This window comes from Streptomyces sp. NPDC059895, from assembly GCF_042731035.1.
GTDB lineage: Bacteria > Actinomycetota > Actinomycetes > Streptomycetales > Streptomycetaceae > Streptomyces.
Genome location: NZ_JBHWKO010000008.1, coordinates 249,788 through 299,020, shown reverse-complemented (window position 1 = coordinate 299,020; position 49,233 = coordinate 249,788). Strand labels below are relative to the sequence as shown.

General features: G+C 71.2%; 42 protein-coding genes and 1 pseudogene. 20 read left to right on the top strand and 23 right to left on the bottom strand.

Translation table 11 applies throughout. The features are described from left to right. From ACFV9M_RS13115 to pgl, 5 genes are all read left to right on the top strand, one after another. Positions 1–373, top strand: a 373-nt coding sequence (locus tag ACFV9M_RS13115) for a transketolase C-terminal domain-containing protein (RefSeq protein ID WP_385102411.1), incomplete at its 5' end; no start/stop codon positions are given. A 33-nt stretch (positions 374–406) separates the two neighbouring features. Next, positions 407–1,525 carry a transaldolase gene (gene tal, locus ACFV9M_RS13110; protein ID WP_385079089.1) on the top strand — a complete coding sequence of 373 codons (1,119 nt, stop codon included), beginning with the start codon at positions 407–409 and terminating at the stop codon, positions 1,523–1,525. A gap of 4 nt (positions 1,526–1,529) precedes the next feature. Continuing rightward, a complete protein-coding gene (gene zwf / locus ACFV9M_RS13105) occupies positions 1,530–3,068 on the top strand; it encodes a glucose-6-phosphate dehydrogenase (RefSeq protein WP_385079092.1) in 1,539 nt (512 codons plus the stop codon). After that, the gene (gene opcA, locus ACFV9M_RS13100) at positions 3,065–4,273 is read left to right on the top strand and encodes a glucose-6-phosphate dehydrogenase assembly protein OpcA (RefSeq protein ID WP_385079094.1); all 1,209 of its coding nucleotides are present in this window, start codon (positions 3,065–3,067) and stop codon (positions 4,271–4,273) included. The genes zwf and opcA overlap by 4 nt, the downstream gene beginning before the upstream one ends. Further along, complete coding sequence (gene pgl, locus ACFV9M_RS13095; RefSeq protein WP_385079097.1) at positions 4,270–5,052, top strand: 6-phosphogluconolactonase; 783 nt, start codon at positions 4,270–4,272, stop codon at positions 5,050–5,052. The genes opcA and pgl overlap by 4 nt, the downstream gene beginning before the upstream one ends. Positions 5,053–5,171: 119 nt before the next feature. Here the strand turns inward: pgl and pgi are convergent, their stop codons facing one another. The 11 genes from pgi to uvrC all read right to left on the bottom strand — a co-directional run bounded on the left by pgi (position 5,172) and on the right by uvrC (position 17,396). Further along, the gene (pgi, locus tag ACFV9M_RS13090; RefSeq protein ID WP_385079100.1) at positions 5,172–6,863 is read right to left on the bottom strand and encodes a glucose-6-phosphate isomerase; all 1,692 of its coding nucleotides are present in this window, start codon (positions 6,861–6,863) and stop codon (positions 5,172–5,174) included. 147 nt (positions 6,864–7,010) lie between these two features. Then, positions 7,011–7,151, bottom strand: a complete 141-nt coding sequence (locus ACFV9M_RS13085; RefSeq protein WP_385079102.1) for a hypothetical protein — start codon at positions 7,149–7,151, stop codon at positions 7,011–7,013. Positions 7,152–7,287: 136 nt separating this feature from the next. Continuing rightward, positions 7,288–7,623 carry an RNA polymerase-binding protein RbpA gene (locus tag ACFV9M_RS13080; protein WP_003957010.1) on the bottom strand — a complete coding sequence of 112 codons (336 nt, stop codon included), beginning with the start codon at positions 7,621–7,623 and terminating at the stop codon, positions 7,288–7,290. A gap of 210 nt (positions 7,624–7,833) precedes the next feature. Then, the gene (secG, locus tag ACFV9M_RS13075; protein ID WP_385079106.1) at positions 7,834–8,070 is read right to left on the bottom strand and encodes a preprotein translocase subunit SecG; all 237 of its coding nucleotides are present in this window, start codon (positions 8,068–8,070) and stop codon (positions 7,834–7,836) included. Positions 8,071–8,177: 107 nt separating this feature from the next. Then, positions 8,178–8,954, bottom strand: a complete 777-nt coding sequence (gene tpiA, locus ACFV9M_RS13070; protein ID WP_385079109.1) for a triose-phosphate isomerase — start codon at positions 8,952–8,954, stop codon at positions 8,178–8,180. Positions 8,955–8,959: 5 nt separating this feature from the next. After that, positions 8,960–10,171, bottom strand: a complete 1,212-nt coding sequence (locus tag ACFV9M_RS13065) for a phosphoglycerate kinase (protein WP_385079112.1) — start codon at positions 10,169–10,171, stop codon at positions 8,960–8,962. A gap of 135 nt (positions 10,172–10,306) precedes the next feature. Continuing rightward, positions 10,307–11,314: a type I glyceraldehyde-3-phosphate dehydrogenase gene (gene gap / locus ACFV9M_RS13060; protein ID WP_385079114.1), complete on the bottom strand. Its 1,008-nt coding sequence runs from the start codon at positions 11,312–11,314 to the stop codon at positions 10,307–10,309. A gap of 850 nt (positions 11,315–12,164) precedes the next feature. Continuing rightward, positions 12,165–13,154, bottom strand: a complete 990-nt coding sequence (gene whiA / locus ACFV9M_RS13055; RefSeq protein ID WP_385064485.1) for a DNA-binding protein WhiA — start codon at positions 13,152–13,154, stop codon at positions 12,165–12,167. After that, on the bottom strand, positions 13,145–14,212 hold the full coding sequence (gene yvcK / locus ACFV9M_RS13050; RefSeq protein ID WP_385064482.1) for a uridine diphosphate-N-acetylglucosamine-binding protein YvcK: 1,068 nt from the start codon (positions 14,210–14,212) through the stop codon (positions 13,145–13,147). Before yvcK ends, whiA begins: the two co-directional genes overlap by 10 nt. Then, a complete protein-coding gene (gene rapZ, locus ACFV9M_RS13045; protein ID WP_385064479.1) occupies positions 14,209–15,327 on the bottom strand; it encodes an RNase adapter RapZ in 1,119 nt (372 codons plus the stop codon). Before rapZ ends, yvcK begins: the two co-directional genes overlap by 4 nt. Next, positions 15,324–17,396: an excinuclease ABC subunit UvrC gene (gene uvrC / locus ACFV9M_RS13040; RefSeq protein WP_385064476.1), complete on the bottom strand. Its 2,073-nt coding sequence runs from the start codon at positions 17,394–17,396 to the stop codon at positions 15,324–15,326. The genes rapZ and uvrC overlap by 4 nt, the downstream gene beginning before the upstream one ends. 702 nt (positions 17,397–18,098) lie before the next feature. Here uvrC and ACFV9M_RS13035 point away from each other — a divergent pair. Then, positions 18,099–19,055, top strand: a complete 957-nt coding sequence (locus ACFV9M_RS13035; RefSeq protein WP_385064473.1) for a hypothetical protein — start codon at positions 18,099–18,101, stop codon at positions 19,053–19,055. A 36-nt stretch (positions 19,056–19,091) separates the two neighbouring features. Here the strand turns inward: ACFV9M_RS13035 and ACFV9M_RS13030 are convergent, their stop codons facing one another. Beyond that, complete coding sequence (locus ACFV9M_RS13030; RefSeq protein ID WP_385064470.1) at positions 19,092–19,553, bottom strand: Rieske (2Fe-2S) protein; 462 nt, start codon at positions 19,551–19,553, stop codon at positions 19,092–19,094. Between the two features lie 281 nt (positions 19,554–19,834). On the opposite strand from ACFV9M_RS13030, the gene ACFV9M_RS13025 reads away from it, so the two are divergent. Then, positions 19,835–20,890 carry a LacI family DNA-binding transcriptional regulator gene (locus ACFV9M_RS13025; RefSeq protein WP_385064467.1) on the top strand — a complete coding sequence of 352 codons (1,056 nt, stop codon included), beginning with the start codon at positions 19,835–19,837 and terminating at the stop codon, positions 20,888–20,890. Continuing rightward, positions 20,887–21,798, top strand: a complete 912-nt coding sequence (locus ACFV9M_RS13020; RefSeq protein ID WP_385064464.1) for a carbohydrate kinase — start codon at positions 20,887–20,889, stop codon at positions 21,796–21,798. The genes ACFV9M_RS13025 and ACFV9M_RS13020 overlap by 4 nt, the downstream gene beginning before the upstream one ends. Before the next feature lie 323 nt (positions 21,799–22,121). Here the strand turns inward: ACFV9M_RS13020 and uvrA are convergent, their stop codons facing one another. After that, entirely contained in the window at positions 22,122–25,154 is a 3,033-nt protein-coding gene (gene uvrA / locus ACFV9M_RS13015) for an excinuclease ABC subunit UvrA (RefSeq protein ID WP_385064461.1), read from the bottom strand. Positions 25,155–25,377: 223 nt separating this feature from the next. On the opposite strand from uvrA, the gene ACFV9M_RS13010 reads away from it, so the two are divergent. From ACFV9M_RS13010 to ACFV9M_RS12990, 5 genes are all read left to right on the top strand, one after another. Then, positions 25,378–26,064: a maleylpyruvate isomerase family mycothiol-dependent enzyme gene (locus tag ACFV9M_RS13010; protein ID WP_385064458.1), complete on the top strand. Its 687-nt coding sequence runs from the start codon at positions 25,378–25,380 to the stop codon at positions 26,062–26,064. A 9-nt stretch (positions 26,065–26,073) separates the two neighbouring features. Further along, complete coding sequence (locus ACFV9M_RS13005) at positions 26,074–26,730, top strand: MBL fold metallo-hydrolase (protein WP_385064455.1); 657 nt, start codon at positions 26,074–26,076, stop codon at positions 26,728–26,730. A gap of 421 nt (positions 26,731–27,151) precedes the next feature. Further along, positions 27,152–28,036 carry an ABC transporter substrate-binding protein gene (locus ACFV9M_RS13000; RefSeq protein ID WP_385064452.1) on the top strand — a complete coding sequence of 295 codons (885 nt, stop codon included), beginning with the start codon at positions 27,152–27,154 and terminating at the stop codon, positions 28,034–28,036. Next, a complete protein-coding gene (locus ACFV9M_RS12995; RefSeq protein WP_385064449.1) occupies positions 28,033–28,965 on the top strand; it encodes an amino acid ABC transporter permease in 933 nt (310 codons plus the stop codon). Before ACFV9M_RS13000 ends, ACFV9M_RS12995 begins: the two co-directional genes overlap by 4 nt. A gap of 62 nt (positions 28,966–29,027) precedes the next feature. Beyond that, positions 29,028–29,756, top strand: coding sequence for an amino acid ABC transporter ATP-binding protein (locus ACFV9M_RS12990; RefSeq protein WP_385064497.1), 729 nt, complete (start codon positions 29,028–29,030; stop codon positions 29,754–29,756). Between the two features lie 42 nt (positions 29,757–29,798). Here ACFV9M_RS12990 and aroQ read toward each other — a convergent pair whose 3' ends face one another. Further along, positions 29,799–30,272: a type II 3-dehydroquinate dehydratase gene (gene aroQ, locus ACFV9M_RS12985; protein WP_385064446.1), complete on the bottom strand. Its 474-nt coding sequence runs from the start codon at positions 30,270–30,272 to the stop codon at positions 29,799–29,801. A gap of 101 nt (positions 30,273–30,373) precedes the next feature. On the opposite strand from aroQ, the gene ACFV9M_RS12980 reads away from it, so the two are divergent. Further along, positions 30,374–31,420: a S66 peptidase family protein gene (locus tag ACFV9M_RS12980; protein WP_385064443.1), complete on the top strand. Its 1,047-nt coding sequence runs from the start codon at positions 30,374–30,376 to the stop codon at positions 31,418–31,420. Positions 31,421–31,489: 69 nt separating this feature from the next. Further along, a complete protein-coding gene (locus ACFV9M_RS12975) occupies positions 31,490–32,818 on the top strand; it encodes an MFS transporter (RefSeq protein WP_385064440.1) in 1,329 nt (442 codons plus the stop codon). A gap of 47 nt (positions 32,819–32,865) precedes the next feature. On the opposite strand, the gene ACFV9M_RS12970 is transcribed toward ACFV9M_RS12975, so the two are convergent. The 6 genes from ACFV9M_RS12970 to ACFV9M_RS12945 form a co-directional block, all read right to left on the bottom strand. Next, the gene (locus ACFV9M_RS12970; RefSeq protein ID WP_385064437.1) at positions 32,866–33,966 is read right to left on the bottom strand and encodes a calcium:proton antiporter; all 1,101 of its coding nucleotides are present in this window, start codon (positions 33,964–33,966) and stop codon (positions 32,866–32,868) included. Between the two features lie 190 nt (positions 33,967–34,156). Continuing rightward, complete coding sequence (locus ACFV9M_RS12965) at positions 34,157–35,146, bottom strand: TerC/Alx family metal homeostasis membrane protein (RefSeq protein WP_385064434.1); 990 nt, start codon at positions 35,144–35,146, stop codon at positions 34,157–34,159. Positions 35,147–35,444: 298 nt separating this feature from the next. Next, positions 35,445–37,487 (bottom strand): TerD family protein, encoded by a 2,043-nt coding sequence (locus ACFV9M_RS12960; protein ID WP_385064431.1) that lies wholly within the window; start codon positions 37,485–37,487, stop codon positions 35,445–35,447. 61 nt (positions 37,488–37,548) lie between these two features. Further along, complete coding sequence (locus ACFV9M_RS12955; RefSeq protein ID WP_385064429.1) at positions 37,549–38,127, bottom strand: TerD family protein; 579 nt, start codon at positions 38,125–38,127, stop codon at positions 37,549–37,551. 152 nt (positions 38,128–38,279) lie between these two features. Continuing rightward, entirely contained in the window at positions 38,280–40,427 is a 2,148-nt protein-coding gene (uvrB, locus tag ACFV9M_RS12950) for an excinuclease ABC subunit UvrB (protein ID WP_385064426.1), read from the bottom strand. A 40-nt stretch (positions 40,428–40,467) separates the two neighbouring features. Then, positions 40,468–41,334, bottom strand: a complete 867-nt coding sequence (locus ACFV9M_RS12945; protein ID WP_385064423.1) for an MHYT domain-containing protein — start codon at positions 41,332–41,334, stop codon at positions 40,468–40,470. 276 nt (positions 41,335–41,610) lie between these two features. On the opposite strand from ACFV9M_RS12945, the gene ACFV9M_RS12940 reads away from it, so the two are divergent. Together ACFV9M_RS12940 and ACFV9M_RS12935 are read left to right on the top strand one after the other, a co-directional pair. Next, positions 41,611–42,480 (top strand): glycerophosphodiester phosphodiesterase, encoded by an 870-nt coding sequence (locus ACFV9M_RS12940; protein WP_385064421.1) that lies wholly within the window; start codon positions 41,611–41,613, stop codon positions 42,478–42,480. 72 nt (positions 42,481–42,552) lie between these two features. Continuing rightward, positions 42,553–43,107, top strand: a complete 555-nt coding sequence (locus ACFV9M_RS12935) for a methylated-DNA--[protein]-cysteine S-methyltransferase (protein ID WP_385064418.1) — start codon at positions 42,553–42,555, stop codon at positions 43,105–43,107. Positions 43,108–43,332: 225 nt separating this feature from the next. On the opposite strand, the gene ACFV9M_RS12930 is transcribed toward ACFV9M_RS12935, so the two are convergent. Beyond that, on the bottom strand, positions 43,333–43,761 hold the full coding sequence (locus tag ACFV9M_RS12930) for a VOC family protein (protein ID WP_385064415.1): 429 nt from the start codon (positions 43,759–43,761) through the stop codon (positions 43,333–43,335). A gap of 98 nt (positions 43,762–43,859) precedes the next feature. Here ACFV9M_RS12930 and ACFV9M_RS12925 point away from each other — a divergent pair, with 98 nt between their 5' ends. Both ACFV9M_RS12925 and ACFV9M_RS12920 read left to right on the top strand, forming a co-directional pair. Beyond that, positions 43,860–44,768 carry a pseudouridine-5'-phosphate glycosidase gene (locus ACFV9M_RS12925; protein ID WP_385064412.1) on the top strand — a complete coding sequence of 303 codons (909 nt, stop codon included), beginning with the start codon at positions 43,860–43,862 and terminating at the stop codon, positions 44,766–44,768. Continuing rightward, a pseudogene (locus tag ACFV9M_RS12920) lies at positions 44,753–45,700 on the top strand (carbohydrate kinase family protein); the annotation flags it as partial. The gene ACFV9M_RS12925 and the pseudogene ACFV9M_RS12920, both read left to right, overlap by 16 nt. Before the next feature lie 421 nt (positions 45,701–46,121). On the opposite strand, the gene ACFV9M_RS12915 reads toward ACFV9M_RS12920, so the two are convergent. After that, positions 46,122–46,916, bottom strand: coding sequence for a methyltransferase (locus ACFV9M_RS12915; RefSeq protein ID WP_385064409.1), 795 nt, complete (start codon positions 46,914–46,916; stop codon positions 46,122–46,124). Between the two features lie 294 nt (positions 46,917–47,210). On the opposite strand from ACFV9M_RS12915, the gene ACFV9M_RS12910 reads away from it, so the two are divergent. Next, a complete protein-coding gene (locus ACFV9M_RS12910) occupies positions 47,211–48,338 on the top strand; it encodes a magnesium and cobalt transport protein CorA (RefSeq protein WP_385064405.1) in 1,128 nt (375 codons plus the stop codon). 22 nt (positions 48,339–48,360) lie between these two features. On the opposite strand, the gene ACFV9M_RS12905 is transcribed toward ACFV9M_RS12910, so the two are convergent. Then, positions 48,361–49,002 (bottom strand): uridine kinase, encoded by a 642-nt coding sequence (locus tag ACFV9M_RS12905; protein ID WP_385064402.1) that lies wholly within the window; start codon positions 49,000–49,002, stop codon positions 48,361–48,363. Positions 49,003–49,233: the final 231 nt, after the last annotated feature.

Below are 49,233 nucleotides of genomic sequence, written 5' to 3'. Positions count from 1 at the left end.
GTCCACCGGGACCCCCGAGGTGATCCTGATCGCGACCGGCTCCGAGGTGCACGTCGCCGTCGAGGCCCGCGAGCGGCTCGAGGCCGACGGGGTGCCGACGCGGGTGGTGTCGATGCCGTCCGTGGAGTGGTTCGAGGAGCAGGACCAGGGGTACCGGGACAGCGTGCTGCCGCCGTCCGTGAAGGCCCGCGTCGCCGTCGAGGCGGGCATCGGGCTGACCTGGCACAAGTACACCGGGGACGCCGGCCGCATCGTCTCCCTGGAGCACTTCGGTGCCTCGGCCGACGGCAAGGTCCTCTTCCGCGAGTACGGCTTCACCGCCGAGAACGTGGCCGCCCAGGCCCGGGAATCGCTCGCGGCCGCCCAGCGCTGACGCTCACACACGACCTGTAGGAGATGTAATTCCATGACAGACGCACTCAAGCGCCTCTCCGAGGAAGGCGTCGCGATCTGGCTGGACGACCTGTCGCGCAAGCGGATCACGTCCGGCAACCTCGCCGAGCTGATCGACCAGCAGCACGTCGTGGGCGTCACCACCAACCCGTCGATCTTCCAGAAGGCGATCTCCCAGGGCGACGGCTACGACCAGCAGCTGTCGGACCTCGCCGCCCGCAAGGTCACCGTCGAAGAGGCCATCCGCATGATCACGACGGCGGACGTCCGCGACGCCGCCGACATCCTGCGCCCGGTCTTCGACGCCACCGGCGGCCAGGACGGCCGGGTGTCGATCGAGGTCGACCCGCGCCTGGCCCACCACACCCAGCCGACCGTCGCCGAGGCCAAGCAGCTGGCCTGGCTGGTCGACCGGCCGAACACGCTGATCAAGATCCCGGCGACCCTGGGCGGTCTGCCGGCCATCACCGAGGTCATCGGCCTCGGCATCAGCGTCAACGTCACGCTGATCTTCTCCCTGGAGCGCTACCGCCAGGTCATGGACGCCTACCTGGCCGGCCTGGAGAGGGCCAAGGAGCGCGGCCTGGACCTGTCGAAGATCCACTCCGTGGCGTCCTTCTTCGTGTCCCGCGTGGACACCGAGATCGACAAGCGGCTCGACGCGCTCGGCACCGACGAGGCCAAGGCCGCCCGCGGCAAGGCCGGCGTGGCCAACGCGCGGCTGGCCTACCAGGCCTACGAGGAGGTCTTCTCCTCCGACCGCTGGAGCGCGCTGGAGCAGGCGGGCGCCAACAAGCAGCGTCCGCTGTGGGCCTCCACCGGTGTGAAGGACCCGGCGTACAAGGACACGCTGTACGTCGACGAGCTGGTGGCGCCGAACACGGTGAACACCATGCCGGAGGCGACGCTGTCCGCCACCGAGGACCACGGCGAGATCACCGGCAACACCATCGCCGGCACCTACGAGCAGGCGCGAGCCGACCTCGACGCGGTGGAGAAGCTCGGCATCTCCTACGACGAGGTCGTGCGGCTGCTCGAGGACGAGGGCGTCGACAAGTTCGAGGCGTCCTGGAACGACCTGCTCAAGTCGACCGAGGCGGAGCTGGAGCGCCTCGCCCCTTCGGAGGGCTGAGGACTTGTCCCCTCATTCCGGTTCCGGGGCGAACCCGCTCCGTGACCCCGCGGACCGACGGCTCCCGCGCATCGCGGGGCCGTCGGGCCTGGTCATCTTCGGCGTCACGGGGGATCTCTCCCGCAAGAAGCTGATGCCGGCCGTGTACGACCTGGCCAACCGGGGTCTGCTGCCGCCGGGCTTCTCCCTGGTGGGCTTCGCCCGCCGCGAGTGGGAGCACGAGGACTTCGCGGCCGAGGTCCACGACGCCGTCAAGGCGCACGCCCGCACGCCCTTCCGCGAGGAGGTCTGGCAGCAGCTCATCCAGGGCATGCGCTTCGTGCAGGGCACGTTCGACGACGACGACGCGTTCGAGCGGCTGCGCGCCACCATCGAGGAGCTCGACAAGGCGCAGGGCACGGGCGGCAACTTCGCCTTCTACCTGTCCGTGCCGCCGCGGTCCTTCCCGGTGGTCATCCAGCAGCTGAAGAAGCACGGCCTCGCCGACCAGAAGGACGGCTCCTGGCGGCGCGCGGTCATCGAGAAGCCGTTCGGCCACGACCTGGCGTCGGCCGAGGAGCTCAACGCGATCGTGCACGAGGTCTTCGCCCCGGACCAGGTCTTCCGCATCGACCACTACCTGGGCAAGGAGACCGTCCAGAACATCCTGGCGCTGCGCTTCGCCAACACGATGTTCGAACCGATCTGGAACCGGTCCTTCGTGGACCACGTGCAGATCACCATGGCCGAGGACATCGGCATCGGCGGCCGGGCCGGGTACTACGACGGCATCGGCGCCGCCCGTGACGTCATCCAGAACCACCTGCTCCAGCTGATGGCGCTCACCGCGATGGAGGAGCCCGCCTCCTTCGACGCGGACGCCCTGGCCGCGGAGAAGACCAAGGTGCTCGGCGCGGTGAAGCTGCCCAGGGACCTCGGTGAGGACACCGTGCGCGGCCAGTACGCGGCCGGCTGGCAGGGCGGCGAGAAGGTCATCGGCTACCTCCAGGAGGAGGGCATCGACGCGAAGTCGAAGACCGACACCTACGCCGCGATCAAGCTGGACATCGACAACCGCCGCTGGGCGGGCGTCCCGTTCTACCTGCGCACCGGCAAGCGCCTGGGCCGCCGGGTCACCGAGATCGCGGTGGTCTTCCAGCGGGCGCCGCACTCCCCCTTCGACACCACGGCCACCGAGGAGCTCGGGTCGAACGCGATCGTCATCCGCGTCCAGCCCGACGAGGGCGTCACCGTCCGCTTCGGCAGCAAGGTGCCGGGCACCTCCATGGAGATCCGGGACGTGTCGATGGACTTCGCCTACGGCGAGTCGTTCACCGAGTCCTCGCCCGAGGCGTACGAGCGGCTGATCCTGGACGTGCTCCTCGGCGACTCGAACCTCTTCCCGCGCACCGAGGAGGTCGAGCTGTCCTGGAAGATCCTCGACCCGATCGAGGAGTACTGGGACGCCAACGGCACACCGGCCCAGTACCAGGCCGGTACCTGGGGACCCGTCGAGGCGGACGAGATGCTCGAACGAGACGGACGGAGCTGGCGCCGGCCATGAAGACAGACCTCACGGACACCACGGCCAGCAAGATCAACAAGGCGCTGGTGAAGGGCCGCCGGGCGATCGGCACACCGGCCGTGGGCATGGTGCTCACGCTGGTCATCGTCACGGACGAGGAGAACGCCTACGACGCCCTCAAGGCCGCCAACGACGCGTCGCGCGAGCACCCCTCGCGCACGCTGGTGGTCATCAAGCGGGTCTCCCGCTCGCCCCGCGACCGCACGAAGTCCCGGCTCGACGCCGAGGTGCGGGTGGGTGCCGACGCGGGCACCGGCGAGACGGTCGTGCTGCGGCTGTACGGCGAGGTGGCCGACCACGCGCAGTCGGTGGTGCTGCCGCTGCTGCTGCCCGACGCGCCCGTCGTCGTCTGGTGGCCGGTGAACGCGCCCCTCGACCCGGCCCAGGACCCCCTCGGCGCACTGGCCCAGCGCCGTGTCACCGACACCTACGCCGCCGAGCAGCCGGTACGGGACCTGGTGGCCCGCGCCGAGCGCTACACCCCGGGCGACACCGACCTGTCGTGGACCCGCATCACGCCCTGGCGCTCGATGCTGGCCGCGGCCCTGGACCAGGTCACCTGCACGGTGGAGGCGGTCGAGGTGGAGGGCGAGGAGTTCAACCCGAGCTGCGAGCTGCTCGCGATGTGGCTCGGCGACCGGCTGGGCGTCCCCGTCCAGCGCTCGCTGTCCGGCGGGCCGGGTCTCACGGCGGTGCGCATGGCCACCGACTGCGGCGCGATCGCGCTGGACCGGGCCGACGGCTCGCTGGCCACGCTCTCCATCGAGGGCCAGCCCGACCGTGCGGTGGCGCTCAAGCGCCGGGACACGGCCGAGCTGATCGCGGAGGAGCTGCGCCGGCTCGACCCGGACGACACGTACGCCTCCACGCTGCGGTTCGGGGTGGAGCGGCTGAACGCGGGACCGTCCGCGCCGGACGCCGCGGCCCAAAAGCCGACGGCATCGGCAGGCGAGCCCGCCGCCTCCGGCGGGGAACCGGCCGCTTCCGGCGAGGAGTCCGCCGCCTCGGGTGAGCAGTCCGCCGCCTCGGGTGGGGAGTCCGCCGCCTCGGGTGGGGAAGCGGTGGCGCCGGGTGAGGCCGTCGCCGTCGGGACTCCCGTCGAGGAGGCCGCGAAGGCGCCCGCCAAGCAGGCGGCCAAGAAGACCGCCCGCAAGGTGCCGACGAAGAAGGCGGCGGCGAAGTGAGTGTTCCGCAGCTCGTCGTGCACCATGACAAGGAACTGATGGCACAGGCCGCCGCGGCCCGCCTGATCACGAAGATCGTGGACGCGCAGGCCTCCCGGGGCCACGCGTCCGTGGTCCTCACCGGTGGCCGCAACGGCAACGGCCTGCTGGCCGCGCTGGCGTCCGCTCCCGCCCGGGACGCCGTCGACTGGGCCCGGCTCGACCTGTGGTGGGGCGACGAGCGCTTCCTGCCGGAGGGCGACCCGGAACGCAATGTCACGCAGGCCCGCGAGGCGCTGCTGGACTCCGTGCCGGTGGACCCCAAGCGCGTGCACGCCATGCCCGCGTCCGACGGTCCCCACGGCGCCGACGTGGAGGCGGCCGCGGCCGCCTACGCCGACGAACTGGCCCGTGCGGCCGGCCCGGAGAACCACGGCGCCGTCCCCACCTTCGACGTCCTGATGCTGGGCGTCGGCCCGGACACCCATGTGGCCTCGCTCTTCCCTGAGCTGCCGGCCGTACGGGAGACCGAGCGCACGGTGGTCGGCGTACGCGGCGCGCCGAAGCCCCCGCCGACCCGCGTCACCCTCACCCTCCCGGCGATCCGGGCGGCCCGTGAGGTGTGGCTGCTCGCGGCCGGCGAGGACAAGGCGCAGGCGGTCGCCATCGCCCTGTCCGGCGCGGGCGAGATCCAGGCCCCGGCGGCGGGCGCCCGCGGCCGGTCCCGCACCCTGTGGCTGCTGGACTCGGCGGCGGCCTCCCAGCTCCCGAAGGCGCTGTATCCGCCGGCGTCCCCCTGACGGAGCCCGCCCCTCCCCCGGAACCCGTACGGTCAACCGCCGTACGGGTTCCGTCCGTTGTGACGATCGCGTTCATGACCTCCGGGGAGTCGACCTCCGGGGAGTGGCGTGAGTCCCGCTCAGCTACGGCCGCGCAGCTCCCGGTACGTGGCGACCAGGGCCTTCGTCGAGGCGTCCAGGCCGGGCACGTCCGCGCCCTCGCTGAGGGCGGGCTCGATGCGCTTGGCGAGGACCTTGCCGAGCTCCACTCCCCACTGGTCGAAGGAGTCGATGTTCCAGACGGCGCCCTGCACGAACACCTTGTGCTCGTAGAGCGCGACGAGCTGGCCGAGCACCGAGGGGGTCAGCTCGGTGGCGAGGATGGTGGTGGTGGGGTGGCCGCCGCGGAAGGTCTTGTGGGCGACCAGTTCCTCGGGCACGCCCTCGGCGCGCACCTCCTCGGGGGTCTTGCCGAAGGCGAGGGCCTGGGTCTGGGCGAAGAAGTTGGCCATCAGCAGGTCGTGCTGCGCCTTGAGCCCGTCGCTCAGCTCGTCCACGGGGCGGGCGAAGCCGATGAAGTCGGCCGGGATCAGCTTGGTGCCCTGGTGGATCAACTGGTAGTAGGCGTGCTGCCCGTTGGTGCCCGGCGTGCCCCACACGACGGGGCCGGTCTGCCACTCCACGGGAAGGCCGTCGCGGTCCACCGACTTGCCGTTGGACTCCATGTCCAGCTGCTGGAGGTAGGCGGTGAACTTCGACAGGTAGTGCGAGTACGGCAGGACCGCGTGCGCCTGGGCGTCGTGGAAGTTGCCGTACCAGACGCCCAGCAGACCCAGCAGCAGCGGGGCGTTGGCCTCGGCGGGCGCGGTGCGGAAGTGCTCGTCGACGGTGTGGAAGCCGTCCAGCATCTCCCGGAACCGCTCCGGGCCGATCGCGATCATCAGGGAGAGGCCGATCGCCGAGTCGTAGGAGTAGCGGCCGCCGACCCAGTCCCAGAACTCGAACATGTTGTCCGGGTCGATGCCGAAGCCGGTGACCTTCTCCGCGTTCGTCGACAGCGCCACGAAGTGCTTCGCGACCGCCTTCTCTCCCCCACTCTCGGCTTCGCTCGAGCGGGAGGTGCCCCCGTCGCCGAGCCCGTCCAGCAGCCAGGTGCGGGCCGAGGTGGCGTTGGTGATGGTCTCGATGGTGGTGAACGTCTTGGACGCGACGATGAACAGCGTCTCGGCCGGGTCCAGGTCGTGGACGGCCTCGTGCAGGTCGGCGCCGTCCACGTTGGAGACGAACCGGAAGGTGAGCGAGCGGTCGGTGTAGGCGCGCAGCACCTCGTAGGCCATCGCCGGGCCCAGGTCGGAACCGCCGATGCCGATGTTGACCACGTTGCGGATGCGCCGGCCGGTGTGCCCGGTCCAGGCACCGGAGCGGACCCGGTCGGCGAAGTCCGCCATCTTGTCCAGGACGGCGTGCACCGCGGGCACGACGTTCTCGCCGTCGACCTCGATCACCGCGTCCCGCGGGGCCCGCAACGCGGTGTGCAGCACGGCCCGCCGCTCGGTGATGTTGATCCGCTCACCGCGGAACATGGCGTCCCGCAGCCCGAACACACCGGTGGCGGCGGCCAGCTCGCGCAGCAGCCGCAGCGTCTCGTCGGTGACGAGGTGCTTGGAGTAGTCGATGTGCAGGTCACCGACCTGCAGGGTGTACCCGCTGCCGCGCCCGGGGTCGGCGTCGAACAGCTCGCGCAGCCGCACCTCGCCGAGTTCCTGTCGGTGCTTGGCCAGTGCGGTCCACTCGGGCGTCTGATGGAGCCTGGAACGGACGTCTGCGTTCATGTCGGACTTCAGCCTTCTTTCCTACACCTGTCCTGCTGCGTACCTGCCCCGCTGCCGGTCCCAACCTAGTTGATCAGCGCGCGGGGTGACCTGTTGTGACATCGTCCTGCGGTGCAACAACAGGTACGTCCGGGCGGCGCGCGGGTATCAGCGCGGCGAGGCCAGGACGACGAGGGCTCCGCTCTGCACGGCGCCCGCCAGGAACACGGCACGGACGGGGCCGCCCGCCGCTCTCGGCTCCGGCGCGGGCGGGACGGTCCGCGGCGAGGCGACCAGTGCGGCCGCCACCAGGACGGCAGGACATCACGGCACGCGACAGCCGAACGACGCGCGAACATGGCGGACCATGACAGGCCGTCACGGGCGGCGGCGGTGACACGACCGCGGCCAGGCGCCCCGTGGGCACCTGGCCGGTCATCAACTCCTAGATCTCGCCCCGCAGTTTGGCGAGCGCCTCGGCGAGGATCGCCTCACCGTCCGCGTCGCTGCGCCGCTCCCGCACATAGGCGAGGTGCGTCTTGTAGGGCTCGGTGCGCGGCGGGTCCGGCGGGTTGTCCCGGTCCTGGCCGGCCGGGAAGCCGCAGCGCGGGCAGTCCCAGGTATCGGGCACCTGCGCGTCGCTGGCGAAGCTGGGCTGCGTCTCGTGCCCGTTGGAGCACCAGAAGGAGATGCGCAGACGCGGCGCGGACTCGCCGCGCTCGGCCTCGCCCATCGGCCCCGCCCCGACCCGGCTTCCTCGGATCGCGTTGCCACTTGCCACGGTCGTAACTCCCTGCGTGATGGTGCCGCGAAGCGAGTCGGCGTTTCGCTTCGCCGCGAGCGCCTCAGTCTACGTAAGGCCCAACGCGCGTCCAGTGATTGGAGTTACAGCCCCCACACCTAGACGCAAGCCCCATGATAGGCCGCGCTCAGCTGCGCGTACCGAACATGGGGCGTTACGTACGGAATGTGCGTCTGTCTGCGTCGTCGATCAGCTGTTCGTCTTCATCAGGATGCCGAGGACGACGATGCACGCGAACCAGAGCAGACCGATGACCAGGGTGATGCGGTCGAGGTTGCGCTCGGCGACCGAGGAGCCGCCGACGGAGGACTGCATGCCGCCACCGAACATGTCGGAGAGGCCGCCGCCCTTCCCCTTGTGCATCAGCACCAGCAGCATCAGCAGCAGGCTGAAGACGATCAGGGCGATCGAGAACCCCAAAACCACGGCTGGACCAACTTCCTCGGATTCGGATGACGACGGGGGCGCGGCGACGGCACCGCGCCCCCGCAAGGGTACGACGGATCGCGTCTACCGCATACTCACAGCAGGCATCACTGGTCGCGGAAGCGCACGATCTTGACGAACTCGTCGGCGTCCAGCGAGGCACCGCCGACCAGGGCGCCGTCGATGTCGGCCTGGGCCATGATCTCGGCGACGTTGCCGGCCTTCACAGAGCCGCCGTACTGGATGCGGACCTTGTCGGCCACGTCCTGGGAGTACAGCTCAGCCAGCTTGCCGCGGATGGCGGCGCAGACTTCCTGGGCGTCCTGGGCGCCGCAGACCTTGCCGGTGCCGATGGCCCACACGGGCTCGTAGGCGATCACGATCGTCTCGGCCTGCTCGGCCGGGAGGTCCTTCAGACCGCCCTCGACCTGGGCGAGGGTGTGGGAGACGTGGTCGCCCGCCTCGCGGACCTCCAGCTCCTCGCCGACGCACAGGATCGGGGTGAGGTCGTGCTTGTAGGCGGCCTTGACCTTGGCGTTGACCAGCTCGTCGGTCTCGGCGTGGTACTGGCGGCGCTCGGAGTGGCCGATCGCCACGTACGTGCACTTCAGCTTGGCCAGCATCGAGCCGGACACCTCTCCGGTGTAGGCACCGGAGTCGTGCGCGGAGATGTCCTGGGCGCCGTACTTGATCTTCAGCTTGTCGCCGTCGACCAGGGTCTGCACGGAGCGCAGATCGGTGAAGGGCGGCAGGACGGCGACCTCGACGGCCTCGTAGTCCTTGTCGGCCAGGGCGAAGGCGAGCTTCTGGGTGTGGGCGATGGCCTCCAGGTGGTTGAGGTTCATCTTCCAGTTGCCCGCCATCAGCGGCGTGCGCGTGCTCATCTGGGTCAGTCCTCCAGTGCGGCGAGGCCGGGGAGCGTCTTGCCCTCGAGGTATTCGAGGGAGGCGCCGCCGCCGGTCGAGATGTGGCCGAATGCGGTCTCGTCGAAGCCCAGGAGGCGGACGGCCGCGGCGGAGTCGCCGCCGCCGACGACCGTGAAAGCCGGGGAGTCGATGAGGGCCTGGGCGACCGCCTTGGTGCCCTCGGCGTAATCGGGGTGCTCGAAGACGCCCATCGGGCCGTTCCAGAAAACGGTGGCCGCGTCGGCGAGCTTCGAGGCGTACAGCTTGCGGGTCTCGGGGCCGATGTCCAGGCCCTCCTGGTCGGCGGGGATGGCGTCCGCGGCGACGACGGTGGGGTTGGCCGGGGCCTTCGTCTTCAGGTCCGGGAACTCCGGGGCGACCAGCACGTCGACGGGCAGGACCAGCTCGACGCCGGTCTTCTCCGCGCGCTCGATGTACTCGGTGACGACCGGGACCTGGTCCTCCTGCAGGAGGGAGATGCCGACCTCGTGGCCCTTGGCCTTGAGGAAGGTGTAGGCCATGCCGCCGCCGATGAGGATCCGGTCGGCCTTGCCGAGCAGCTGGTCGATGACGGCGAGCTTGTCGGAGACCTTGGCGCCGCCGAGGGCGACGACGTAGGGGCGCTGCACCTCCGCGGTGAGCTTCTTCAGGACGCCGACCTCGGTGGCGATGAGGAAGCCGGCGGCGTGCGGCAGGCGGGCGGGCAGGTCGTAGACGGAGGCGTGCCCCCGGTGCACCGCGCCGAAGCCGTCGCCGACGTAGACGTCGGCGAGTTCGGCGAGCTGGTCGGCGAACGCGCCGCGCTCGGCGTCGTCCTTGGCCGTCTCGCCCGGGTTGAAGCGCAGGTTCTCGATGACGGCGACCTGGCCGTCGGTGAGGCCGGCGACGGTGGAGCGGGCGGACTCGCCGACCGTGTCGGTCGCGAACGCCACGGCGGAGCCGAGGAGTTCACCGAGGCGGGCGGCCGCGGGGGCGAGGGAGAAGGCCGGGTCCGGGGCGCCCTTGGGGCGGCCCAGGTGTGAGGCGACGACCACCTTGGCGCCCGCGTCCGCGAGGGCCTTGACGGTCGGCAGCACGGCGCGGATGCGGCCGTCGTCGGTGATGGTGGTGCCGTCGAGCGGCACGTTCAGGTCGGCGCGGACGAAGACCCGCCGGCCGGCCACACCTTCGGAGAGGAGTTCGTCGATCGTCTTCATGAAAGCTGCTCCCGGGAGGGCTGGTGGTACTCCGTGATCGTAGAGAGGGCTCTTCCGTACGTGCGTCAGGGCCCGGGCGGCGCGTCCGTGCGCCGCCCGAGCCCTGCCATCACATGGAGGTGCCTGCTCCGAGGGTCAGAGCTGGCCGCCGACGAAGACCGTGAGGTCGACGAGGCGGTTGGAGTAGCCCCACTCGTTGTCGTACCAGCCGAGGATCTTCACCGACTTGCCCTCCTGGACCATGGTCAGGGAGGAGTCGAAGGTGCAGGAGGCCGGGTCGCTGACGATGTCGGAGGAGACGATCGGGTCCTCCGTGTAGGACAGGTAGCCCTGCAGCTCACCCTCGGAGGCCTTCTTGAACGCGGCGTTGACCTCGTCCTTGGTGACCTCGCGCTCCAGCTCCACCACCAGGTCGGTGGCCGAACCGGTGGGGACCGGGACGCGCATCGCGATGCCGTCGAGCTTGCCCTTGAGCTGCGGCAGGACCAGGGCGGTCGCCTTGGCGGCACCCGTCGTGGTCGGGATGATGTTCTCCGCGGCGGCGCGGGCGCGACGCAGGTCGGAGTGCGGGAAGTCCAGGATGCGCTGGTCGTTCGTGTACGCGTGGACCGTGGTCATCAGACCCTTGACGATGCCGAAGTTCTCGTCGAGGACCTTGGCCATCGGCGCCACACAGTTGGTGGTGCAGGAGGCGTTCGAGATGACGTGGTGGTTGGCCGCGTCGTACTTGTCCTCGTTGACGCCCATCACGATGGTGATGTCCTCGTCCTTGGCCGGAGCCGAGATGAGGACCTTCTTGGCGCCGCCCGCGAGGTGCTTCTCGGCATCGGCCTTCTTGGTGAAGATGCCGGTGGACTCGATGACGATGTCCACGCCCAGCTCGCCCCACGGAATGTCCGCGGGGTTGCGCTCGGAGAGGACCTTGATGGTGTGGCCGTCGACGGTGATCGTGTCGGCGGTGTGCGACACCTCGGCCTTGAGGCGGCCCAGGATGGTGTCGTACTTGAGCAGGTGAGCGGTGGTCGCGGTGTCACCCAGGTCGTTGACAGCCACGATCTCGATGTCAGCACCCTGCTCCAGCAGCGCGCGGAAGTAGTTACGACCGATGCGGCCAAAGCCGTTGATGCCTACGCGGATCGTCACGAACCGATCTCCTCGTTGGTACGCCGGCCATGCGGTGCCGGCGAGCTGTATTTGGGATGTCCCCGACCACCACCGACCCTACCTCTCCGCAGCCTCCGGAGTGACATCGACTTGTCCCATACACGGCAGGAGGGCCCGTACCCGCCAGTAGAGGTACGGACCGCCCGAGTCTGAGACCCTGCCCGCTCGTTTGTCACTCGTTTCGGTCACGACGGGCCGGGCGGTGTTGACCTCAGCGTGACACCTCCTCACGTGAGGCGACCGCGGTTCCGATGAGCGCTGTGCGCTGGGAGGATGCGGCCGTGTGCTCGGCCGTGCGCTCGGCCGTGCACTCCGGACCGAAGCCGGGTGGCACGGTGTCGTCCGGGACGACCGAGGCGTGGCTGGACGTGGCCGGACAGGGCTCCGCGGCCGCCGGAGCAGTGGTCGGTGATGCGGGAGAGCATCACCTCGAGGTGCCCCGGGCACGTCTCGGCGTGGCCGATCCGCGCCGGGCCTTGAGCCGGGAGAGGTCGGCGTCCGGGAGCGGGCGGCGGTCGGCCCGGCGCCGCGCCGTGGCCCGGGGGGCTGCGACCGGGCGGGGGCGCGCCTCGGCAGGGGGGCCGGGGCGGGGGCGAGCCGCGACCGGGGGGGTGACCGGTGCGGGGGCGAGCTCCGGCCGGGGGGTTCGGCCACCGCGGCGGGGGCGCGCCGCGGGCGGGGAGCGGCGACCGGGGCGGGGGCGCGCCGCGGCCGAGGTTCGGCGACCGGGGCGGGCGCGGCGCCGCGGCCGAGGTTCGGTGACCCGGGCGGGGGCGCGCCGGGGCCGGAGGGGGCGGCGACCGGGGGGCGGAACGCCGGTTCCGCCCGCTCAGCCCACCAGGTTGTCGGCGAGCTCCTCGCTGAGGTTGGCCTCGGTGCCCGGGATGCCGAGGTCGGAGGCCCGCTTGTCGGCCATCGCGAGCAGCCGGCGGATCCGGCCTGCGACCGCGTCCTTGGTCAGCGGGGGGTCGGCGAGCGCGCCCAGTTCCTCCAGGGAGGCCTGCTTGTGCTCCATGCGCAGCCGGCCGGCCGCCGCGAGGTGCTCGGGCACCTCGTCACCGAGGATCTCCAGGGCCCGCTGCACGCGGGCTCCGGCGGCGACGGCGGCCCGGGCGGAACGGCGCAGGTTGGCGTCGTCGAAGTTGGCGAGACGGTTCGCCGTGGCGCGCACCTCGCGGCGCATCCGGCGCTCCTCCCAGGCCAGTACCGACTCGTGCGCGCCCAGGCGGGTGAGCAGGGCGCCGATGGCGTCGCCGTCGCGGACCACGACCCGGTCGACGCCGCGCACCTCACGGGCCTTCGCGGCGATGGACAGCCGGCGGGCGGCGCCCACGAGAGCCAGCGCCGCCTCCGGGCCGGGGCAGGTCACCTCCAGGGAAGAGGAACGGCCCGGCTCGGTGAGCGAGCCGTGCGCCAGGAAGGCACCGCGCCAGGCAGCCTCCGCGTCACAGGTCGCGCCCGAGACCACCTGCGGGGGCAGACCCCGGATCGGCCGGCCCCTGCCGTCCACCAGACCGGTCTGGCGGGCCAGTTGGTCACCGCCCGCGACCACGCGCACGACGTAGCGCGAACCGCGGCGCAGCCCGCCGGGCGCCATCACGATCAGCTCGGAGCTGTGCCCGAAGATCTCCAGGATGTCCCGCTTGAGCCGGCGGGCCGCCATCGCGGTGTCCAGCTCCGCCTCGATCACGATGCGCCCGCTCACCAGGTGAAGGCCGCCGGCGAACCGCAGGACGGCGGAGACCTCCGCCTTTCTGCAGCAGGTCCGGGTGACGGGGAGCCGGGAGATCTCGTCCTTCACCGCTGCCGTCATCGCCATGGGCCGATCCTTCCATGCATCCGAAAAATACGGTCGTACGCGGCGGCCAGCAGCTCCGGATCATGCCGCGGAGTCCCGTCGGGCCGGGCCACCGGCGCCAGCTCGACCGCGGCCCCGAACCGCTTGGCGGCGTCGGTCAGGGAGTCGCGGTCGGGCACGGCAGCCTCGTCGGCCAGCACCACGTCCAGGGCGAGTTTAGGGGCGTGTCGTCCCAAAACCTCCAAATGACGCTGCGGGGAGAAGCCCTCGGTTTCTCCCGGCTGCGGCGCCAGGTTCAGGGAGAGTACCCGGCGTGCCTTCGTCTCCGTGAGGGCGTCCAGCAGTTCGGGCACCAGCAGGTGCGGCATCACCGAGGAGAACCACGAGCCGGGCCCCAGGACCACCCAGTCCGCGTCCAGGACGGCCGCCACCGCCTCCGGGACGGCCGGCGGGTCGGGCGGCACGAGGTGCACCGACTGCACCTCGCCGGTCGTCAGCGCGACGGTCGCCTGCCCCCGCACGGTGTCGACGCTCTCGGGACGCGCGGGATCGTGCCCCTTGACCAGGGCCTGCAACTCCAGCGGTACGGCGGACATGGGCAGCACACGCCCCTGCGCGCCGAGCAGCTTGCCGACCAGGTCCAGGGCCTGGACGTGGTCGCCTAGCTGCTCCCACAGCGCGACGATCAGCAGATTGCCGACCGCGTGGCCGTTGATCTCGCCCTGCGACTGGAAACGGTGCTGGATGACCCGGGCCCAGGTCTGGCCCCAGTCGTCGTCGCCGCACAGTGCGGCCAGTGCCTTGCGCAGGTCGCCGGGCGGCAGCACGCCCAGCTCGTCGCGCAGACGCCCGCTGGAGCCGCCGTCGTCGGCGACCGTGACGACGCCGGTGAGGTCACCGGTGATCCGGCGCAGCGCGGCGAGCGAGGCCGACAGGCCCATGCCGCCCCCGAGGGCGACGACCTTCGGCTGGGTGCCGCGGCGGCGCGGTTTGCCGCCCCGGGCCACGACCGGCCGGCTCACACGCCCATCGGGCACCGCCCTGCGCAGCCGGCCCAGCCGCGGTGTACGTCCTGTCATTCCCGTCCCATGTCCCGGTGTACGACCACCGTCTCCACGCCCTCGGCCGCGAGCCGCGCGGCGAGCTTCTCCGACATCGCGACCGAGCGGTGCTTGCCGCCGGTACAGCCGACTGCGATGGTCACGTACCGCTTGCCCTCCCGGCGGTAGCCCGCGGCGATCATCTGGAGGAGCTCCGCGTACCGGTCGAGGAACTCCTTGGCCCCGGGCTGGTTGAGGACGTACGTCGCCACCTCCTCGTTCAGGCCGGTGTAGGGGCGCAGCTCCGGGACCCAGTGCGGGTTGGGCAGGAACCGCATGTCCACGACGAGGTCGGCGTCGACGGGGAGGCCGTACTTGAAGCCGAAGGACATGACCGTGGCCCGCAGCTCGGGCTCCTCCTCGCCGGCGAACCGGGCGTCCATCTTGGCGCGCAGTTCGTGCACGTTGAGGCTGGAGGTGTCGATCACCAGGTCGGCGTCGCCGCGCAGTTCGCGCAGCAGCTCGCGCTCGGCGACGATGCCGTCGACGATACGGCCGTCGCCCTGGAGGGGGTGCGGACGGCGCACGGACTCGAAGCGGCGCACCAGGGCTTCGTCGGAGGACTCCAGGAAGACGATCCGCCGGGTGACGTTCCGCGCATCCAGGTCGGCGAGGGACTCACGGAGGTTGTCGAAGAAGCGCCGGCCGCGGACGTCGACGACGACCGCGATGCGCGCCACGTTGCCCTGGGAGCGGGCGCCGAGCTCCACCATGGTGGGGATCAGCGCGGGCGGGAGGTTGTCGACGACGAACCAGCCGAGGTCCTCCAGACACTTGGCGGCCGTCGAGCGGCCCGCCCCGGACATTCCGGAGATGATCACCAGCTCGGGGATGGCCGCCTCCGGGATACCGGGTGGTGTCACGTCCGTACTCACCTGCGCTTCGTCTTCGTGGCCTGCGGTCTGCTCGTCGCCGCCGTGGCCCGTCTCGGGCTCGGCGGCGTCGCGCCGGGTGGCATCCTCGCCGGTCCGCCTGGGCGACGGCTGGGAGGATGCTGTGAGCTTCTGATCTTGGTTTGCCGCGGGCGGCTGGTCCTGGTGCGCCGCGGGCGTGCGACCTGGGTCGGCTGTGGGCTGTGCGTCGTACTCGGTCATGTCTCCTGCCCCCGTCGTTCGTTCGGGGCGCCCGTGGTGGCGGGTTCCCCGGGGGAGCCCGCCGTCGTACCGGGCTCCTCCTCGTCCATGATTTCTCCAGTCGCCGTGTTCACGGCGGGTGCGGCCGGGACCGCCCGGGTGAGGGCCGCGACGATCGTCTCGGCCGTTCTGCGCCCTATGCCCGGTACCTCACAGATCTGGTCGAGCGTCGCGGAACGCAGCTTCTTCACCGAGCCGAAGTGCTTGATCAGTGCCTGTCTGCGCGTCTCGCCGAGCCCCGGGACATCGTCCAGGGGGCCGGCGCGGAACCGCTTGGCGCGCTTGGCGCGCTGGTAGGTGATCGCGAAGCGGTGGGCCTCGTCGCGGACGCGCTGGAGGAGGTAGAGGCCCTCGCTGGTGCGGGGCAGGACGACGGGATCGTCGTCCTCCGGCAGCCAGACCTCCTCCAGTCGCTTGGCGAGGCCGCAGACGGCTATGTCGTCGATCCCGAGGTCGTCCAGGGCCCGCCGGGCCGCCGCGACCTGGGGGCGTCCGCCGTCGACGACGACGAGCTGCGGGGGGTAGGCGAAGCGCTTGGGCCGGCCGTCGTCCTCGGTGAGGGTGTGGCCGGGGGCGTCGGGCAGGGCTCCGTCGACGCCGGACTCGCCGTCGGTCCACTCCCCCGTCCGCTCCTTCTCCACGAGGTAGCGCCGGAAGCGGCGGGTGATCACTTCGTGCAGGGAACGGACGTCGTCCTGGCCCTCGAAGCCCTTGATCTGGAAGCGTCGGTACTCGCTCTTGCGGGCCAGACCGTCCTCGAAGACCACCATGGACGCCACCACGTCGTCGCCCTGGAGGTGCGAGACGTCGTAGCACTCGATGCGCAGGGGGGCGCTGTCGAGGTCGAGGGCGTCGGCGATCTCCTCCAGAGCGCGCGAGCGCGTGGTCAGGTCGGAGGCGCGCTTGGTCTTGTGCAGGACGAGCGCCTGCTGGGCGTTGCGCTCGACGGTCTCCATGAGGGCCCGCTTGTCGCCGCGCTGCGGGATGCGCAGGGAGACGTTGGAGCCGCGGCGCGCGGTGAGCCACTCCTGGACGGGCTCCACGGGGTCGGGCAGGGCCGGCACCAGGACCTCCTTGGGGACGGCGTCCCCGGTCTCCTCGCCGTAGAGCTGCTGAAGGGCGTGTTCGACGAGGGCGCCGGTGGTGATCTCCTCGACCTTGTCGGTCACCCAGCCGCGCTGGCCGCGCACGCGTCCGCCGCGGACGTGGAAGATCTGGACGGCCGCCTCCAGCTCGTCCTCGGCGACCGCGACGAGGTCGGCGTCGGTGGCGTCGGCGAGCACCACCGCGTTCTTCTCCATGGCCTTCTTCAGTGCCTCGATGTCGTCGCGCAGGCGGGCGGCCCGCTCGTACTCCATCTCCTCGGCCGCCTCCATCATCTGCCTCTCCAGACGGCGGAGATAGGTGCCGGTGCGGCCTGTCATGAAGTCGCAGAAGTCCTCGGCGAGATCGCGGTGCTCCTCCGCGGGGATCCGGCCGACGCACGGTGCGGAGCACTTGCTGATGTAGCCGAGCAGGCACGGGCGGCCGGTGCGGGCCGCGTTCTTGAAGACACCGGCGGAGCAGGTACGCACCGGGAAGACCCGCAGGAGGAGGTCGACGGTGTCACGGATCGCCCACGCGTGCGCGTACGGCCCGAAGTACCTGACGCCCTTCTTCTTGTGGCCGCGCATCACCTGCACACGGGGGAACTCCTCGTTCATCGTCACCGCGAGGTACGGGTAGCTCTTGTCGTCGCGGTACTTGACGTTGAACCGGGGGTCGTACTCCTTGATCCAGGAGTACTCCAGCTGAAGCGCCTCGACCTCCGTGGACACGACGGTCCACTCCACGGACGCGGCCGTGGTGACCATCGTGCGGGTGCGCGGGTGGAGGCCCGCCAGGTCCTGGAAGTAGTTCGCCAGGCGCTGGCGCAGGCTCTTCGCCTTCCCGACGTAGATCACCCGGCGGTGCTCGTCGCGGAACCTGTAGACCCCGGGAGAGTCCGGGATCTGTCCCGGCTTGGGGCGGTAGCTGGAGGGGTCGGCCATGTCTCACACCCTACTGGCGCGGAGTGACAGCCCGGCGGGGCTGTGGACAACCGCGGGAGCGTCAGGGGCCGGGGTGCGCTCGGTTGGCGGAGCCGTGGACGGCCGAGGGGGTGTGACGCTGCCGGTGCGGGAGCGGGAGCACGGGTGGTGGGCGCGGGAGTAGGGGTCGATGGGTGCGGGTGCGGGAGCACGGGTGGCGGCTGCGGGAACGCGAGCACGGATGGTGGGTGCGTGGGCGAGTGGCGAGGAAGCGGGGAAGCGGGGCCTGCGACCACGGACCGCTCGGGTGGCTGCCCGGCGGAGGCAGCCGCGCCGGGCGAGGCCGGGCGAGGCCGAGTGGCACGCGGGTCGGCACCGGGCACCGTGACACCCGCCACCGGCCGCCACGGTCCCGAAGCGGTGTCGGAACGGTGTCGGAGCCTCGGGGCTCCCCCACGGCGAGGAATGCGCACATCAGCCCGGGGCCCCGGTGAGGGCCCGGCGGTCTCCGGGGCGTGGACCGGGGCACCGACTCGGCCACCGGCGGACCGCGTTCGGGCGTCAGGTGTTGTCGGGGCCTGGGCAACACGCTTCAATGCGGGGGAACTCGGGGCGGTGAACCGCGCCCTACGGATGTGAAGGCGCCCCCGTGTCGCGGGAGGCCCGGCCACCGACACGAACGGTGCGTCCAGCCTTCGTGAGCATTCACAGAGAGGCCTGTGCATGCCATACGCCCCACACCACGCGGACTCCGGCACCGACGCCGTCGCGGACCTGGACGCGGCGCTGCGCGACGGCCCCTTCCACGTCGCCCTGCGCGCCGCGATCGCCGCTCGGGGGCTGCCCCTGCAGCGTGTCCAGCACCACCTGTCACGGCACGGCGTGAGAGTCGGGATCACCAGTCTGAGCTATTGGCAGCAGGGCGCCCGGCGCCCGCAGCGCCCCGAGTCGATGAGGGCGGTCCGGGCCCTGGAGGAGATCCTGCGTCTGCCTCAGGAGTCCCTGATCAGGCTGCTCACGAAGGCCCACGGGGACACGGTCGCCGGGCAGCCGGCGGGTCGCTCGTACCGCTCGCTCCTGGAGGCCTCGGACACCCTCGCGGAACTGCTCGTCGAACTGGAGTGCCCTCCGGGCGGCGGGCTGGTCACCCTCGGCCACCACGAGCGCGTCCGCATCGGCGCGCGCCGGGAACTGCGGGGCCGTGAGTCCCAGCACATCGTCCGCGCCCACCGCGACGGCGTCGACCGCTTCATGGCCGTCCACCACGGCGACCCCGGGTGCGACCCGGCCCGCATGACGCTGCACGCCCTGGAGAACTGCCGCCCCGGCCGCGTCCGGCAGCACCGCGACACCGGCATCCTCGTCACCGAGCTCCTCTTCGACACCCACCTACGGGCCGGCGACACCTTCCTCTTCCGCTACGGCGTCGAGGACGGCACCGCCGGTGCCTCCCGGGAGTACGTCCGCGGCTTCGACACGCCGGGCGGCCAGTACGCGTTGCAGATCCGGTTCGACGAGAACGCGATGCCCGCACGCTGCCACCGCTTCACCCGTCCCTCGGCGGCGGCACCGCGCGGCGGCCGTCAGGAACTGGCGCTCAGCCGACGGCACCGCTCCGTGCACCTCGTCGAGCCGCGCGTGCGGTCGGGCATCGTCGGCATCGGGTGGGACTGGGAGTGAACGGGCGGGCCGTCCGGGAGGGGGCGCCCGCGGGCCTCAGGCACCCGGCCCGGCGACGATTCTGCCGTTCTCGGCCGTGACGGGCAGCGCGTTCAGCGGTACGGTCGCCGGTTCCCGCAGCACCTCGCCGGTCGTCGCGTCGAACTCGCTGCCGTGGCAGGGACAGATCAGGGTCGTCCGGTCGAGTCTGTTGATGGGGCACCCCGCGTGTGTGCAGACCGAGCTGTACGCCTTCAGTTGTCCGTTCCCTGACCGGCTGACCACCACGTTGTGGTCGCGGTACAGCTTCGCGCTCCCCGGCGCCACCTCGCTGTCCGCGCCTAGCTCCACCGCAGCGGTGGGCGTGGGCGGTGCCGCGGCTTCGCCGGTCGGCGCGCAGGCGGCCAGACCGAGCCCCGCGGCGGGCGCGAGAGCCAGAGCCGGCGTGAGCCTGGCGGCGGGCGCGAGGGCCGCTCCTCGCAGGACGGTACGGCGGCTCGCGGAGGGTCGGCCGGGCATCGGGGCTCCACTGGTCGGAGGTGGCAGGGCGGTGGGCTCCGAGCGGCAGCGCCTTCGGTACCGGCCCGGACGTCACGCACGCAGCGGCCGGGCGCGGGGGCGTGGGCGCCTCGGAACACGCGCACGATATCGCCGGGGGTGGTGCGAGCAGACGGCGGGTTGTGTGGGATCGCAAGGGGTTGCGTGGGGGGTAAACGCTTGCGCAAGCGTTTACGCGGCTCTCCGGATGGGATACCTTCCCGCCAGAAACGGCACCGCCGCAGGCGACGGAGGGGGAGTCATTGGCCACCATGGCCGACGTGGCACGGCACGCGGGGGTCTCCGTGGCGACCGTCTCCCATGTGCTGAACGAGACCCGCCCGGTCCTCCCCCACACCCGCCGGGCGGTCCTCGACGCCGTGGAGGAACTCGGCTACACGCCCAACTTCCTGGCCCGCTCCCTGGTGACCTCCCGCACCCGCTCCATCGGGCTCGCGGTGTCGGCGATCAGCAACCCGTACTTCACCGAGCTCCTCCAAGGGGTGGAGGCCGCGGCCCTGGAGCAGGGGTACAGCCTGCTGATCGCCGATCCGCACGACGACCCGGCGCACGAGCGGAAGGTCGTCCAGCTCCTGCACGAGCGGCGCGTGGACGGCATGATCGTCGCGCCGTCGGCGGCCCCGGACGGGCTCCTGGCCTACCTCACCCGCCACAGGGTGCCCACGGTCCTCCTCGACCGGATCACCGACGCCCCGGCCGACGGCACACCCCGCTTCGACCAGGTCTGCGCCGAGAACACCGAACCCACGGCCCGGCTGGTCACCCATCTCGCCGGACTCGGCCACCGGCGCATCGCGTTCATCGCCGGCCTGCCCGGCCTCAGCACCACCGCCGAACGGATCACCGGCTACCGGCGCGCTCTGGCGGCCGCAGGCCTGCCCTGCGACGAGCGCCTCCTGGTGCACGGTGACTCCGCGTCGGCCGGTGCCGAACGCGCCACCGCCGCCCTGCTGTCCCTGGCCACCCCGCCGACCGCCCTGGTCACCGGCAACAACGCGATGACCCTCGGTGCCCTGCGCGAACTGCGCGCCCGGGGTCTGACCGTGCCCGACGACCTCGCGCTGTGCTGCTTCGACGACTTCGCCTGGGCGGATCTGTTCTCACCCCGGCTGACCGCAATCGCCCAGCCCAGCAAGGACATGGGCGTCCAGGCCGTCCGCGTCCTGCTCGAACGAATCGCCGCACCCGACAGGTCCGCCCGGACCGTGCGGCTCCCCTGCACCTTCGTGCACCGCACGTCGTGCGGCTGCGACACGGACCGGCCGTCCGAGCCGTCCGAGAAAGGAACCGCCCCGTGATCGTCGTCGCAGGTGAGTCCCTGATCGACCTGGTACCGCAAGGAACGGGCGCCCTCGCCCCGCTGCGGCCCGCCCTCGGTGGCGGCCCCTACAACACGGCCGTGGCCCTCGGCCGGCTCGGTTCCCCGACGGCCTTCTGCTCCCGTGCCTCCTCCGACGCCTTCGGCGAGGCGTTGCTGGCCGGACTCCGGGAGGCAGGCGTGGACGTGTCGGCGATGACGCGCGGTCCGGAACCGACCACCCTCGCCGTCGCCACGATCGACGGGAGCGGCTCGGCCGCCTACTCCTTCTACGTCGAGGGCACCGCCGACCGGCTGTTCACCGCCCCGGTCACACTGCCCGCCGGGACGCGGGCGGTGTCCTTCGGTACCTGCTCGCTCGTCCTGGAACCGGGCGCGAGCGCCTACGAGGAGCTGATGCGGACCGCCGCGGCGCAGGGCCTGTTCACCGCGCTGGACCCGAACATCCGGCCGGGGCTGATTCCGGACGCCGACGCCTACCGGGCGCGTTTCAAGAGCTGGCTTCCCTCGGTGTCCCTGCTGAAGCTGTCGGAGGAGGACGCCCGTTGGCTGGGCGGCACCCCTCGCGAGTGGCTGTCCGCCGGCCCGGCGGCCGTCGTGATCACGCACGGCGGCGACGGGCTGACCGCCTTCACCCGGGACGGCGCGGTGTATCCGGTGCCGGGCGAGGAGGTCGACGTGGTGGACACCATCGGCGCCGGCGACACCGTGAACGCGGCTCTTCTGCACGGTCTGTCGGCGCGCGACGCGCTGTCTCCGGCGGCGCTCGCGCGTCTGGGCCGCGAGGGCTGGGAGCGGCTGCTGCGGTTCGCGGCCCGCGCCGCGGCGGTCACCTGCTCCCGGGCGGGCGCCGAGCCGCCGTACGCAGCCGAAGTCGGCGAGCCGTAGCGGGTGGCGGAGCGGCCTGCGTCCACCGGCCGGGGATCCCGGACGGCCGGTGTGCATCAGCCGCTCCCTGGGCGCGACCGCCCCTGACCGGACTTCTGGTTCTGTTTCCTCGGTGGTGTTGTCAAGGTGCGGCCGGCCCCGCGGTCCTCGGACGCAGGGCCAGGGTGGCTGATGGTGGAACGGACGGCGCCCCGCGGGGAGTTCCCGCGGGGCGCCGTGTCCTTTCCGGAACATCCGTTGTTTTCAGGACTGTTCAGAAGCTGCCATGTTCTGTCGGCTATGGTCGGCTGCTTGTGCTCGGCCGGAGGTCGGGCACGGCTCGGTCAGGCCTTGCGGGCCCGCGCCGTCTTCTTCGCCGGCGTCGCCTTCTTGGTGGCCGAGGCCGCCTTCTTCGTCGCCGCGTTGTTGACGGACGTCGTGGCGGACGCCGTCTTCCGCGCCGTCGACCTCGCCGCGACCGTCTTCTTGGCCGCGGTCCCGCGCGTCGGCTTCACCGGCGCCGCGTCGCTGATGCGGTCGGCTCCGAGGATCTCCCGCAGGAACTTGCCGGTATGGCTGGCCGGGACCCCGGCGATCTCCTCCGGTGTGCCCTCGGCGACGACCAGGCCACCGCCGGCACCGCCCTCGGGGCCCATGTCCACGACCCAGTCGGCGGTCTTGATCACATCGAGGTTGTGCTCGATGACGATGACCGTGTTGCCCTTGTCGACCAGGCCGGCGAGGACCTTGAGGAGCTTGCTGATGTCCTCGAAGTGCAGACCCGTGGTCGGCTCGTCCAGGACGTAGACCGTGCGGCCGGTGGAACGCCGCTGCAGCTCGCTGGCGAGCTTCACGCGCTGCGCCTCACCGCCGGACAGGGTGGTCGCGGACTGGCCGAGCCGGACGTAGCCGAGGCCGACGTCCTTGAGGGTGTTGAGGTGCCGGGCGATCGCGGGAACGGCCTCGAAGAACTCCGTGGCCTCCTCGATCGGCATGTTCAGGACGTCGGCGATGGACCTGCCCTTGTAGTGGACGTCCAGGGTCTCCCGGTTGTAGCGGGCGCCGTGGCAGACCTCGCACGGGACGTAGACGTCCGGCAGGAAGTTCATCTCGATCTTGATCGTGCCGTCGCCCGAGCAGTTCTCGCAGCGGCCGCCCTTGACGTTGAAGGAGAAGCGGCCGGGCAGGTAGCCGCGGACCTTCGCCTCGGTCGTCTCGGCGAACAGCTTGCGGATGTGGTCGAAGACTCCGGTGTACGTGGCGGGGTTCGACCGGGGGGTGCGGCCGATGGGCGACTGGTCGACGTGGACGACCTTGTCGACGAGGTCGTCGCCGTCCACACGCGTGTGCCGTCCCGGCACGTTCCTCGCGCCATTCAGTTCGCGGGCCAGGTGGGTGTACAGGATGTCGTTGACCAGCGTCGACTTGCCGGAGCCGGACACGCCGGTGACCGCGGTGAACACACCCAGGGGGAAGGAGACGTCGATGTCCTGGAGGTTGTTCTCCCGGGCTCCGTGGACCGTGAGCTGCCGGGACGGATCGCGCGGGCGCCGTACGTCGGGCAGCGGGATGGCCTTCTTGCCGGACAGGTACTGACCGGTCTGCGACTCGGCGTTCGCGAGCAGCTCCTTGTAGGAGCCGCTGTGGACGACCTTGCCGCCGTGCTCGCCGGCCCCGGGGCCGATGTCGACGACCCAGTCGGCGATCTTGATGGTGTCCTCGTCGTGCTCGACGACGATGAGCGTGTTGCCCATGTCGCGCAGCCGCACGAGGGTCTCGATCAGCCGGTGGTTGTCGCGCTGGTGCAGGCCGATGGACGGCTCGTCGAGGACGTACAGGACACCCACGAGGCCGGAGCCGATCTGCGTGGCCAGGCGGATGCGCTGGGCCTCGCCGCCGGAGAGCGTGCCGGCCGCGCGGTTGAGCGAGAGGTAGTCGAGGCCGACGTCGACCAGGAACCGCAGCCGCTCGTTGACCTCCTTGAGCACACGCTCGGCGATCTTCTTGTCGCGGGCGTTGAGCTTCAGCTCGCCCAGGAACTCGGCGCAGTCGCTGATGGACATCGCGGAGACCTCGGCGATGGACTTCTCCATGATCGTGACCGCTAGGACGATCGGCTTCAGGCGGGTGCCTTCGCAGGTGGGGCAGGGCACCTCGCGCATGTAGCCCTCGAAGCGCTCGCGGCTGGCGTCGCTCTCGGCCTCGCTGTGCCGGCGCTTGACGAAGGGGACGGCGCCCTCGAAGGGTGTCGTGTACACGCGCTCGCGGCCGTACCGGTTGCGGTAGCGGACCTCGATCTGGGTCTTGTGGCCGTACAGGAGCGCCTTCCTGGCGCGCTGGGGCAGGCCCGCGAAGGGGATGTCCGTCCGGAAGCCCAGCGCGTCCGCGAGGGCGCCGATGAGGCGGCCGAAGTAGTCCTTGGTGTGGCCGTGCGACCAGGGGTGGATGGCCCCTTCGTCGAGGGACTTGTCCTCGTCGGGGACGATCAGCTCGGGGTCGACCTCCATGCGCGTCCCGATGCCGGTGCACTCGGGACAGGCGCCGAAGGGCGAGTTGAAGGAGAAGGAGCGGGGCTCCAGTTCCTCGAAGGACAGGTCGTCGTACGGGCAGTAGAGGTGCTCCGAGTACATGCGCTCACGCTCGGGGTCGCCCTCGGGGAGGTCGACGAAGTCGAGCACGACCATGCCGCCGGACAGCCCGAGGGCGGTCTCCACGGAGTCGGTGAGCCGGCGCTTGGCGGACTCCTTGACCGTGAGGCGGTCGACGACCACCTCGATGGTGTGCTTCTCCTGCTTCTTCAGCGTGGGCGGGTGGGAGAGCTGGACCGTCTCGCCGTCCACGCGCGCGCGGGAGTAGCCCTTGGTCTGCAGATCGGCGAACAGGTCCACGAACTCGCCCTTGCGCTCGCGCACGAGGGGCGACAGCACCTGGAAGCGGCTGCCCTCCGGCAGTTCCAGGACCTTGTCGACGATGGCCTGCGGCGACTGGCGCGAGATCGGGCGGCCGCACTCGGGGCAGTGCGGCTTGCCGATGCGCGCGAAGAGCAGACGCAGGTAGTCGTAGACCTCGGTGATGGTGCCGACCGTGGAGCGCGGGTTGCGCGAGGTCGACTTCTGGTCGATGGAGACGGCCGGGGAGAGGCCTTCGATGAAGTCGACGTCCGGCTTGTCCATCTGGCCGAGGAACTGGCGGGCGTACGAGGAGAGCGACTCCACGTAGCGCCGCTGGCCCTCGGCGAAGATCGTGTCGAAGGCGAGCGAGGACTTGCCCGACCCCGACAGGCCCGTGAAGACGATGAGCGAGTCGCGCGGCAGGTCGAGCGAGACATTCTTGAGGTTGTGCTCGCGCGCGCCACGGACGATGAGACGGTCGGCCACGCCGGTCCGCACCTTTCTTGAGAGAAGTGACAGGGGCGGGGCCCCCGTCTTCCTCAGACTAGGGGGAGCCACTGACAGCGCCGGTCGGGATTCACCGGATGACAACAATCCCCGGCCTTCCAGCATGCCCGATGCCGCCACCGACCATATAGCACGCGCATTCGATTTACGGGCGCGGTCCGCCATCTTCACCCGAAGGAGGAGCGGAGTTAAGGTCAGCACCATGACTGATCACGCTCATGACCTGCGGTCTGTACGTGAAGCGACGGAGCGGCTGCTCACCGCGGTCGCCGAGCTGGACAACGCGGCAGTGACCGAGTCGTCACGACTGCCGGGCTGGAGCCGGGGACACGTCCTCGCCCACCTGGCACGCAACGCCGACGCTTTGGTGAACGTTCTCCAGGGCCGGCCCATGTACGCCTCCGAAGAGACCCGGGAGACCGACATCGAGCGGGACGCCCCCCGCCCGCTGCGGGTCCAGCTCGCGGACATCCGGGACAGCACGGCCCGCTTCCTGGAGGCGGGGGCCGCACCCGCCGACTGGTCACGAACGGTCGAGCTGCGAGGCGGGATCACCGACTCGGCGGCCCGGGTGCCGTTCCGGCGGTGGATCGAGGTCGAGCTGCACCATGTGGACCTCGGGATCGGTCACGAGCTGGAGGACCTGTCGGCGGAGTTCACCGAACGGGAGATCGACTTACTGGCGCAGCGGTTCACCGGACATCCCGACGTGCCGCCGACCCGGCTGACGGACGGCACGCACGCGTGGTACACCGGCCGGGAGGCCGGCGTTCCCGAGGTGACCGTCACGGGGCCCCGCGCGGACCTCCTGGGCTGGCTCGCCGGACGCCGCGACGGCTCGGCCCTGGCCGTCGACGGCGGTCCCCTCCCGGCCCTCCCGCCGCTATAGGCTGCCGTCATGACGTACAGCGGAGAGGTGAGGGTCGGCGGCCCGGCCGACGTGCACGAGCTCAAGGACCTGATGATCACCAAGATCGCGGTCGGCCCGATGGACAACAACGCCTATCTGCTGCGCTGCCGGGCCACGGACGAGCAGTTGCTGATCGACGCGGCCAACGACGCGCACACGCTCCTCGGCATGATCGGTGACGACGGCATCGCGTCCGTCGTCACCACCCACCGTCACGGTGACCACTGGCAGGCGCTCGCCGAGGTCGTGGCGGCCACGCGCGCGCGTACGTACGCCGGCCGGGACGACGTCGAGGGCATCCCCGTGCCGACCGACGTCCCCGTCGTCGACGGCGACGTCGTCCGGGTGGGCAACGTGGAGCTCACCGCACGCCACCTGGTCGGCCACACCCCGGGCTCGATCGCCCTCGTCTACGACGACCCGCACGGGCACCCGCACGTCTTCACGGGCGACTGCCTGTTCCCGGGAGGTGTGGGCAACACCCGCAAGGACCCCCTGGCCTTCGCCAGCCTGATCCACGACGTCGAGACGAAGCTCTTCGGTGTGCTCCCGGACGAGACCTGGGTCTATCCGGGACACGGCAACGACACCACCCTGGGCGCCGAGCGCCCGCACCTGCCGGAGTGGCACGCGCGCGGCTGGTGAGCCGCCCTGCACGCCTGCGGCGTCCTACAGGCCTGCACGCCCGCGGCGTCGTCCGGTCTGCGTACCCGCGCCGTCGCGCGGGCCTACCCGCCGCCCCCGCGACGGCGCACGCCCCCTGTGTACTCGCGCAGTACCCGCACAGGGGGCGTTCGCCGTCTCATGCGCGCCCCGCGTGAACTACGTGCACGCGCTGTCGCCCGCCGCGCGCTCCCCGGCATCTGCCCGCGCGGCCGACCGGTGGCAGCCCCGCGCGGGACGACGGCTCCCGCACGGCATGGGCCGCCGGTCCTTCCGCGCCCTCGCCCGGCGAACCAGGCACTCGCGTAGGCCCTTGTCACACGGCTGCAACACCCGTTCCCACAGGGTGGACAGTCGCTGATGTGATCTCGACAAACACGGCATTCGCTGCCACTCTCCCGCCATGCCTTCTGCCCCTCGTGTCCTGCGCCGCGCCGCCGCCGGCGTCACTTCGGTCCTCCTCGCCACCGCAGTCGGCTGCGCACCGCAGCCGGAGGACAAGACGGCCGCAGCGCCGTCCGGTTCGGCCGGGAGCACCTGCGCCAAGAGCACACTGGCCACCAAGACCTCCGGCAAGCTGACGATCGCCACCGACTCGCCCGCGTACGAGCCGTGGTTCAAGGACGACAAGCCCGCCAACGGCCAGGGCTTCGAATCGGCGGTGGCCTACGCCGTGGCGGAGCGGCTCGGCTATGACAAGAACGCCGTGGTGTGGCAGAGCGTGCCGTTCAACAAGGCCTTCGCGCCGGGTGAGAAGACCTTCGACTTCGACATCAACCAGGTGTCCATCAGCGACGAACGCAAGAAGGCCGTGGACTTCTCGTCCGGCTACTACGACGTGCGCCAGGCCGTCGTCGCGCTGAAGGGCACGAAGGCCGCGAGCGCGACGAGCATCGCGGACCTCAAGGGTCTCAAGCTGGGCGCCCAGGTCGGCACCACCAGCCTGAACTACGTCGACGACGTCGTGCAGCCGACGCGGGACGCCGCCGTCTACGCCAAGAACGACCAGGCCAAGTCCGCGCTGAAGAACGGCCAGGTCGACGCCATCGTCACCGACCTGCCGACCGCCTTCTACATCACCGCCGCCGAGGTGACCGACGGCACCATCGTCGGCCAGTTCGAGAACCAGGGCGGTACGCCGGAGCAGTTCGGGCTGGTGCTCGACAAGGGCAGCGCGCTCACCTCGTGCGTGACGGCCGCCGTCGACACCCTCCGCGAGAACGGCACCCTGGCGAAGATCGAGCAGCAGTGGCTCTCCGACGCCGTCGACGCCCCGGTGCTCAAGTGACGGTCACCGAGGAGGAGTCCGGCCCGGAGGGCGCGGACGACAGCCGCAACGTGCCCGAGAGCGGCAAGGAGGGGCCCGGCCACGGGTACGTCCCCTCGCAGCGGCGGCTGGAGCGCGAGCGCTACCGGCGCACGCGCGCCCGCCGCGCCACGGCGATCGCCGCGCTGTCCACCCTGGTCACCGCCGTCGCGCTCTATCTGATCGTCGTCGGTGCGCCCGGCTGGCCGCGCACCAAGGAGACGTTCTTCGACGGGCGGTACGCGCGCGAGGCCTTCCCGAAGGTCCTGGAAGGGCTCTGGCTGAACGTCCGCCTGCTGTTCGTCTGCGGCGCCGCCGTGCTGGTCCTCGGCATGCTCATCGCCGTGGCCCGGACCCTGCGCGGCCCCCTCTTCTTCCCCCTGCGCGTGCTGGCGGCGGCGTACACGGACTTCTTCCGCGGACTGCCGCTGATCATCAACTTGATGATCGTGGTGCTGGGTGTCCCGGCGCTGCGTCTGCAGGGGGTGACCGTCGACCCGGTTCTGCTCGGCGGCACGGCACTGACCCTGACGTACTCGGCCTACGTCGCCGAGGTGTTCCGCGCGGGCATCGAGTCCGTCCACCCCTCGCAGCGCGCGGCGGCCCGCTCGCTGGGCCTCACCAACCGGCAGGCCCTGCGGTACGTCGTGCTCCCCCAGGCCGTGCGCCGTCAGGTGCCACCGCTGCTGAACGACCTGGTGTCCCTGCAGAAGGACACCGGTCTCGTGTCGATCGGCGGCGCCATCGACGCCGTGCGCGCCGCGGACATCATCGTGGGGCGCAGCCTCAACTACACGCCGTACATCGTCGCGGGTCTGGTGTTCGTGGCGCTGACCATCCCGATGACGCGGTTCACGGACTGGGTGACGGCCCGGATGGACCGTCAGCGGGCCCAGGGAGGAACGACATGAGCGACACGTCCGCACGGCCCGGCGGTCCGCCCGCTCCTCCCGACGGCCCGCCCGTGCTGCGGATGGAGTCCGTCCGCAAGACCTTCGGCGGTTCCGTCGTCCTTCGGGACGTCGATCTGGAGGTCGCCCCGCACACGGTGACCGCGCTGATCGGCGCCTCCGGCTCCGGCAAGTCCACCCTGCTGCGCTGCGCCAACCTGCTGGAGGACATCGACGACGGGGCGATCTGGCTGGACGGTGAGGAGATCACCGACCCGCGCGCCGACCAGGACGCGGTACGGCGCCGTATCGGCGTGGTCTTCCAGGCGTACAACCTCTTCCCGCACATGACCGTGCTGGAGAACATCACACTCGCCCCGCGCCGCGTGCACGGCGTCGGCCGCGCCGAGGCCGAGGAACGCGCGCGGGAGCTCCTGCAGCGGCTCGGTCTCGGCGGCAGGGCGGGCGAGTACCCCGACCGGCTCAGCGGCGGCCAGCAGCAGCGTGTCGCCATCGTGCGGGCCCTCGCCGTACGCCCCCGGCTGCTGCTGCTCGACGAGATCACCGCGGCCCTCGATCCGGAGCTGGTGGGCGAGGTCCTGAACGTCGTCCGCGACCTCAAGGGCGACGGCATGACCATGGTGCTGGCCACGCACGAGATGGGCTTCGCCCGGGAAGTCGCCGACCAGGTGTGCTTTCTGGACGGAGGTGTGGTGCTGGAACGCGGCACCGCCGCCCAGGTCTTCGGCGATCCTCGGCGGGAACGCACCCGCCGCTTCCTGCGGCGGATCGTGGAGGCGGGCCGCCTGTAAGGGGCGGGCGCTTGGACGGCGCGGCTTACACCGGCGGGCGGGCTACGCGTCCGCCTGCGCCGGCCCCGCCAGCGCGGCGACCCGCTCCACGCCGAACACGTACCCCTGCACACCGCAGCCCGCGATGACGCCGTCGGCGCGCAGGGAGACGTACGAGTGGTGCCGGAACGACTCGCGCCGGTGGATGTTGGAGATGTGGACCTCCAGCACGGGCAGGCCGTCGCAGGTGTTGAGCGCGTCCAGGATCGCGACCGAGGTGTGCGAGTAGGCACCCGGGTTGATCACGATGCCGCAGTGGTTCACACGCGCCTCGTGGATCCAGTCGACCAGCTGGCCCTCGTGGTTGGACTGCCGGAAGTCCACCGTGCCCCCGTGCGCGGCCGCCGCCTTGACGCACAGCTCCTCGACGTCGGCGAGGGTGTCGGCCCCGTAGATCTCGGGCTGGCGCTGCCCCAGGAGGTTCAGATTGGGGCCGTTGAGAATCATGATCGGGGCGTCTGCCAGGGTGCGGGGCACGGTTCCTCCGGTCCGTTCGACGGGGCGGTCCGTCGGGGACCGCTGCTCGCCCCCGGTTTATCACGGTGAGACCGCGGGGCAGCAGGCCGTACCCTCCCGGCATGACGACCCCTTCGTACCCGCCCAAGCCCTCGCCCGGCGACCGCATAGCCGTCCTCTCGCCGGCCGCCGGCCTGCCCGGACTCTTCCCGCGCCCCTACGAACTGGGTCTGCGGCGGCTGCGCGAGGAGTTCGGCCTGGAGCCGGTCGAGTTCCCGACGACCCGGACGATGGGGGCGACCGCGCAGCAGCGGGCCGACGACATCCACGCGGCGTTCGCCGACCCCGAGGTGAAAGCGGTCATCGCGTCGATCGGCGGCGACGACCAGATCACCGTCCTGCCGCTGCTGGACCGCGAGATCCTCCGCGCGAACCCGAAGCCGTTCTTCGGGACGAGCGACAACACGAACCTGCTCGCCTACCTGTACAACACCGGCATCGTCGGCTATCACGGCGCGAGTGTGATGGTGCAGCTCGGCCGGCCCGTGGCCATGGACAGGCTGACCGCGGACTCCCTCCGGGCGGCGCTGTTCACCTCCGGCGCGTACGACCTGCGGCCCGCCGAACGCTGGACGGACGTCAACCGCGACTGGGCCGACCCCACGACGTTCGAGACGGAGCCGGAGACCCGGCCCGGCACCGGATGGACCTGGCACAACGCCGACCGCGTGGTGGAGGGCCGCAGCTGGGGCGGCAACCTGGAGATCCTCTCCTGGCTGCTGATGGCCGACCGGGAGATCGCGCCCGACCTGTCCGTGTACGACGGCGGCGTGCTGTTCCTGGAGACCTCGGAGGAGCTGCCCAGCGCCACGGAGGTCTTCCGGATCCTCCGCAACATGGGCGAGCGCGGCCTGCTGCGGCGCTTCCCGGCACTGTTGATGGGCCGCGCCAAGACCTGGTCGTTCGAGCGTCCCAGCAGCGCGGAGGAGGGCGCGCGGTACGCCGCCGATCAGCGCGAAGCGGTGCGGCGTGCGCTGCGGGCGTACGCCCCTGACACCCTGGCCGTCTTCGACGTGGACTTCGGCCACACCGATCCGCAGCTCGTCCTTCCCTACGGCGGGACGGTCCGCGTCGACGGGCCCGCACGGCGCATCACCGTCACCTACTGAGCCGACCGCCACGGCGTGTGCTGCCGCACGCCCCCGTAACCCCGCGTGACGGCGGGTAGTTGACGCGTCATGCACGACGTACGCACCGTGACCGCGCCCTCCATGAAGCGGCTCGCGTCCGCCTCGCTCGCGGGAACCGCCATCGAGTTCTACGACTTCTTCGTCTACGGGACCGCGGCCGCGCTGGTCTTGGGGCCGCTGTTCTTCCCGACGTTCTCGCAGCTCGCCGGGACGCTGGCCGCCTTCGCGACGTTCGGCGTGGGTTTCGTGGCACGGCCGCTGGGGTCGGTGCTCTTCGGGCATCTCGGGGACCGGCACGGACGGCGGCCGGTGCTCGTCGTCTCCCTCCTGCTGACCGGCGCCGCGACGGTCGCCGTAGGGTGCGTGCCGACGTACGACTCGATCGGGGCGACCGCTCCTGTGCTGCTGCTCGTGCTGCGGTTCCTGCAGGGGCTCGGGCTGGGCGGCGAGTGGGGTGGCGCGGTCCTCCTGGCCGTCGAGCACGCGCCCGCCGAGCGGCGCGGACTGTGGTCGAGCTTCCCCCAGGTGGGGCCCGTGGTGGGGTTCGTGCTCGCCAACGGGGTGGTGCTGGCCCTGTCGGCGGCGCTGACCGAGGCGCAGTTCGCTCAGTGGGGCTGGCGGGTGCCCTTCTGGGCGGCCGGGGTGCTGGCGGTGCTCGGGCTGTGGCTCAGGTCGTCGCTTCCCGAGAGTCCGCGGTTCCTGGAGATCGACGACCACGCGCGCGTGCCGCTCGCCGAGGTCGTGCGCTCCCACTGGCGGCTCGTCCTGCTGACCGCGGGCGGGCTCGCCGTCGGGTACGCGATCTTCTACACCGTGACGACGTGGTCGCTCGCCCATGCCACGCAGAGGCTCGGGGTGAGCCGCGAGGTGATGCTGGGCTGCATCCTGGCCGCGATGGTGGTGCAGGGTGCGCTGACGCCCCTGGCGGCCCTGCTCGGTGACCGTCTCGGCCGACGGCCGCTGTGCCTCACCGGGTGCGCGGCGGCCGCCGTGTGGATGTTCCCGATGGTCGCGCTCCTGTCGACCGGCCGGCCACTGCCGATGTTCGTGGGCTGCCTGGGGGCGATGATCGCGTTCGTCACGATGTTCGCCGTGATCGCCGCGTATCTGCCCGAGTTGTACGAGCCGCGCGTGCGCTGCACGGGTGCGGCCGTCGGTTACAACCTCGGCGGGGTCCTCGGTGGCGCGCTCACGCCCGTTGTGGCCACGGCCCTGGCGGAACAGTCGGGGCGGGTGCCGTGGGGTGTGGGCGCCTATCTGACGGGCGTCGCGCTGCTCAGTCTGGGCTGTTTCGCCCTGCTGCCGGAGACCCGCCCGACGCCGGTGGCGGCGACGGGCGCCACCGCGAACACGGAGACGGAGGCGGCCGCGGGGTGAGGCGGGCGGCCGGCATCTGTGGGCGCGTCCGGGTGTGCTGACCGGCCTCACGGATTGATCGCGAGCTCCAGATAGGCGGCGAAGATGACCAGGTGCACTCCGCCCTGGAGCGGCGTGGCCCTCCCCGGCACCACCGTCAGGGAAGCCACCACGACCGTCAGGGCGAGCAGCACCATGTGGGTGGCGCCGAGGCCGAGGACGAGCGGGCCGGAGAGCCATATGGACGCGAGGGCGACGGCGGGGATGGTCAGGCCGATGCTGGCCATCGCGGAGCCGAGCGCGAGGTTGAGGCTGGTCTGCACCCGGTCGCGCCGGGCGGAGCGCAGCGCGGCGATGGTCTCGGGAAGCAGCACGAGCAGGGCGATGATCACACCGACCACCGCGTGGTGCAGGCCGGCTGCCTCCACACCGGACTCGATGGTGGGTGAGACGCCCTTGGCGAGCCCGACCACGCCGATCAGGGCCATGCCGAGGAGCCCGAGGCTGATCAGGGCGGTCCGGGAGGAGGGGGCGTCGGCGTGGTCGTCCGCGGTGATGACGCCGCCCTGCCGGGCGATCGGCAGGAAGTAGTCGCGGTGCCGCACGGTCTGGGTCGCGACGAACAGGCCGTAGAGGATCAGTGAGGAGAGCGCGGCGAAGGTGAGCTGGACGGAGGAGAACTCGGGTCCCGGCTTGCTGGTGGTGAAGGTCGGCAGGACCAGGCTGAGCGTGGCCAGGGTCGCGACGGTCGCGAGGGCGGCTCCGGTGCCCTCGGGATTGAAGATCGCCGTGCCGTGGCGCAGCGAACCGACGAGCAGGCACAGCCCCACGACGCCGTTGCAGGTGATCATCACGGCGGCGAAGACCGTGTCTCTGGCGAGCGTCGCACTCTTGTCGCCGCCGTCCGCCATCAGGGTGACGATCAGGGCGACCTCGATGATCGTCACGGCCACCGCGAGCACCAGGGAGCCGAACGGTTCGCCGACCCGGTGGGCGACGACCTCCGCGTGATGTACGGCGGCCAGGACGGCTCCGGCGAGGACCACGGTCACCAGGGCGACGACCGGGCCGGACAGGTCGCGCCCCCAGGTCAAGGCCAGCAGGACGACCGCGAGCACGGGCACGAGGGACGTCCACCGGTTCGTGAGCGGCCTGAGCCAAGCGATCATGCTGCGATCGTCGCAGAGCGGTACGGGCTTCGCATGTCCGGTCCGTGCGTCTGGTTCCTGGCTGATACGGCCGCTCCCTGGTCGCGCTGGTTCGGTCGTCGAGCGATGAGGCCGGCGGCGAACGGCCGGGAGCGATGGCCGGCCGTGCGCCGGTCACCGCTCCCGATGGTCGTCGCCTTGTCGTCCGAGGTCAGACGTCGAGGCTGTCCTTCGGAGCGCCTTCGCTCCCGTGCTGTGCCTTCTCGGCCGCCGCCTGCTTCCGGGAGGCCCGCAGGCTGGTGATCGTCGTGACGATCAGCACGGAGCAGATGACGCCGAGCGAGACGGGGATGCTGATCTCCGGAACGTGGACCCCGGACTCGTGCAGCGCGTGCAGCACCAGCTTCACGCCGATGAAGCCGAGGATGACGGACAGGCCGTAGCTCAGGTGCACCAGCTTCTTCAGCAGGCCGCCGATGAGGAAGTACAGCTGCCGCAGTCCCATCAGGGCGAACGCGTTCGCCGTGAAGACGATGTACGGGTCCTGCGTGAGACCGAAGATCGCGGGGATCGAGTCGAGCGCGAAGAGCACGTCGGTGGTGCCGATGGCGAGCATGACCACGAGCATCGGGGTCATGACCCGCTTGCCGTTCTGCTCGATCCACAGCTTGGTGCCGTGGTAGCGGTCGGCTACACCGAACTTGCGCTCAACGGCCTTGAGCAGCTTGTTCTCCTCGTACTCCTCGTCCTCCTCGTCGGCCCGGGCCTCCTGGATGAGCTTCCAGGCGGTCCAGATCAGGAAGGCGCCGAAGAGGTAGAACACCCACGCGAAGCTGGCGAGGATCGCGGCACCCGCGGCGATGAAGATGGCTCGCAGCACCAGGGCTATGAGGACGCCGACGAGCAGGACCCGCTGTTGGTACTGCGACGGGACCGTGAACTTCGCCATGATCAGGACGAAGACGAAGAGGTTGTCGACGCTGAGGGACTTCTCGGTGATGAAGCCCGCGAAGAACTCTCCGGCGGGCTGGCCTCCACCGAAGAACAGCAGGCCGAGCCCGAACAGTCCGGCGAGGGCGATCCAGACGACGGTCCAGATGCCGGCTTCCTTGATGGACACGTCGTGCGGCTTGCGGCCGATGAAGAAGTCGACCGCGATGAGGGCGGCCAGGCCCACGATGGTCAGGACCCACAGGGTCATGGAAACATCCACTGCGCCTCCGGCAGTACGTAACGGCAGGTAGTCAGCGTCGTTGCGCTGCCGGAGGTCTCTTCCACCCCGGGTCCCGGCTCACAGCACGCGTGGGACCGCACGGGCCGACGCCCCGGGACCTGACTCGATCCGTATTGACGGGTACGCCGCAGCAGGTAGGGAGTACTCCCCTCCGTACGGAAAACAGTACCCGAATCACCAAGGATTGGTAAAGTACTTGGTAAAGGAAAACCAAAAGTCGCTGCTCAGAGCGCCTTTGCGGGTGCTTGGGAAAGCTGTGGAGCGGTTATCGCGACCAGGTACGGCGAGCTGTGGCGACCTGGGTGAGGACGTGTACGAGGACCTGGCTCCCGGACGGCACGAGCGCCGGTTCGTACGTCCAGGCGTGCCCGACCCAGGGGTCGGCGAGGTGGTCGTCGGGGACCGGCGTCAAGCGCATCAGCCCGCGCCACAGCGGATCCAGCAACGGACCGTAACCGCCGGCGTCCTCCCGGTCGGCGACCATCATCAGATGGACACCGACGGCGGGGCCCTCGTCCGCGAGGTAGCGGAGCTGGTTGACCGCACGGTCGTCGAAGCCGTGCGGGAAGTCGTTGACGACCAGGAGCTGCTGGGAGGTGTCGAAGCCGGGTGGGAGCGAGTCGGCCGCGCCTCCACGGACGGCCATCTGCACCAGGTCCACGCGCTGGGTGAGCCGGCCCAGGACGTCCGCCACACCGGCCGCGCCGACAGTGGGCGGACCCGCGAGCACACCGGTCCGCACCAGGGGGGCGAGGGCCTGCGCGCCCGAGCCGGCCGGGTCGACGACGTGGACGGTGAACTCGCCCGCGGGATGGACCGCCAGCAGGCGGGCCGTGTGCGCCACGGCCGACTCCATGGCGAGGCGCCTCAGCTCGTGGGAATCGGCGAAGGAGCCGTCGGACGATCCCGTCCTTCCGCTGTCGATCCACAGCCCGCGCTCCAGCGGGAGCCGCATCAGCAGGGGGATGCGCAGCCGGTCGCTCTCGGGCAGGTGGAGGTCGCCCAGGCGCAGGGCCATGGGCATCTCCATGGGCACGCGGTAGGCGTGCCAGACCGGGTTGTCCCAGCGCGCGTACGCGGGCGGCAGTGCCGGCTCCACGACATCGGCCTCGGCGGTGAGCTGGACCAGATCCCGGTCCAGTGCCTGCTGGGCCTGCTCGACGAGCTGCGCGTACTTGGCGCGGGCCGCCTCGCGGGCGGCGTCCGCCTGGCCTCCGATGCGGCTGCGCGGATCGGACAGGACCTGGTCGAGCTCGTTCTCGCGACGGGTGTCGGCGAAGTCGACGGCACTGCGGTACGCGGCCGTGGTGCGCGCCAGATCCTCGAACATGCCCCAGACCTGGTTGTAGAGCCGCTCCTCCATGGACCAGCCGGTCGCGTCCCCGGCGACGGGCTGCGTCGGCTGCCCGGGCTGGGCCGGGGGCGCGGTGGGCGCCGGTGGTGGGGCGGTGGTGCGCCGGCGCGGGTGGCTGTAGTCGATCGGGCCACCCGTGGTGGGCGCCGACGGCGCCGACGGCTGGGTGGCGGCCGACGGGTCGGCCTGCGCGGAGCTCGTCGGGAGGCCCGCCGCGGGGTCCGAGGAGCCGGGCGTGCCGGGACCCTGACCGGGGGTTCCCGCAGGGGGGCCGGTGGCGCCCTGGGTGGCCTGTGCGCCGTACGGGGAGCCGCTCTGGTCCTGGCCGAGGGAGGAAGCGGCCGTCTGCCGGGAGCGGTCGCCGTCCGTCGTACGCGGCGGTGGGGCGGGCACCGAACGGGCACCGCCCAGCGCCACGGCCTCCTGGATACCGGCCGCGAGCTCGTGTGCCTGCGTCAGGCCCTGGTCGGTGAGGAGCTCGGCGAGGCCCCCGGCGTACCCCTGGCCGACCGCGCGCACCTTCCAGGCTCCCTGGCGCCGGTACAGCTCCATGGCGACAACGGCCGACTCGGCGTCCAGGCCGGTGATGGTGTAGCTGGCGACCTCGGTGCCGTCGAGACCGGTGACCGCGACGAAGGGGGCCGCGACGGAGCCGAAGCTGATCGGTCCGCCGACGCCCGAGGGCAGCGCGAGCAGAATGCTGACACGCTGCACGTCCGCGGCGACGGCGTCCAGATCCACCGCGAGGCGGTGATCGGCGGCCGCCTGCCGGGACACCTCGAGGCCGGGCAGGGTGGGCGCGCCCGGGTGGGCCACCCACTCAGCGCCGGGAATCCTGCCGCTGCCGTCGCCGAGCGTGGCCCCGGCGACGATCGGCGTTCCGGCCGAGATCCTGACCTCGAGGCGGATCTGGGAGAGCGGGTGATTCTGCCCCCGCACCAGCTCGGCCGTCATCGCCTGTCGTCCCCCTGTGTCGCGTGTGGTGTCGTGGTGTCCCGCCCGTCCTGGCCGGGTCCTACAGGACGGGCAGGATGGCGGGCATCAGGTCCTGGAAGGTGCGACCGTTGGCCGGGGTGCCGATGGCGGTCATGTTCCAGCCGCTGCCGACGCGGTGCACCTTGGCCATGACCTGGGCCGTGTAGGCGCCGCCACCTGCGAGCGTGTAGCGGGCCAGCTCCTGGCCGTTGGTCTCGTCGACCAGACGGCAGAACGCGTTCTGCACCTCCTGGAACGTCTGGCCCGTGAAGGAGTTGACGGTGAAGACGATCTGGTCGATGTGGACCGGGACGCGGGCCAGGTCGACGAGGATCGCCTCGTCGTCGCCACCCTGGCCGACGCCGCCGACGAGGTTGTCACCGGTGTGGCGGACGGAGCCGTCGTCGCTCACCAGGTGGCGGAAGAAGACGACGTCGACCGGCTGCTTGTCCGCGAACAGGACGGCGGAGGCGTCGAGGTCGACCTCCCGGGTGCGGGAGCCGAACAGGCCGCGCCGGGGGGCCGCCTGCCAGCCGAGACCCATGCGCACCGCGGTCAGGCTGCCCCCGTCGTTCTTCTGCAGACTGATGGCCTGACCCTTGGTCATGTTGACGGTCACGCGCTGATTCCCCTCTCGGACTGTCCCCTGTTGCCGCGGACCCGCGGTTGACGAAAACCCTACGCAAGGGCACTGACAGCGCCGTACCCGAGACCGCACTTTGTGTCGTTCTTGCAACACAGTGCGTACGGCGCCCGGGCGCGCGTGGTCCGTCAGGCCAGGCCGGCCTCCTTCATCTGGCGCAGTTCCTTCTTCATCTCGGAGACCTCGTCACGAAGCCGGGCGGCGACCTCGAACTGGAGGTCGGCCGCGGCAGCCCGCATGCGCTCCGTCATCTGCTCGATCTGTTCGGCGAGCTCGGCCGCGGGGCGGTCGGTCGGGACGCCCCGCGCGGCCGAACCCTTGGCGGACTTGGCGGACTTGGCTCCCTTGGCCGCCTTGTCGCCAAGGGCGGGCACGGGTGCCTTGGTACCGCGGCCGTCCTTCTGCGCCCGGTAGCCCGAGCCGAGCAGTTGCTCGGTGTCGACCTCCTCGCGGGCGATCTGGGACACGATGTCGTTGATCTTCTTGCGGAGGGGCTGCGGGTCGATGCCGTTCGCCTTGTTGTAGGCGATCTGCTTCTCCCGGCGGCGGTTGGTCTCCTCGATCGCCCGCTCCATGCCGGGGGTGATCTTGTCGGCGTACATGTGGACCTGGCCGGAGACGTTGCGCGCCGCGCGGCCGATGGTCTGGATCAGCGAGGTACCGGACCGCAGGAAGCCCTCCTTGTCGGCGTCGAGGATGGCCACCAGGGACACCTCGGGGAGGTCGAGGCCCTCCCGCAGGAGGTTGATGCCGACCAGGACGTCGAACTCGCCGGCGCGCAGCTCGCGCAGGAGCTCGATGCGGCGCAGCGTGTCGACATCGCTGTGGAGGTAGCGCACCTGGATGCCGAGCTCCAGGAAGTAGTCGGTGAGGTCCTCGGCCATCTTCTTGGTGAGGGTGGTGACCAGGACGCGCTCGTCCTTGCCGACACGTGTCCGGATCTCGTGCACCAGGTCGTCGATCTGGCCCTCGGTGGGCTTGACGACGACCTCGGGGTCGACCAGGCCGGTGGGGCGGATGATCTGCTCGACGACGCCGTCACCGCGCGACAGCTCGTACTTGCCGGGCGTCGCCGACAGGTAGACGGTCTGTCCGATGCGCTCCTGGAACTCTTCCCACTTCAGGGGGCGGTTGTCGAGGGCGGAGGGCAGGCGGAAGCCGTGGTCGACGAGGGTGCGCTTGCGGGAGGCGTCGCCTTCGTACATGGCGCCGATCTGCGGGACGGTGACGTGGGACTCGTCGATGACGAGCAGGAAGTCGTCCGGGAAGTAGTCGAGCAGGGTGTTCGGCGGGGAGCCGGGCGAGCGGCCGTCGAAGTGCATCGAGTAGTTCTCCACGCCGGAGCAGGAGCCGATCTGGCGGAGCATCTCGATGTCGTAGGTGGTACGCATGCGCAGCCGCTGGGCCTCCAGGAGCTTGCCCTGCTTCTCCAGCTCCGCCAGGCGCTCGCCCAGCTCCTTCTCGATGTCGTTGACGGCCCGCTCCAGGCGCTCGGGGCCGGCGACGTAGTGGGAGGCCGGGAAGACGTACAGCTGCTCGTCGTCGCTGATGATCTCGCCGGTGACCGGGTGGAGCGTGGACAGTGCCTCGATCTCGTCGCCGAACATCTCGATGCGGACGGCGAGCTCCTCGTAGACGGGGAAGATCTCGATCGTGTCGCCGCGCACCCGGAAGGTGCCGCGGGTGAAGGCCATGTCGTTGCGCGTGTACTGGATGTCCACGAAGCGGCGCAGCAGCTCGTCCCGGTCGATCTCCTCGCCGACCCTGAGGGGGACCATGCGGTCCACGTACTCCTGCGGCGTACCGAGGCCGTAGATGCAGGAGACCGAGGCGACCACGATGACGTCCCGCCGGGTGAGCAGCGAGTTGGTCGCGGAGTGGCGCAGGCGCTCGACCTCCTCGTTGATCGAGGAGTCCTTCTCGATGTAGGTGTCCGACTGCGGAACGTACGCCTCGGGCTGGTAGTAGTCGTAGTACGAGACGAAGTATTCGACGGCGTTGTTCGGCAGCAGCTCGCGGAACTCGTTCGCCAGCTGGGCGGCCAGCGTCTTGTTCGGCGCCATCACGAGCGTGGGGCGCTGAAGCTTCTCGATCATCCACGCGGTGGTGGCGGACTTGCCGGTGCCGGTCGCGCCCAGGAGGACGACGTCCTTCTCGCCGGCCTCGATGCGCTTGGCCAGCTCGGCGATGGCCGCCGGCTGGTCGCCGCTGGGCTGGTAGGGGCTGACGACCTCGAAGGGCGCCACCGTGCGTTCGATCTGGGAAACGGGCCGCATGCCATCCACCGTACGACCCCCCACTGACAACGGGGTCCGGTCAGCGGTTCTGCGGGGTCCGGGGCTCGTGGTGGGCGATCCCGCGGCGGGTGCGGAGAGGGGTCCGGCGGGCGGGGCGGGGGACCTGGGCGTGGGCGGGAACGCCGGGCTTGTGCTCGGCGGGAGTCCAGTCGGGCTTGCCCATGACCATCAGCGGGTCGAAGAGGACGACGGCTCCCGCGAGGCAGAGGAAGGAGAGGGGACCGATCAGCATCGGGGCGAGCAGGCCGGCGGGTGAGTCGCCCTGGGTCGGCGCGCCGGTGGCGTGCAGGTGGACGCTGACGGCGGCCATGCCCGTGTAGTGCATGCCGGAGACGGCCAGCCCCATGACGAGGCCGGCGCCGACGCTCCACAGGAGGCCCCTGACCTGGCCCGCGGCCCACAGGGCGGCGGTGGCGGCGGCCATGGCTATGGCGACGGAGGCGGCGACGGTGAGCGTGTCGTACTCCAGTTTGCCGTCGAGTTGCAGGCCGGCCATGCCCAGGTAGTGCATCGAGGCGATACCCAGGCCGGTGATCGTGCCCCCGGTGAACAGCGCGGTCCCGGTCGCGCCCCGGTAGCCGACGATGAAGATCCCCACGCCGACCATGACGATGGCCACGGCCAGGCTGGCGTAGGTGATCGGTTTGTCGTAGTGGATCGGGGCGTCCGCGACGGTGAAGCCCATCATCGCGATGAAGTGCATGGTCCAGATGCCGGAGCCGATCGCCGCGGAGGCCAGGGCGAGCCATCCGGGGCGCCAGGAGTGGGCGACGAGGAGGGCTCTGGTGGTGCACCGCAGTCCCAGTGCGCCACCGAGGCAGGCCATCACGTAGGCCACCAGCGGTGTGACGAGTCCGTAGTTGAATCCGTCGACCGTGCCGTGCATGCGCGGTTGCCCTTCCGCCCTGTTGCTGGATGTCCTTGAAACGCGCACCCCTCCCCGGACGGCGCGAGTGGCCGGGGGTGACGCAGAGAGTATGACTGCCACCGGAATGGTCGAACGATTTTCCGGCAAAGAAACACGCCCCTGCCCCACATGTGCGGCATAAGTGAGGGGCCCGGGCTTCTCCTGTCGTTCGCGTGGCCGTCGTGCGTTCCTCCGCCGTGGAGTGTCTGCTGCGAGAGTGATCTGTACGTGACCGCCCGAACGCGAGGAGTGCGCATGTACGCGCGCGTAGTTGCCGCCACGACGACCGCGCTGGTGGGCGCCGTCGTCCTGCTGCTGTCCGTCCACGACGCGCGGGGCGTCGGCGCCCGGCCGGAGGTGATCGCCCACCGGGGCGCGTCCGCCGCGGCTCCCGAGAACACCCTGGCCGCCGTCGACGCGGCGGCCGGCATGGGCGTCCGCTGGGTGGAGAACGACGTCCAGCGCACGAAGGACGGCGAACTCGTGGTGGTCCACGACGACAGCCTCCGCAGGACGACCGATGTCGAGGAGGTCTTCCCGGAGCGCGCCCCCTGGCAGGTGAAGGATTTCACCGCGGCCGAGATCGCGCGGCTCGACGCGGGCAGCTGGTTCGGTTCCGCGTACGCGGGCGCGCGCGTGCCGACGCTGACAGAGTTCGTCCGCCGTGTCGAGCGTCACCGTCAGAGCCTGCTGCTGGAGATCAAGAACCCTCAGCTGTATCCGGGGATCGAGCGGGACACTCTCAAGGTGCTGGGCAACGAGGGGTGGCTGGACCGGCGACACCTGGACGGCCGGCTGGTCGTCCAGAGCTTCAGTGCCGGGAGTCTGCAGGCCGTCCACGATCTGAAGCCGGCGGTCACCACCGGGCTGCTGGGCCGGCCCTCGGTCGCGGACCTGTCCGACCACGCGCGGTTCGCCGACCTGATCAACCCCTCGTACACGTCTCTCTCCCAGGACTACGTGTCCGCCGTGCACGCGGTCACGGGTCCGCACGGCAAGCCGCTGGGGGTCTTCGTGTGGACCGTCGACGACGCCTCCGTCGCCCGCGTCGTGGCCGGATACGGCGTCGACGGCATCATCACGAACCGGCCCGACGTGGTCCAACAGGCACTGCCGCACCCCTGACGTCCCCCGCCGCCCTCCGCTCCCGGTGCGACCGTCCGGGGCGTTGTCAGTGGCGGGCCGTACGGTGGGGGCATGAACAGCCATGGGCAGTACGAGCAGCAGGTCGTGTGGGCCGTCGTCGGTACCGACATCGGTCCGCTGCTGCTGGCCGCGACCCGCGAGGGCCTGGTCAACGTCGTGTTCCACGCCACCGAGGCGGTGCGTGACAAGGCGCTCGGCCGCCTCGCTGCCCGGCTGGGCACCGAGCCGGCCGAGGCGCCCGGTTCCCCCCTGCTCGCCGAGGTGATACGTCAGGTCGAGGACTACTTCGCGGGTTCCCGGCGCGCCTTCGAACTGCCCCTGGACTGGTCGCTGATCTCCGGCTTCAACCGGCAGGTCCTGCACGAACTCGCCTCCGGCGTCCCGTACGGGGCGGTCGTCGGCTACGGCGAGCTGGCGAAGCGGGTGGGCCAGCCGGGGGCCGCGCAGGCGGTGGGGATGGCGATGGGCGCCAACCCCCTGCCGGTGGTCGTGCCCTGCCATCGGGTCGTGGAGAGCGACGGCGGGATCGGCGGCTTCGGGGGCGGTCTGGAGGCGAAGCGGAAGCTGCTCGCCCTGGAAGGCGTACTGCCGGAGCCGCTCTTCTGAGCCGGGCGGAGCCTGCGGTCCGGCGGTCCCTGACGGCCGGGCGGCGCCCCTGACGGCCGGCGGCCCACGGCGGCTGGCGGTCGGCGGCCGGGCCGGTCATGCGAGTGGCAGGCGTGGTGTGCGCGGCAGGCCGGGCGCGGGTCGGTGGAGGTGGCGGGGCGGTGACTGTGGCGGGGCAGTGGAGGTCGCGGGGCAGTGGAGGTGGCGGGCGTGGCACCGGGGGTGTCAGTCGTAGTGCCGTGCCTCGATGACGTTGCCGTCCGGATCACGGAAGTAGAAGCTGCGGGTCGCGTCGCCTCGGGCGCCGAAGGAACCGTGCGAGATCTCCGACGACGGGACGGCGTGGTCGGCCAGGCGGGTGCCGAGCGCGTCGAAGGCCGCCCGGGAAAGGGCGAGGCAGATGTGGTTCACGGGGTGTCCGGCACTGTCCGCGGACCCGGGCAGCATGGTCATGCGTTCCGCCGCTGTCCGGGGCATGAGATCGAGAAGCGCCTCGTCGTTGACGCGGACGGACGGGAACGGCACCTCGCCCGCCGCGAACTCGGCGACGCGCACGGTTTCCAGCCCGACGGTCCTGTCGTAGAAGTCGGCTGACGCGAGCGGGTCGCGCACCCATAGGACGACGTGGTCGAGGCGTGTCGTGTTGTCCGTCATGCCTTCAGGCTCGTGTCGTTCCCCAGCGGGCGCAAGGGTTTGACCGGGTGCGCCGCCCGCCAGGAATGAGGGAAGACCGACGGACAGGAGGCGGGCACGTGGTGCTGGTGGTGTCGGAAGAGGTGCGGGAGGCGGTCGACGCGCGTCGACCCGTGGTGGCCCTGGAGTCCACGATCATCGCCCACGGGCTGCCCCGTCCGCGCAATCTGCAGGTGGCGCTGGAGCTGGAGGCGGTCGTACGCGCGGAGGGTGCCGTACCGGCGACGATCGCCGTACTGGACGGGCGGCCCCACGTCGGCCTGGACAAGGAACAGCTGGAACGGGTCGCCAACGAGGACGGGATCCGCAAGCTGGGCCACCGCGACCTGCCGCTCGCGGTCGCCCTGGGCGCGAGCGGGGCGACCACGGTGTCGGCTACCGCGCTGCTGGCGGCGTCGGCGGGTGTACGGGTGTTCGCCACGGGCGGGCTCGGCGGGGTGCACCGGGAGTGGACGACGACCCAGGACGAGTCGGCCGACCTTGGGTTGCTGGCGCGCACGCGGATCACCGTGGTGTGTGCCGGGGTGAAGTCGATCCTCGACGTTCCGGCGACCCTGCAACGGCTGGAGACGCTGGGCGTCGCCGTGGCCGGGTACGGCACGGACCGCTTCCCCGGCTTCTACCTCTCCGACTCGGGCCATCCCGTGGACTGGACGCTGCACAGTCCGCACCAAGTGGCGAATGTGATGCGTGCTCAGGACACGCTGATCGAACCGGAGTCGGCGCTGATTGTCGCCAATCCGGTCCCTGAGGAGCAGCAGTTGGATCCGGAGCTGCACGCGCGTGTGCTCGCCGCCGCGCTGCAAGCGTGCGAGGAGGAGGGCGTGACCGGTCAGGCCGTGACGCCGTTCCTGCTCGACTACCTGGTCCGGCACACCGACGGCGCGTCCCTGAGGGCCAATCTGGCAGCGGTGCGCGGCAACGTGCGGCTGGCGGGGCGGATCGCCGCTGCGTGGGCGGGGGCGTGAGCGAGGGTGCCCGCGCGGTGGGTCCGGGGGCGCGGAGAGGGGCGTTGCTGGTCGTCGGGGATGTCGTGACGGACGTCGTGGCGCGGCACCGGGGGCCGCTGGCGTCGGGGACGGACACCGCGGCGGTGATCCGGACGCTGCCGGGCGGGGCGGGGGCCAACGTGGCCTGCTGGGCCGCGCATTGGGGTTGTTCGGACGTACGACTGCTCGGGCGGGTGGGTGCGGACGCGGTGGACTGGCACGAACGGGAGCTGGTCGGCTGTGGGGTGCGGCCCCGGCTCGTCGTCGACCCCGAGGCGTCGACCGGGACGGTGATCTGCCTGGTCGACACGGGGGCCGCGGCCGAGCGGACGTTCCTCACCGACAGTGGCGCATCCCTGCGGCTCGGACCCGGCGACTGGTCGGACTCCCTGCTCGACGGGGTGGGCCGACTGCATCTATCGGGTTACCTGCTGTTCTCCGCGTCCGGGCGCGCGCTGGTGAAGACGGCGACGGCCTCGGCACGCGCGCGTGGGGTGCCGGTGAGCCTCGATCCGGCGTCGGCCGGGTTCCTGACGGAGCTGGGTGCGGAACGCTTCCTCGGGCTCGTCAAGGGGGTGGACGTGCTGCTGCCCAGTCGCGACGAGGCGTGTCTGCTCACCGGGTGGCCCGACGGAGCGGACGCGGCGGCCGAACTGAGCCGTCACGTTCCGCTGGTGGTGGCCAAGCAGGGGGCTGACGGCGCACTGGTCGCCCGCGACGGCGCCGTCACCGCCCGCGTCCCCGCCGTCCCCGCGACACCCCGGGACACCACGGGAGCCGGTGATGCCTTCACCGGCGCGTTTCTCGCCGCCCTGCTCGTGGGCGCCGAGCCCGGCGACGCGGCGGCCGAGGGATGCCGGGCGGGCGCGCGGGCGGTGGAGCGGGTGGGCGGCAGACCTCCTGCGCGCGGCGACGACCGCGAACCGGCCTCGGCGGCAGGCCCTCTGACACGCCTTCCGGCAGGTCCTTCGGCAGGCCCTCCGGCAGGTCTTCCAGCACATCTTCCAGGAGGCCCTCCGGCAGGTCTTCCGACAGGCCCTTCGGCAGGTCTTCCCCCGCCGGACGGGGCGGGCAGAGCGACGACGGCACGGGTGGCCACGGGTGATGGCACGATCGATGACGCGGTAGAGAGGGCGGACACCAGCCCCGCCGGATGAGACGTCGGCCCCCAGGCGTGGCCACACGGACTGACTCGTCGGCCATCGGCCCCGGCTACGCGCGGCTGCGATGTCGACGGTGAGGCCCGGCCACGCCTGTCGGCCACGCCGGCTGGCAGACCGGTGGGAGCGACGGGGTGTGCCGTCGTCCGACACGCGTGGCCGCGCCGGCCGCCTACCCCTTCCTCCCCCACGCCGAGATCATCGGCGCGGTCGCCAGATCCATGGCTCCGGCGGCGACGTTGGCCAGGTGTCGGTCGATCTCCTCGTCGGTCGCGAGGCGGGTGGCGACGAGGTCCGCGCGGATCTGACGGACCGTCGCGGATTCCAGGGCGGCGCAGGCGGGTGAGGTGACCGGGAAGTAGGCGTCGGCCTCGACCCGGCGCAGTCCGGCCTCGCGCAGCAGGCGTGGGAGTCTGCGGCCGTAGGAGAGGTCGGCGCCCCGGTCGGCCAGGAGCTTGCGGAAGCCGTTCCGCAGCCGGTTCGCCAGTTGTTGTTCGGGACCGTGTTCGTCGGGGCAGAGCAAGGGCTGCAGGGCGGGGTCCGCGTCCTCGACCAGGAGCCGTCCGCCGGGGCGCAGGGCCCTGACCATCGACCGCAGGGCCCGGTCCCGGTCCGGTACGTGAACCAGCACGAGCCGGGCGTGCACCAGGTCGAAGCCCTCCCCCGGCGGCTCGTCGACCGCCACGTCGTGGACGCGAACCTGCACCGGCTGGCGGGCGACCGGGGTCAGCCGCGAGATGTCGATGTCTGTCGCGACGATCTTGCCGGTCGGCCCGACCTTCTTCGCCAGCCAGGACACCACGGAGGTGCCGCCCGCGCCGACCTCCCAGCAGCGCCAGCCGGGCCCGACACCGAGGCCTTCGAGATGGCGGAACGTCGTGGGGTCGAAGAGGTCGGCAAAGGCGTCGAAGCGTTCGCCCGCCTCGGTCCGCCGGTTGTCGAGGAGGTACCCGTCGGTTCGCGTCATACGTCGATCATCCCAGTTGCCCGGCTTGTCCGAGGCGGTCGACGCGGCCGGTGCGCACGGGCCCGGGGACGGCCGGCCGAGGGCGTGAAGGGACGGCGGGGGGTGCGGAAAAGGGGGCGCGGCAGGGATGGCAACCCCTGTCGCGGGCAGACCCACGTCAGGTTGTCCACAGGCGGGAACAAAGCGGAACGCCCCCTTCCCACAGGCTTCCCCGTGGTCTGCTCGGGCCTGGCAGACTGGCCCGCCAGGGCGCAGGGAAACGCGCCACGGGGAGACGTACGCGAGGAGATCCAGATGACCATGGCGGGGAATCTTCGGAAGGTGACCGGACTGGGAACGGTCGGTGGCCTGCGGAAGATGGCACGGCTGGCTCGGCGGCGCACACGGGTCGACCTGAGCCATCCCGCCCGCTCCCCGCTGGGTTCCTCGGTGGTGAACTGCGTGTCGTACCAGGACGGAGCCCGGGCTCCGGTCGGCGGCGACCTCGTCGACACCGTGGAACGCGTCCGCAAGAGCGGCCACGGCTTCGTCTGGCTCGGTCTGCACGAGCCGACGAACGAGGAGTTCGCGGGCATCGCCGACCTGTTCGACCTCCATCCACTCGCGGCCGAGGACGCCGTCGAGGCCCACCAGCGTCCCAAGGTGGAGCGGTACGGCGAGACGCTGTTCGCGGTCTTCAAGACGGTCTGCTACGTCGAACACGAGCAGCTCACGGCGACCAGCGAGGTGGTCGACACCGGCGAGATCATGGTGTTCGTCGGCCGGGACTTCGTCATCTCGGTGCGGCACGGACGGCACGGTTCGCTCGGACCGCTGCGTGAGGAACTGGAGGCCGACCCCGCCCAGCTCGCCAAGGGGCCCTCCTCGGTGCTGCACGCGATCGCCGACCATGTCGTCGACGACTACCTCAGCGTCATCGACGCCGTGCAGGAGGACATCGACCAGGTGGAGATGGAGGTCTTCGCCCAGCAGGGCGCGCGGGTGGACCCGGGGCGCATCTACCAGCTCAAGCGCGAGCTCCTGGAGCTGAAGCGGGCGGTGGTGCCGCTCGGCCGGCCACTGCTGGACCTCGCCGACCGGCCGGTGCGGGTGGTCGACCCGGAGATACAGGCCTACTTCCGGGACGTCTCCGACCACCTGATGCGTGCCACGGAGCAGATCGCCGCGTTCGACGAACTCCTCAACTCGATCCTCCAGGCGCACCTCGCGCAGGTCACGGTCGCCCAGAACGAGGACATGCGGAAGATCACCGCGTGGGCGGCGATCGTCGCCGTGCCGACGATGGTCTGCGGGGTGTACGGCATGAACTTCGACCACATGCCGGAGCTCCACTGGCGATACGGCTACGGCATGGTCATCGCCGTGATATCCCTCGCCTGCCTGGCCCTGTACCGGGGCTTCCGGCGCAACGGCTGGCTCTGAGGCCCCGGCTCGCCTGCTCCGCTCACCCGTTCCACGCCGGATGCCGGGGATCGTCGGCGCGGACGAGGATGTCGGCCGTGGCCGCGGGATCGGTCTCCTGGGCGTAGCGCTCGAAAGCGGGCAGCGTCCAGTGCTCACCCTCCGGAGTGCGGCGGCGCAGCGCGGCCGGGGAGAGGAGGACATGGACGGTCAGGTCGAACGGAAACCAGTGGCGCAGCAGGAGGGGGCCATGCAGCAACATGACTCCACTGGGAGGGAGTTGGACGTAGGAACTGCGGGTGGCGCGATCGGTGACGGGATCGCGGAGGTCGGGCAGGATCCGGCCGTCGCCCCCCGGATCGAGAGGGCCGAACACCTCACGCCACAGGGCACCGGTGTCGAACCAGCCGTCGAGGTAGGCCTCCACGTCGTGGCGTCCGTGTTCCAGACGGAGGGAAGCGGGCCGCAGGAATCCGTGGGTGTCGACGACACGGGAGGAGCGGCCGCGTACGCGCAGCGCCTCGGCGACGCGTTCGGCGAGGTCACCGGGGCGGGCTGCCGGGGCGCCGTCGAAGGCGACCCGCGGCCAGGGACTGCCGTCGGCCGGGGTCAGGTCGCGCAGCCGCTCGGCGAGGGTATCGCCGAGCCGTTCCCAGGTGATCGCTTCGAATCGCACACGGCCCATGATGCGCCAGACACCGGCCAGGCCGCGTCGCGCTCGGGGGCACCGCAGACCACACACGGATGCGGGCAGTGGAAGGGAGAAGGAAGGGGAGGGCGCGGTGGCGCGTAGCGCGTTGCGCGTGGCACAGGAGGAACGGGACAGGGGAACGGGAGGAGTGGGACAGGCGGGTGCCGGGAGGAGCGGGACAGGCGGGTGCCGGAGACGTGGGACAGGCGGGTGCCGGGAGGTCTG

Coding starts and splice junctions, on each gene's coding strand:
- tal (WP_385079089.1), top strand. CDS start 407: ATGACAGACGCACTCAAGCGCCTCTCCGAGGAAGGCGTCGCGATCTGG.
- opcA (WP_385079094.1), top strand. CDS start 3,065: ATGAAGACAGACCTCACGGACACCACGGCCAGCAAGATCAACAAGGCG.
- pgi (WP_385079100.1), bottom strand. CDS start 6,863: ATGAACGCAGACGTCCGTTCCAGGCTCCATCAGACGCCCGAGTGGACC.
- tpiA (WP_385079109.1), bottom strand. CDS start 8,954: ATGAGCACGCGCACGCCGCTGATGGCGGGCAACTGGAAGATGAACCTC.
- ACFV9M_RS13065 (WP_385079112.1), bottom strand. CDS start 10,171: ATGAAGACGATCGACGAACTCCTCTCCGAAGGTGTGGCCGGCCGGCGG.
- whiA (WP_385064485.1), bottom strand. CDS start 13,154: ATGGCGATGACGGCAGCGGTGAAGGACGAGATCTCCCGGCTCCCCGTC.
- yvcK (WP_385064482.1), bottom strand. CDS start 14,212: ATGACAGGACGTACACCGCGGCTGGGCCGGCTGCGCAGGGCGGTGCCC.
- rapZ (WP_385064479.1), bottom strand. CDS start 15,327: ATGACCGAGTACGACGCACAGCCCACAGCCGACCCAGGTCGCACGCCC.
- uvrC (WP_385064476.1), bottom strand. CDS start 17,396: ATGGCCGACCCCTCCAGCTACCGCCCCAAGCCGGGACAGATCCCGGAC.
- ACFV9M_RS13035 (WP_385064473.1), top strand. CDS start 18,099: ATGCCATACGCCCCACACCACGCGGACTCCGGCACCGACGCCGTCGCG.
- ACFV9M_RS13030 (WP_385064470.1), bottom strand. CDS start 19,553: ATGCCCGGCCGACCCTCCGCGAGCCGCCGTACCGTCCTGCGAGGAGCG.
- ACFV9M_RS13010 (WP_385064458.1), top strand. CDS start 25,378: ATGACTGATCACGCTCATGACCTGCGGTCTGTACGTGAAGCGACGGAG.
- ACFV9M_RS13005 (WP_385064455.1), top strand. CDS start 26,074: ATGACGTACAGCGGAGAGGTGAGGGTCGGCGGCCCGGCCGACGTGCAC.
- ACFV9M_RS13000 (WP_385064452.1), top strand. CDS start 27,152: ATGCCTTCTGCCCCTCGTGTCCTGCGCCGCGCCGCCGCCGGCGTCACT.
- ACFV9M_RS12990 (WP_385064497.1), top strand. CDS start 29,028: ATGGAGTCCGTCCGCAAGACCTTCGGCGGTTCCGTCGTCCTTCGGGAC.
- ACFV9M_RS12980 (WP_385064443.1), top strand. CDS start 30,374: ATGACGACCCCTTCGTACCCGCCCAAGCCCTCGCCCGGCGACCGCATA.
- ACFV9M_RS12975 (WP_385064440.1), top strand. CDS start 31,490: ATGCACGACGTACGCACCGTGACCGCGCCCTCCATGAAGCGGCTCGCG.
- ACFV9M_RS12970 (WP_385064437.1), bottom strand. CDS start 33,966: ATGATCGCTTGGCTCAGGCCGCTCACGAACCGGTGGACGTCCCTCGTG.
- ACFV9M_RS12965 (WP_385064434.1), bottom strand. CDS start 35,146: ATGACCCTGTGGGTCCTGACCATCGTGGGCCTGGCCGCCCTCATCGCG.
- ACFV9M_RS12960 (WP_385064431.1), bottom strand. CDS start 37,487: ATGACGGCCGAGCTGGTGCGGGGGCAGAATCACCCGCTCTCCCAGATC.
- uvrB (WP_385064426.1), bottom strand. CDS start 40,427: ATGCGGCCCGTTTCCCAGATCGAACGCACGGTGGCGCCCTTCGAGGTC.
- ACFV9M_RS12945 (WP_385064423.1), bottom strand. CDS start 41,334: ATGCACGGCACGGTCGACGGATTCAACTACGGACTCGTCACACCGCTG.
- ACFV9M_RS12940 (WP_385064421.1), top strand. CDS start 41,611: ATGTACGCGCGCGTAGTTGCCGCCACGACGACCGCGCTGGTGGGCGCC.
- ACFV9M_RS12935 (WP_385064418.1), top strand. CDS start 42,553: ATGAACAGCCATGGGCAGTACGAGCAGCAGGTCGTGTGGGCCGTCGTC.
- ACFV9M_RS12930 (WP_385064415.1), bottom strand. CDS start 43,761: ATGACGGACAACACGACACGCCTCGACCACGTCGTCCTATGGGTGCGC.
- ACFV9M_RS12915 (WP_385064409.1), bottom strand. CDS start 46,916: ATGACGCGAACCGACGGGTACCTCCTCGACAACCGGCGGACCGAGGCG.
- ACFV9M_RS12910 (WP_385064405.1), top strand. CDS start 47,211: ATGACCATGGCGGGGAATCTTCGGAAGGTGACCGGACTGGGAACGGTC.
- ACFV9M_RS12905 (WP_385064402.1), bottom strand. CDS start 49,002: ATGGGCCGTGTGCGATTCGAAGCGATCACCTGGGAACGGCTCGGCGAT.